The sequence below is a fragment of the Enterobacter cloacae complex sp. S2 genome (assembly GCF_015159675.1).
GTDB classification, from domain to species: domain Bacteria; phylum Pseudomonadota; class Gammaproteobacteria; order Enterobacterales; family Enterobacteriaceae; genus Enterobacter; species Enterobacter intestinihominis.
Genome location: NZ_JADDTS010000035.1, coordinates 1 through 57,671, shown reverse-complemented (window position 1 = coordinate 57,671; position 57,671 = coordinate 1). Strand labels below are relative to the sequence as shown.

Genomic DNA, 57,671 nt, shown 5'->3' with positions numbered 1-57,671 from the left:
TTTTCAGCCAGCACGTCGACCATCTGCGCAAAATTGTTCAGATACTCTTTCAGCGACGCCCCTTCCGGCGACACGTCCACATCGTGGAAACAGTAGTACGGCACGTTCAGCTTATGGAAGAACTCGAACGCGACGTCGGCTTTACGCTTCGCCAGCTCAATGGCCTCGCCCGGCTGTTGCCATGGACGGTCAAAAGAGCCCACGCCGAACATATCGGCACCGTTCCAGCAGAAGGTGTGCCAGTAGCAGGCGGCAAAGCGCAAGTGATCTTCCATGCGCTTACCCAGCACCAGCTCATCCGGGTTGTAGTGACGAAATGCTAAAGGATTGGTCGTTTTCGTGCCTTCGAAACGAACGCGATCGAGTTGGTCGAAATAAGCTTGCATATTGAGCTCCATAATCAGGGTATGCGGCGTGGTCTTGCTTCTGGAGTAATAGTGAATAGACATTGGAGGTTGCTCAATTACGTTATTTCACACTGCTATTGAGAGAATGCGCAATTGTGCGCTGGCTCGCAAAATAATGTGCAGACAAACTATTTTTCGGCGCGCATTCCAGAATCAAATGTAATTAATAGGTTACGCTTTTTAAAATCCGATCGCGGTCATAAATTCAGAAATAAACCAAATATCGTAATGAGAAGATAAAAATCTGTAATTGCCAGCAGGCCTTTCCACGTTAAAAATTTGCTGCGTCTCAGCAGTGAATGTTTCTTTTATCTCAGCTACACATACCCCTACAAAAAGGCCTAATAATTATGAAGATAAAGAACCTGACCCTAACGCTCTGCACTACTCTCCTGCTTGCAAGCTTTGCCGGCCACGCCAAAGAAGTCAAAATCGGCATGGCGATTGATGACTTACGCCTGGAGCGCTGGCAAAAAGATCGCGATATCTTTGTTAAAAAAGCGGAATCTCTCGGTGCGGAGGTGTTCGTTCAGTCCGCTAACGGCAACGAAGAGACGCAAATGTCGCAAATTGAGAATATGATCAACCGTGGCGTCGATGTGCTGGTCATTATCCCGTATAACGGCCAGGTATTAAGCAACGTGGTGAAAGAAGCAAAACAGGAAGGCATAAAAGTCCTGGCTTATGACCGCATGATTAATAATGCGGATATTGATTATTATATTTCGTTCGACAATGAAAAGGTGGGTGAATTACAGGCTAAAAGCTTGATCGCAAAAGTGCCTCAAGGGAATTATTTCCTGATGGGCGGCTCGCCTGTGGATAACAACGCCAAACTGTTCCGTCAGGGACAAATGAAAGTGCTGAAGCCGTATATCGACGAGGGCAAAATTAAAGTCGTCGGCGACCAGTGGGCTGACGGCTGGTTACCGGAAAACGCGCTGAAAATTATGGAAAACGCGTTGACCGCAAATAACAACAAAATCGATGCAGTGGTGGCCTCTAACGACGCCACTGCGGGGGGCGCCATTCAGGCGCTGAGCGCGCAGGGTCTGGCCGGGAAAGTCGCTATTTCCGGACAGGACGCCGACCTTGCGGGTGTAAAACGCATTATCGCGGGTACCCAGACTATGACGGTCTATAAGCCCATTACCGAGCTTGCCAATACGGCCGCCGAAATTGCCGTTGAGCTGGGAAATGGCCAGCAACCTAAAGCAGACGCGACGTTAAATAACGGCCTGAAAGACGTGCCAGCTCGCCTGCTTACCCCTATCGAAGTCAACAAAGAGAATATTGACGCCACGGTGGTGAAAGACGGTTTCCATAAGAAGAGTGAACTGTAATCCAGCGCAGCCCCTGCCCGGCGGGGGCGCATCGACCTGCCCTGTTCATCTGTCGGGCTATGCGGAGCAGTTATGTCTTATTTACTTGAAATGAAAAGCATCACCAAAGCCTTCGGGGCGGTGAAAGCGGTCGACAACGTAAGCCTGCGGCTGAACCCCGGCGAAGTGATGTCGCTGTGCGGCGAAAACGGCTCGGGGAAATCCACGCTGATGAAGGTGCTGTGCGGGATCTATCCGCACGGCAGCTACGAGGGCGAAATCGTCTTTGCCGGTGAGGTGCTTCAGGCCACGCACATTCGTGATACCGAACGTAAAGGCATCGCTATCATTCACCAGGAGCTGGCGCTGGTGAAGCACCTTACCGTGCTGGAAAATATCTTTCTTGGGGTCGAACTCTCGCGCCACGGCGTACTGGATTACGACACCATGACGCTGCGCTGCGAAAAACTGCTGGCCCAGGTGAGTCTCGCTATCTCACCGCATACGCGCGTGGGCGACTTAGGTTTGGGCCAGCAGCAGCTGGTGGAGATCGCCAAGGCGCTAAATAAACAGGTACGCCTGCTGATCCTCGACGAGCCAACCGCCTCGCTCACCGAACAGGAAACCGCCGTTCTGCTCAATATCATCCGCGACCTGCAAAACCACGGTATCGCCTGCATCTATATTTCGCACAAGCTCAATGAGGTGAAAGCTATTTCCGACACCATCTGCGTCATCCGCGACGGGCAGCACATTGGCACGCGTGAAGCAGAAGGCATGAGCGAAGATGACATCATCACCATGATGGTGGGTCGCGAGCTCACCGCACTGTATCCCAACGAACCACACACCATAGGCGAAGAACACCTGCGCGTGGAAAACCTGACGGCGTGGCATCCCGTTAACCGCCACATCAAGCGCGTGGATAACCTCTCCTTCTCGCTGCACCGCGGCGAAATTCTCGGTATTGCGGGTTTAGTGGGTGCCGGAAGAACCGAGGCCGTGCAGTGTCTGTTTGGCGTCTGGCCGGGGCGCTGGGAAGGCAAAATTTATATCGACGGTCAGCCGGTAAAAATCGACAACTGCCAGCAGGCCATTGCCAAAGGCATTGCCATGGTGCCCGAAGACCGCAAAAAAGACGGCATCGTGCCGGTCATGGCGGTGGGAAAAAATATCACGCTGGCGGCGCTCAGCCAGTTTTCCGGCGCGCTGAGCAGCCTGGATGATGCCGCAGAACAGCAGTGTATTCTTCAGTCACTTGCCAGGCTCAAGGTGAAAACCTCCTCGCCGGAACTGGCGATAGGTCGCCTGAGCGGCGGCAACCAGCAGAAAGCGATTCTGGCGCGCTGCCTGTTGCTTAATCCGCGCATTTTAATTCTGGACGAACCCACGCGCGGGATCGATATCGGCGCGAAGTATGAAATCTACAAGCTGATCAACCAGCTTGTGCAGCAAGGGATTGCCGTCATTGTTATCTCGTCCGAATTGCCTGAAGTGCTGGGGCTGAGCGACCGCGTGCTGGTCATGCATGAAGGGAAACTCAAAGCCAACCTGAACAACCAGAACCTGACGCAAGAGCAGGTGATGGAAGCTGCCTTAAGGAGCGAACGCCATGTCGAAAAGCAACCCGTCTGATATCAAAGTCGCTGTTCCGACGCCCGGTGCGTTCGCAGGACTTAAATCGCTGAATCTGCAAGTTTTTGTAATGATTGCCGCCATTATCGTCATCATGTTGTTCTTTACCTGGATGACCGATGGCTCCTATTTGAGCGCACGTAACGTCTCTAACCTGCTGCGTCAGACCGCCATCACCGGGATCCTGGCGGTGGGGATGGTCTTTGTGATTATCTCAGCGGAAATTGACCTGTCGGTAGGGTCGATGATGGGTCTGCTCGGCGGCGTGGCGGCAATTTTTGACGTCTGGCTCGGCTGGCCGCTGCCGCTGACGATTGCGGTCACGCTGGTACTGGGTCTGCTGCTGGGTGCGTGGAACGGCTGGTGGGTGGCCTACCGTAAAGTCCCGTCGTTTATTGTCACCTTAGCAGGGATGCTGGCCTTCCGCGGTATTCTGATTGGGATCACCAACGGCACTACCGTATCCCCGACCAGCGCCTCGATGTCCCAGATTGGCCAAAGCTACCTCTCTGATGGCGTCGGTTTTACGATCGGTGTGGTTGGGCTGATGGCGTTTGTCGCGTGGCAATGGCGAGGACGCATGCGTCGCCAGGCGCTGGGGCTGGCCTCGCCTGCCTCAACCTCGGTTGTCGGCCGTCAGGCGCTTACTGCGGTGATTGTGCTGGGGGCCATCTGGCTGCTAAACGATTATCGCGGTGTCCCAACGCCCGTTCTGCTGCTGGCGCTGTTGCTGTTAGGTGGGATGTTTATGGCCACACGTACCGCATTCGGTCGCCGTATTTATGCTATCGGCGGCAATCTTGAAGCCGCGCGTTTATCTGGTATCAACGTCGAGCGCACCAAACTCGCCGTCTTTGCCATCAACGGCCTGATGGTAGCCATCGCGGGGCTGATCCTCAGCTCGCGACTGGGTGCGGGTTCCCCGTCTGCCGGTAATATTGCCGAGCTGGACGCCATCGCCGCCTGCGTGATTGGCGGGACCAGCCTCGCCGGAGGCATTGGCAGCGTGGCGGGTGCGGTGATGGGCGCATTTATTATGGCTTCGCTGGATAACGGGATGAGTATGATGGACGTGCCGACGTTTTGGCAGTATATCGTCAAAGGGGCCATTCTTTTGCTGGCAGTCTGGATGGACTCTGCCACCAAGCGGCGCGCCTGAGAACCGTATCGTGACTAATTTGGGAAAGTGAGCCATGTTTGAAAAGCGTCACCGCATTACGTTGTTATTCAATGCCAACAAAGCCTATGACCGTCAGGTGGTTGAGGGGGTTGGTGAATATTTGCAGGCGTCGCAATCCGAATGGGATATTTTCATCGAAGAAGATTTCCGTACCCGTCTGGAGAACATCAAAGACTGGCTGGGAGACGGGGTTATCGCTGACTTTGACGACCCCGTGATTGAACAGTTGCTGAGTGGCGTCGACGTACCTATCGTGGGCGTTGGCGGCTCTTACCATTCAGCGGAACATTACCCCCCCGTTCACTACATCGCCACGGATAACCATGCCCTGGTTGAGACCGCCTTCCTCCATTTAAAGGAGAAAGGCGTCCATCGTTTTGCGTTTTACGGATTGCCCGCCACCAGCGGAAAGCGCTGGGCGATGGAGCGTGAGTATGCCTTCTGCCAGTTGGTTGCCCAGGAGAAGTATCGCGGCGTCGTTTATCAGGGGCTGGAAACCGCGCCAGAAAACTGGCAGCACGCACAGAATCGCCTGGCTGACTGGCTGCAAACGCTGCCGCCCCAGACAGGGATTATCGCCGTGACGGACGCCCGCGCCCGCCACGTATTACAGGTGTGCGAACATTTGCATATTCCTGTGCCTGAAAAGCTGTGCGTGATTGGTATTGATAACGAAGAGCTTACGCGCTATCTGTCGCGCGTGGCGCTCTCATCCGTGGCGCAGGGTACCCGTCAGATGGGCTATCAGGCCGCAAAGCTGCTGCACAGACTGTTAGACAACGAATCCCTGCCGCTCCAGCGTCTGCTGGTTCCGCCCGTTCGCGTGGTCGAGCGTCGCTCAACTGACTACCGTTCCTTAAACGATCCGGCCGTGATTCAGGCGATGCACTACATTCGCAATCATGCCTGCAAAGGGATTAAGGTCGATCAGGTGCTGGATTCGGTCGGCATTTCACGTTCGAATCTGGAGAAGCGGTTTAAAGAGGAAGTCGGTGAGACGATCCACGCCGTGATCCATGCGGAAAAGCTGGAGAAAGCGCGCAGTCTGCTGATCTCCACCTCGCTGTCGATCAACGAGATTTCACAGATGTGCGGCTATCCGTCGCTTCAGTATTTCTATTCGGTGTTCAGGAAAGAGTATGACACCACGCCGAAGGAGTACCGGGAACGGTACAGTGAAGTCCTGCTCTAGAAAAAAGAACGCCTTCCAGTGGAAGGCGTTTTTTATTACATATGTGCGGCAATCAGACGCTGGTTATCCTGGTACATGGAGAACAGGTAGTTGTTGTAGCGCTGTCCCTGGGTGGAATAACCTTTCAGCTTGTGGATCATCGCCGTGGCCGTCACTTCCTGATCCGCCTTACGCAGCTGCGCGCGTGACTTACGGAACGAAGAGTAGGCCGGGTGGGTGTTCAGATTCACCACATAGGCATTCACGGAATCTTTCACCGATTCAAACTGTGAATAGCCCTTCACCTTGCCGGGTGCATTAGTGCAACGACCTTTTGCGCATTTCATGCCAAACAGATTGTTGTTGTTGCGCGCCAGCTTCGAGGTGCCCCAACCGCTTTCGGCGGCGGCCATTGTCGCGACCATACTGCCTGGAATAATGTCCACACGCTCTAACAGAGTGTTCCACGGCACACGACGCGTGTTCCCGCTCCACTTCACTTTATAGCGTTTGGCGATGTCTTTCAGGCGAGTGCGCTCAGACGGCGACCAGCGGCTATCGTACTGTTTGGCGATCAGCCAGTTACGATCCGCAGTAATCGCGGCATTTTGACTTTTAATGTAAGGCATTACCGTCCGGAGAAACGCTTTTTTCCTTGGTGTCCCGGAAGGGTATTTTCGCAAATCAGGAAGTGAACTACTCTTTGCACTATTGCGAGAATACTCTTGTTTACTGCTAACCTTACTGCTTGTCGTCTTTATTACGTGGGCTTTCTTACTCGTTGTATCCGTGTGCGTCTTTGCAAGCACCTCACCTGAAAATGCCATGGTGAGTAACATGAGTATCGCGGCCCCATATCGTCGAATGGGAGTCGATATCATTAGGTCTCCTGGTCGGATATAAGCATTCCAACACCTTATTTTCTTCAAAATTTGAGAGCGGAATCTCAAATCGTACCAAAAATAGTCTTCAAGAGCACGTCTATAAATAGTCCAATTCCGAAACTATGTCATCCGGAACATGCTCATTAAAGCACCAACACTGGAAAAATGTGCGCGATATCGCAGATAACTGCCTAATTTTGCGCGGGATCACTCATCCCTACGCGTCCTCCTGGCAGAAAGCCTCAGAGGAGGAGTTTTTCCCCTGAGCCGAATGGCACACTGGTCAAAAATGCCGCGACAGGAAAATGGAATGAAACGCACTGCATTAGCTGTTCTGATGTTACCCGCATTCGCGCATGCCGACTGGTCATCGCCGGGATTTGACGCATTCAACGCTGAAGGTACCGGCGTCTTTACCAGCCAGGCAACGCTTGCGAAGGGTACCCGTCCACTGACGTTGAGTCTTGACAACGCGTGCTGGCAGCCGACAAAGGCCATTAAGCTCAACGAGATGCTGTCGCTCAAACCGTGCGAAGGCACGCCACCGCAGTGGCGATTATTCCGTGACGGCGTTTATCAGATGCGTATTGATACGCGCTCTGGAACGCCGACGCTGATGCTGACGGTACAAAGTGCGGCGCCACAGCCTGTCGCAAACGTTACCCGCCAGTGCCCGAAGTGGCACGGCAAACCGCTCACGATCGACGTCGTTAACACGTTCCCGGAAGGCACGGTGGTGCGTGATTTTTACAGCAAACAGACCGCGACCGTTCAAAATGGCAAAGTGACTCTTCAGCCAGCCGCCAACAGCAATGGCCTGCTGCTGCTTGAGCGCGCCGAAACGGACAAACCCGCGCCGTTCAGCTGGCAAAACGCCACCGTCTATTTCGTGCTGACCGATCGCTTCGTGAATGGCGACCCCACCAACGACAACAGCTATGGCCGCCATAAAGATGGTATGCAGGAGATAGGTACTTTCCACGGCGGCGATCTGAAAGGGCTTACCAGCAAACTGGATTACCTTCAGCAACTGGGCGTGAATGCGCTCTGGATAAGCTCCCCGCTGGAGCAGATCCACGGCTGGGTTGGCGGCGGCACCAAAGGGGATTTCCCCCACTACGCGTATCACGGTTATTACACCCAGGACTGGACGAAACTCGACGCCAACATGGGCAACGAAGATGATTTACGCCAGCTTGTCGACGACGCACACAGGCGTGGTATCCGCGTCCTGTTTGACGTTGTCATGAACCACGCGGGCTATGCGACGCTTGCAGATATGCAGGAATATCAATTTGGCGCACTCTATTTACAGGGAGATGAGCTGAAAAAAACGCTCGGCGAACGCTGGACTGACTGGAAACCAGGCGCGGGTCAAAGCTGGCACAGCTTCAACGATTACATCAACTTCAGTGACAAAGCCGCATGGGAAAAATGGTGGGGTAAAAAATGGATCCGTACCGATATCGGTGATTACGACAACCCGGGCTTTGACGACTTGACCATGTCCCTGGCCTTCCTGCCGGATCTGAAAACGGAATCAAAAACCCCGTCAGGTTTGCCGAACTTTTATCAACACAAGCCCGACACCAACGCGAAAGTGATGACGAATTTCACGCCGCGAGATTACCTGACCCACTGGCTTAGCCAGTGGGTACGTGACTACGGCATCGACGGTTTCCGGGTCGATACCGCCAAACACGTTGAGCATGAAGCCTGGCAGCAACTGAAAGACCAGGCCAGCCAGGCGCTGGCCGCGTGGAAGGCAGCCAACCCGGACAAAAAACTCGACGATGCGCCGTTCTGGATGACCGGTGAATCCTGGGGCCACGGCGTGATGCAGAGCGATTATTACCGCCACGGCTTCGATGCGATGATCAACTTTGACTATCAGGAGCAGGCGGCGAAAGCAGTGGACTGTCTGGCAGATATGGATTTGACCTGGCAGCAAATGGCAGAAAAGCTGCAAAGTTTTAACGTGCTGAGCTATCTCTCCTCCCACGATACGCGTCTGTTCCGTGAAGGGGGTCAGCGCGCCGCTGAGTTACTGCTGCTGGCGCCGGGAAGCGTGCAGATCTATTACGGCGATGAATCAGAGCGTCCATTTGGCCCGACAGGCTCCGATCCGCTACAGGGAACCCGTTCGGATATGAACTGGCAGGACGTCACGGGTAAACAGGCGTTAACTGTCGCCCACTGGCAGCTTCTGGGGCAGTTCCGCGCCCGTCATCCGGCGGTGGGTGAAGGCAAGCAAACAACGCTGTCAATGAAAGAAGGCTACGGCTTTGTGCGCGAGCACAAGGGCGATAAGGTGATGGTGGTGTGGGCGGGTAATCAGTAGAACAGCCCCCTCACCCTAATCCTCTCCCCTAAGGGGCAAGGGGATTGCACGGTGCGGTCTTTCACCCTCGCCCCTTTGGGGAGAGGGCCGGGGTGAGGAGACATTCATCAGAACGATTCACTGCAATAATCCCTCTCCACCATACAAAACAACAAATCCGACCACATCCGCCGATTTGCACCAACACGGTGCTGGCGTTATGGTTACTGCCTTTCATATTAAGCCCGACAGATCACCTGCTATGACGTTTTCACAATTCGGCGACAAATTTACCCGCCATTCAGGCATTACCCGCCTGATGGAGGACCTCAACGACGGGCTGCGCACCCCAGGCGCTATCATGCTTGGCGGTGGAAACCCGGCTCAAATTCCGGAGATGAACACCTACTTCCAGACGCTGCTGGCAGACATGCTGGAAAACGGTAAAGCAACCGATGCGCTATGTAATTACGACGGCCCTCAGGGTAAAACAGAACTACTGACGCTTCTGGCGACAATGCTGCGGGAAGCGCTGGGTTGGGATATCGAACCACAGAACATTGCACTGACAAACGGCAGTCAGAGCGCGTTTTTCTACTTATTCAATCTGTTCGCCGGACGCCGCGCCGACGGCACCACGAAAAAAGTGCTGTTCCCGCTGGCACCGGAGTATATCGGCTATGCCGATGCCGGCCTCGAAGAAGACCTGTTTGTTTCCGCACGTCCGAATATCGAGTTGTTGCCAGAGGGCCAGTTCAAATATCACGTCGATTTTGAACATCTGCATATCGGTGAAGAGACGGGCATGATCTGCGTATCTCGTCCCACCAACCCGACGGGGAACGTGATCACCGACGACGAGCTGATGAAGCTGGATGCGCTGGCGAATCAGCACGGCATCCCGCTGGTGATCGATAACGCCTATGGCGTACCGTTCCCGGGTATCATCTTCAGCGAAGCGCGTCCGCTGTGGAACCCGAACATCATCCTCTGCATGAGCCTCTCCAAGCTGGGCCTGCCGGGCAGCCGCTGCGGCATTATCATTGCTAACGAGAAAATCATCACCGCCATTACCAACATGAACGGCATTATCAGCCTTTCGCCTGGCGGCATCGGCCCGGCGATGATGTGCGAGATGATCAGGCGTAACGACCTGCTGCGCCTGTCGAATGAGGTGATTAAGCCGTTTTACTCTCAGCGCGTTCAGGAAACTATCGCCATCCTTCGCCGCTACTTACCGGAGGAACGCTGCCTGATCCATAAACCGGAAGGGGCAATTTTCCTGTGGCTGTGGTTTAAGGATCTGCCCATTACGACAGAGCTGCTTTATCAGCGTCTGAAAAAGCGTGGCGTGCTGATGGTCCCGGGGGATTACTTCTTCCCGGGTCTGGATAAGCCGTGGCCGCATACGCACCAGTGCATGCGCATGAACTACGTCCCGGACCCGGAAAAAATCGAAGCGGGTGTGAAAATTCTCGCCGAAGAGATTGAGAACGCCTGGCGCGAGGCCGGTTAATAAAACCTCAGGCCAGATTACGCAGCCGTTCCGCGCGTAGTCTGGCGGGTTCTATGCAGCGCAGCGCGTGGGTGGGACAGGCTTCGACGCAGGCGGGACCGCCCTCGCGATGCATGCACAAATCACATTTCAGCGCCTGAACGCGATCTCCCACAACCCGAACCTGCATTGCCCCGAACGGGCACGCCACCGTACAGCTTTTGCAGCCGATACAGCGAGCCTGCTCAACGAGCCAGGCTCCCGCAGCACGGTAAATGGCCCCCGTCGGGCAGACATTCGCGCAGGGCGCATCTTCACACTGGTGGCAGCCCACGGCCGTGGTGAAGGTTCCCCCCTTAACCACGCGGATACGTGACGTAAACGCTTCTGGCGTGGCGCTGCTTTGATGCGACATCATGCACGCCACCTCACAGGTGCGGCACCCGATACATTTTTCAGGATCCGTCAGAATAAATCGGTTCATCAGTTACGCCTCGCGCACGTTAAACCCCAGTTCTTTCGAGATAGCTTCCGCCGTGTCACGCAGCGGTTTTAACAAGTTTTTCTCGCCCACCTGCTTCATGCGCGACGTCGACAGCGAAATGGAGATGGCATAGGGCACGCGCCCGTGAATATCAAAGACCGGCACAGCGATACATGACACACCCAGCTCGTTCTCTTCTTTATCCATCGCCATACTGTGATCGCGAATTTCCGCCAGCTCATCATACATCGCGCTCAGTTCGGTGATGGTGTTGCGGGTCAAAGGTTGGATCTGTTCCTGGTGGCTTTCCCAGTAGCTCGCCACGTAATCCTGATGACCAAACGCCATATAGATTTTGCCCATCGCAGAACAATAGAGCGGCATATGCTGGCCGATATATGCGCGCGTGCGCAGCATACCGGTTGTCGGCTCAAGCTTATAAATCAGGATCGCATGATCATCTTCACGGCTGGAGAAGTTGACCGTTTCGCCGGTGGCAATGTTCAGCGCCTCGAGGTGCGGCGCCGCCACGTGAATAATATTGAGCGATGAAAGCGCCTTTTGCCCGACGGCGATAAATTTGGTGGTCAGACGATAGCTCCCTGCCGCCGGCGCCGGCGTCACGTACCCGCACGACTGCAACCCCTGCAATAACCGGTGCACGGTGCTTTTATTCAGCCCCGCCAGTTCTGATAAATGCGCAAGCGGACACCCGTTTGGATAGTTACTGAGGATTTCAATCAGCATCAGGCCGCGAAACAAGCTCTGGCTACCTGCTGGCCTCTCTTTTTCTTGCGTCATTTCGCTCTCTTTTATGCTCATCAAATGGCTCCTGTTTATCGCGCCCTGATGGTAGCGCAAAGTGTGGTTTAGTTCACGATCTCAACAGAAAAAACACAACCATTTGATTTTAATCGATTTTGAAAAACGTGAATGTCGTTGATCTGACAAAATTTGATCGCTATATTTGAAATCAGATTTCGCATAGTGAAATTTAGCGATAAAAAAGCACTCGCACTTGCCCCTAAAAAAACAGGAGAACAGGGATGAAAGTGACCTTCGAAGAGTTGAAAGCGGCGTTCAATCGGGTTCTGCTCGATCGCGGTGTAAAAGCGGATACCGCAGACGCCTGCGCCGAGATGTTCGCCCGCACCACGGAGTCCGGCGTTTATTCACACGGCGTCAACCGCTTCCCGCGATTTATTCAGCAGCTTGACGCAGGCGACATCCTCCCTGACGCCTAGCCGAAACGCGTAACGACATTAGGCGCCATCGAACAGTGGGATGCGCAGCGTTCCATCGGCAACCTGACGGCGAAGAAGATGATGGACCGTGCTACCGAGCTGGCGTCCGATCACGGGATCGGCGTGGTGGCGCTGCGTAATGCTAACCACTGGATGCGCGGCGGTAGCTACGGCTGGCAGGCGGCGGAGAAAGGCTATATCGGCATCTGCTGGACCAACTCTATTGCCGTGATGCCCGCGTGGGGATCAAAAGAATGCTGCATCGGCACAAACCCCCTGATCGTTGCCATTCCGTCGAATCCAATCACCATGGTCGATATGTCGATGTCGATGTTCTCCTACGGCATGCTGGAGGTGAATCGCCTGGCCGGACGCGAATTACCGGTCGACGGCGGCTTTGACGATGAGGGCAATCTAACCAGAGAGCCGGGCGTGATTGAGAAAAACCGCCGCATTCTGCCCATGGGCTACTGGAAAGGTTCTGGCTTATCGATTGTGCTCGACATGATCGCCACCTTGCTCTCTGACGGCGCATCCGTTGCGGAAGTGACCCAGGACAACAGCGACGAATACGGCGTATCGCAGATCTTTATCGCCATCGAAGTGAATCGCCTGATCGACGGCCCAACCCGCGATGCCAAACTACAGCGCATCATGGACTTCATCACCACCGCAGAACGCGCTGATGAAAACGTCGCCGTCCGTCTGCCAGGCCATGAGTTCACACGCCTGCTGGAGGAGAACCGCCGCAACGGCATCACGATTGACGACAGCGTGTGGGCGAAAATCCAGTCTCTGTAAGGAGTGGGTCATGATATTCGGACATATTACACAGCCAAATCCATGTCGCCTGCCGCTGGCGATTGAAAAGGCGCTTAATTTTCTGCGTACCACGGATTTCACCACCCTGGCGCCGGGCGTGATCGAAATTGAAGGCCGCAACATTTTTGCCCAGGTTCTCGACCTCACCACAAAGGAACAGCACGAGAACCGCCCTGAAGTCCATCGCCGCTATCTGGATATCCAGTTTTTGGCCTGGGGCGAAGAAAAAATCGGTATTGCTATTGATACCGGGAATAACAAAATCAGCGAATCATTGCTGGAGCAACGGGATATTATTTTTTATCACGACAGCGAACACGAGTCGTTTATCGAAATGATCCCTGGCAGTTACGCCATATTTTTCCCGCAGGATGTTCACCGTCCTGCCTGTATTAAAAACAAGGGATCCGCAATTCGTAAAATTGTGGTGAAAGTGGCCATCAGCGAATTAGATTAATTTTCTGATAAATACAGGAATGCGAAATGACCAACACCGGTTTTATTATTGGTGCGTACCCCTGCGCACCCTCGTTTCACCAGAAAGGGGAGCAGGAAGAACACGCCTTCTGGCGGGAACTTTCCGACACGCCAAATATTCGCGGGCTGGAACAACCTTGCCTTGAAAATCTCCATCCGTTTGGTGATGAATGGCTGTTTCGTCATACGCCGGGCAACTGGCAGATCGTTGTCACAGCCGTTATGGAAACCATGCGCCGCCGCGGCAGCAACGGCGCGTTTGGCCTGGCGTCCGCGGACGAAGAACAACGTAAAGCGTGCATTGAATATTACCGCCATCTGCATCAAAAGATTGATGCCGTTAACACCCGCTTTCCCGGGAAAGTGGTCGCTCTGGAAATGCAGGCCGCACCACAGGCGGGTAATGATTCTGTCGAGCAAGCGACAGAAGCATTCTCCCGCTCGGTAAGGGAAATCGCGAGCTGGGACTGGGGCTGCGATCTGGTGCTGGAACACTGTGATGCGATGAATAGCCCGGCGCCGCGTAAAGGGTTCTTGCCCTTAGAGCAGGTGCTGGAGGTAGTGAGAGAGACCGATATCAGCGTCTGTATCAACTGGGCACGTTCGGCCATCGAAGGTCGCAACACCGCCCTTCCGCTGGAACATGTTCAGGCGGCACTCGCTGCCGGGAAACTGGGGGCGCTGATGTTTTCGGGCACGACCCCTCGCGGTGAGTACGGAGAATGGCAGGATCTGCACGCGCCGTTTTCTTCGTTCTGCGCCGACAGTCTCATGTCCACTGAACATGTAAAAACGCTGTTTACTGCGGCGAGCGCCGCAACATTGAAATTCTCCGGTATTAAATTACTGGAAATAAATGCTAATGCTGACGTCAGCCATCGCATCGCTATTTTGCGCGACGGCATTAGCGCTATGAATAAAGCATCACAATAAAAATAAAGAATACATTTTCCGGTTACCTTCACTGAGATATTAACTATGAATATTTCTTCTAATGCTCTACACGCGGACATTCCGCGCCAGCGCTGGCTAAGGATCATTCCCCCTATTCTTATCGCCTGCATTATTTCCTATATGGACCGCGTTAATATAGCTTTTGCGATGCCCGGCGGTATGGACGAAGAACTGGGCATTTCCGCCACGATGGCGGGCCTGGCGGGGGGGATCTTTTTTATTGGCTATTTGTTCCTGCAAGTTCCCGGCGGCAAAATTGCCGTGCACGGCAGCGGTAAGAAGTTTATCGGCTGGTCGCTGGTTGCCTGGGCGGTGATCTCGGTTCTGACCGGGCTTGTAACCAACCAGTATCAGCTGCTGGTGCTGCGCTTCTTACTCGGCGTGGCGGAAGGCGGGATGCTGCCCGTTGTGCTCACGATGATCAGTAACTGGTTTCCGGATGCCGAGCGCGGCCGCGCCAACGCGATTGTGATCATGTTCGTGCCCATCGCCGGGATCATCACCGCCCCACTGTCGGGCTGGATTATCACCGCTCTCGACTGGCGTTGGCTGTTCATTATTGAAGGTCTGATGTCCGTTGTTGTGCTGGTGCTGTGGGCGTTCACCGTCTACGACCGGCCGCAGGAAGCGCGCTGGATCTCTGAGGCCGAGAAAAACTACCTGGTACAAACACTGGCGGCAGAGCAGCAGGCCATTGCGGGTAAAGAGGTGAAAAACGCCTCGCTCAGCGCAGTGCTGTCTGACAAAACCATGTGGCAGCTGATCGCCCTCAACTTCTTCTACCAGACCGGCATTTACGGTTACACCTTCTGGCTGCCCACCATTCTGAAAGAACTGACGCACACCAGCATCGGCCAGGTGGGAATGCTCGCCATTCTGCCTTACATCGGCGCCATTGCCGGCATGTTCCTGTTCTCTACGCTCTCTGACCGCACCGGCAAGCGCAAGCTGTTTGTTTCCCTGCCATTGATTGGCTTTGCGCTCTGCATGTTCCTCTCCGTGGCGCTGAAAGAGCACACCTGGCTGGCCTATGCCGCGCTGGTGGGCTGTGGCTTCTTCCTGCAATCCGCAGCGGGCGTGTTCTGGACCATCCCGGCGCGTCTGTTCAGCGCTGAGATGGCGGGTGGCGCACGCGGCGTGATTAATGCCCTGGGCAACCTCGGCGGGTTCTGCGGTCCTTATGCGGTAGGCGTACTGATCACCCTATACAGCAAAGACGCAGGCGTTTACTGCCTGGCGGTTTCGCTGGCGCTGGCATCGCTGCTGGCCCTGATGTTACCGGCGAAATGCGATGCCGGAGCAGAGCCCAACCCCACGGTGAACTCGCATAAGCGTGCGGCCTGAGGCCCTCACCTGATTCACTAAACCAAACCGTAGGCCGGGTAAGCGAAGCGCCACCCGGCAATTAAGCGAGAAGAAGATGAGTGAAAAAGAGCCCTTCTGGCTGGGTATCGATTGTGGCGGTACTTATCTGAAAGCCGGTTTATACAACAGCCAGGGCAAAGAAGTCTGTATTGAACGCCGCTCAGTGGCCACGCTCAGCCCACGCGCTGGCTACGCCGAGCGGGATATGCACCAGCTCTGGCAGCACTGCCACAAAACCGTCGCCCTGCTGCTTAAAAATTCAGGCGCTGACGGCGGTCAGATTAAAGGCGTTGGCATTTCAGCCCAGGGCAAGGGGCTATTTTTGCTCGATAAACAGGATCGCCCCCTGGGTAACGCCATACTCTCCTCCGATCGCCGTACGCTGGAGATCGTGCAACGCTGGCAGCAGGACGGTATACCCGAAAAGCTCTATCCGCATACTCGCCAGACGCTGTGGACGGGGCATCCGGCCTCACTCCTGCGCTGGGTTAAAGAGAACGAGCCGCAGCGGTATCAGCAAATCGGCAGCGTGATGATGGCGCACGATTACCTGCGCTGGTGTCTGACCGGAGTCAAAGGCTGCGAAGAGAGCAACATCTCGGAATCCAATCTCTACAACATGAATACCGGGCAGTACGATCAGCAGCTCACGCGCTGGCTCGGCATCAGCGACATTGACGGTGCCCTGCCGCCTATTATCGGTTCAGCAGAAATTTGCGGGGAAATCACCGCTCAGGCAGCCGCACTGACCGGTCTCACGGCGGGTACTCCCGTCGTTGGTGGACTGTTTGATGTGGTTTCCACCGCGATCTGCGCCGGGCTGCATGACGAAAATACGCTGAATGCCGTAATGGGGACCTGGGCCGTGACCAGTGGGATTGCCCACGGCATCCGCGACAACGAGCCGTTCCCCTACGTCTATGGCCGCTATGTCCATCCGCAGCAGTTCATCGTTCACGAAGCCAGCCCCACCTCGTCCGGCAACCTGGAATGGCTGACGGCCCAATGGGGCGAAATGTCATTCGATGAGATTAACCACGCCGTGGCCAGCCTGCCAAAAGCTGAAAGCGATGTGTTCTTCCTGCCTTTCCTCTACGGCAGCAACGCCGGACTGGAGATGACCAGCGGCTTCTATGGTTTGCAGGCGCTGCATACCCGCGCGCACCTCCTCCAGGCGGTTTATGAAGGGGTGGTATTCAGCCACATGACCCACCTCAACCGTATGCTCGAACGCTTTCCCCACGTGCAGACCCTGCGCGTGACGGGCGGCCCCACCCATTCGGACGTGTGGATGCAGATGCTCGCGGACGTCAGCGGCCTGGCGATTGAACTCCCGCAGGTGGAAGAGACCGGCTGTTCCGGTGCGGCGCTGGCCGCGCTCGTCGGTACAGGTCTCTATCCCGATTTTTACGCCGCTCAGCGCGCCCTCAGGCATGACATCCGGATGATTGAACCTGACATGCGTGCCCATGCCGCCTACCAGCGCAAATATCACCGTTACCAGCTACTGATTTCAGCATTACAGGGCTATCACGCCCGTGTTAAGGAGTACGACCTATGAGCCGACCATTATTGCAGCTGGCGCTCGACCACACCTCACTTCAGGCCGCGCAGCGGGATGTCGCGACGCTTTCCGATCACGTCGACATCGTCGAAGCCGGCACCATCCTGTGTCTGACCGAAGGGCTAAACGCCGTTCGCGCCCTGCGCGCTCAGTGTCCGGATAAAATTATTGTGGCGGACTGGAAAGTCGCCGATGCCGGAGAAACGCTGGCTGAGCAGGCGTTTGGCGCAGGCGCAAACTGGATGACCATCATCTGTGCCGCCCCGCTGGCCACCGTTGAACGTGGCCACGAGGTCGCACTGCGCGGCGGCGGCGAGATCCAGATGGAGCTGTTTGGCAACTGGACGCTGGACGACGCGCGCGCGTGGCACCGCATCGGGGTGAAGCAGGCGATATACCACCGTGGACGCGACGCACAGGCCAGCGGCCAGCAGTGGGCCGAGGCGGATCTCAGCAAAATGAAGGCGTTGTCCGATATCGGGCTACAGCTTTCCATCACTGGCGGTATCACCCCCGCTGACCTGCCGCTGTTTAAGCAGATCAACGTCAAAGCCTTCATTGCCGGGCGCGCGCTGGCAGGCGCCGCCAATCCGCCGCAGGTGGCACAAGCATTCCATTCGCAAATCCGCGACATCTGGGGAGAGTAACCATGCGTCAGCATCCGTTAGGCATTTACGAAAAAGCGCTGCCAAAAGATCTCTCCTGGCCGGAGCGCCTGGTTCTGGCAAAAAGCTGCGGCTTCGATTTTGTGGAGATGTCGGTGGATGAGACCGACGAGCGTTTATCGCGCCTTGAATGGAGTACCACGCAGCGCGCCTCTCTGGTGGAAGCGATGCTGGAGACCGGCGTGGCCATCCCGTCGATGTGCTTGTCTGCCCATCGTCGCTTCCCGTTTGGCAGCCGCGATGACACCGTGCGCGAACGCGCCCGCGAGATCATGACCAAAGCCATCCGGCTGGCCCGTGATTTGGGTATTCGCACCATCCAGCTTGCGGGTTATGACGTGTACTACGAGGAGCATGACGAGGGCACGCAACAGCGCTTTGCCGAAGGGCTGGCGTGGGCCGTAGAGCAGGCCGCTGCCGCGCAGGTAATGCTGGCGGTAGAGATCATGGACACCGCGTTTATGAACTCCATCAGCAAGTGGAAAAAGTGGGACGACATGCTCGCCTCGCCGTGGTTCAGCGTTTACCCGGACGTCGGCAACCTGAGCGCGTGGGGCAACGACGTCACCGCCGAGCTGACGCTGGGCATTGACCGCATCGCCGCTATCCATCTGAAAGACACCCGGCCCGTAACCGAAAAAAGCCCCGGCCAGTTCCGCGATGTGCCGTTTGGCGAGGGCTGCGTCGATTTCGTTGGCGTGTTTAACACGCTAAATCAACTTAACTATCGCGGCGCATTTCTGATTGAAATGTGGACCGAGAAAGCCAAAGAGCCGGTACTGGAGATCATCCAGGCGCGCCGCTGGATTGAAGCCCGAATGCAGGAAGGAGGCATGACATGTTAGAACAACTCAAAGCCGAGGTGCTGGCGGCAAATCTCGCCCTGCCCGCCCACCAGCTGGTGACGTTCACCTGGGGCAACGTCAGCGCGGTTGACCGTGACAGCGGCATGATGGTGATCAAACCATCCGGCGTGGAGTACGACGTGATGACCGCAGAAGATATGGTGGTGGTAAATATCGCCACGGGTAAAGTGGTCGAGGGGAGTAAAAAACCCTCCTCCGACACCCCGACCCATCTCGCGCTGTATCGTCGTTACCCGGAAATTGGCGGCATTGTGCATACCCATTCCCGCCACGCCACCATCTGGTCGCAGGCGGGGCAGGATTTACCCGCATGGGGCACGACGCACGCGGACTATTTCTACGGTGCGATCCCCTGCACGCGGCTGATGACCACGGCTGAAATCGCGGGTGAATATGAATACCAGACGGGGGAAGTCATTATCAAAACCTTCGAGGAGCGCGACATAAGCCCGATGCAGGTCCCGGCGGTGCTGGTACACTCTCACGGCCCGTTTGCCTGGGGCAAAGACGCTGCCGATGCGGTACACAATGCCGTGGTGCTGGAAGAGTGCGCCTATATGGGGCTTTTCTCGCGCCAGCTTGCACCACAGCTTCCGGTTATGCAGCAGGAATTGCTGGATAAGCATTACCTGCGCAAGCATGGCGCAAATGCCTATTACGGCCAGTAATCATCCGGAATTAATATGCTCTTTACAGTACCGCCGTTTCCAGACGGCGGGCGTTAACCCGGTATGTTTTGAGAATATTTGCCGGAAATAACCCACGTCATTAAAACCGCACCGGGCGGCCACTTCAGTTAATGAGGCCGCATCGTTCAGCAGCAGTTTTTCAGCGGCCCTGACGCGCTGGCGGTGAATTGCCTCCGTCAGGGTTAAATGAAACGTCCGACAAAATACTCGCCCCAGGTAATCTGCGTTGCAGTGCAGCTCTTTTGCCAGCTGCGAAGTGGACAGGGGCAGTCCACGCTGACGTTACCGATGCCGGTCCGCCGTGTGTACGGCAACCCGCAGGTGCGCCAGCAGGCGAGGAAAGTCGCATTGCAGCGTGGACCGCTGGTTTACTGCCTGGAAGAAGCCGATAACGGCGCAAATCTGCATAACCTTTCTTTGCCCCAGGACAGCGCGTTTCGGGTCTTCGAAGGCAAAGGCATTTTCGCGCACAAGATGCTGATACAGGCGGAAGAGATCGGGTGTCAGGCGAAGGACACTGATGCCCTGTGGCAGTACGACCACTCGCCGGTAGAACGTCAGCCCCGGACCCTGACCTTTATTCCGTGGTTTAGCTGGGCAAACCGGGGAGAAGGGGAAATGCGGATATGGATGGATGAGGGCATAATTTAAAAAAATAATACATCGTTATATATATAATATACTCAATAAGCTCGGCGTTGTCGGGTTTATTTTCTTTGAATGATTTTAATCACTCTGTGATCCAAACCCCGGAAACGTTTTTTTACTGGTGCCACCCACAAGCGCTTATTGAATGGCATGCATTTTAATGATATTTCATCAAGGCACACAGCAAAGAAATAAGGATATCCCATGGAATTTACAGAAAGACTAAATGCGTTATCTACTAAAATTAGGCAGCAAATTGAAGTAATTAATACAGAAGAAGCAACCAAAACGGCATTTGTAATGCCTTTTATTCATAATGTTTTAGGTTATGACGTATTTGATCCGTCAGAGGTTACGCCTGAATTTGTTTGTGATATCGGTACAAAAAAAGGTGAAAAAATTGACTATGCGATAATGAAAAATAACGATGTGCAAATACTCATCGAATGTAAAAAAATTGGTGAGCCTTTGCATATAAATCATGCTTCACAACTTTTCAGATACTTTCACGTTACAAATGCAAGGATCTCCATCTTAACGAATGGGCAAATATACAGATTTTATACCGACCTCGATGCTCCTAATAAAATGGATGAGAAACCTTTTTTAGAAGTAGACCTGCTTGATATTGATGAAAACGTTATACCTGAATTAAAAAAACTCACCAAATCTTCTTTTGATCTTGAATCCATCATAAACGCGGCTGGAGAATTAAAATACGTTAGTCAAATCAAGAGAATATTGCATACTCAACTTAACAATCCAGAAGACGATTTCGTTAAGTTTTTTGCTTCGCGAGTATATGACGGAATGCTAACCCAAAAAGTCAGAGAATCTTTTCAAAATCTCACGAAAAAGGCAGCAAGTCAGTACATAAACGATCAAGTTAATGAGAGGCTTAAGTCTGCCATTACAGGTATTACTCCGGCTGTCGTCGAAGCGCCAACGGAAACACAGCAAAGTGAAGATGATGAACAAAAAGATGAGAGTGAAATCATCACGACTTTAGAAGAGTTGGAAGGTTTTCATATTGTTAAAGCAATCACGCGAGCAGTGTTGGAGGCACCTCGCATTACCCATAGAGATACAAAGAGCTATTGCGGCATTCTTGTAGACGACAATAACCGCAAGCCTCTTTGCCGGCTGCATTTTAATCGGACTCAAAAATACATCGGGCTCTTTGATCTCGAAAAAAATGAAACACGGCACCCAATTTCTACAGTTGATGATATTTATTCCTTTGCAGATATCCTGAAAGCAACTGCTGCTCTTTACATCTAATCTTCACCGAGGCAGCACGCGACGTGCTGCCTCGGCCAGAAATGCGCTTCGATTGCCGAATTGAGGATGCTCGCTGACAAAGGAATCAATCTTCACCAGCAACCGTCGAGGCATCGTGATGTTGATGCGTTCGGCTCTGCCGTCGAACTGCTTCATATTTATATCCACCAGCAACCATTGCCCGCCTGAGAAGTCGTCAGGATGATTTTCAAGGTGCACTTCGACATTACCCGGGAGAGGCAATGCCTCATCCATTTCAAACAGCGCTTCGAAGTGCGCTGTGAGCGCTTCACGTGCATCCTGAAAAGCATCATCAAGTGAATCTCCCGCAAAAAAACATCCCGGAACGTCAGGGAAGAAACCGCTGGCGCTACCATCGGAATCAGAATGAATGTAAGCCGGATAAAACATAACTACTCCTGATATCAGTGTTTAATGCCCGCCTGTCGCCAGATCTGCGCGAGAGTGCCCGGTTTAATGTCCTTTTTAGGATGCGGAACGGTTACCAACCCTTTTTGCACTGGATGGCGAAACTGATGATGGCTTCCCTTCGTTCTTACACATTTCCAGCCATGGCTAACCAGAACAGCAATGATATCCGCACTTTTCACATCCTAACCCTTCCCTGATTATACACATGATACACACCACCACTACTGGGTTGAATGACATTAGCGCATTAAAAACGGCAGTGCAGCCAGGCTTTGTCGAAACAGGAAGAGGCGTCGAGAAAAAAGAAGGAAGCATCTCAGGTTGCAGATAAAAATGCGGGCACTCTCGTAGGCCGGGTAAGGCGAAGCCGCCACCCGGTTTTAACCCGGCTCAGGCCGCCCGGGACGGCCTGAGCCGGGAGATTAAAACAGCCCCAGCGGTTTATCGGAGTAGCTGACTAACAGACATTTCGTTTGCTGGTAGTGCTCCAGCATCATTTTATGGGTTTCGCGCCCGATGCCCGACTGTTTGTAGCCGCCAAACGCCGCATGAGCCGGATAGGCGTGATAGCAGTTTGTCCATACGCGTCCGGCCTGAATGCCGCGGCCCATTTTATAGGCAAGGTTACCGTTACGGCTCCAGACGCCCGCCCCCAGGCCATACTGCGTGTCGTTCGCGAGCTCCAGCGCCTCGTCCATGGTTTTAAACGTGGTGACGGCCAGCACCGGTCCAAAAATTTCCTCCTGAAAAACGCGCATGTTGTTCTTACCGAACAGGATAGTCGGCTCAAGGTAGTAGCCCTCCTGCAAATCGCCGCCCAGCACCTTACGACGACCGCCGGTCAACACATCGGCCCCCTCTTTTTTACCGATATCAATATAGTTGAGGATGGTTTCCAGCTGGCCATGCGATACCTGCGCCCCCATCTGGGTAACGTTATCCAGCGGATTACCGCTGCGAATCGACTCCACGCGCCGGATCGCCCGCTCCATAAAGCGCTCATAAATGGATTCCTGCACCAGCGCGCGGCTCGGACAGGTGCAGACTTCGCCCTGGTTAAACGCGAACAGCGCAAACCCTTCCAGCGCTTTGTCGAAGAAGGCGTCCTCTTCATCCATCACGTCGGCAAAGAAGATGTTCGGCGATTTCCCGCCCAACTCCAGGGTGACCGGAATGATATTCTGGGTCGCGTACTGCATGATCTGCTGACCCACTTCCGTTGAGCCGGTAAACGCCACTTTGGCGATACGCTTTGAAGTGGCCAGATATTCGCCGATCTCTCCCCCGGCCCCGTTGACCACGTTAATGACCCCCGGCGGCAACAGGTCGCCAATTACCTCCATCAGCAGCAGTACCGAAAGCGGCGTTAAGCGTGCAGGTTTCAGCACAACGCAGTTACCCGCCGCCAGCGCGGGCGCCATTTTCCAGCTCGCCATCAGCAGCGGGAAGTTCCACGGAATAATTTGCCCCACCACGCCGAGCGGCTCGTGGAAGTGATACGCCACGGTATCTTTGTCAACTTCACTTATTCCCCCCTCCTGGGCACGGATGCAGGACGCAAAATAGCGGAAATGGTCGATCGCCAGCGGCACGTCCGCCGCCATGGTTTCGCGGATCGGCTTGCCGTTGTCCCACGTTTCTGCGGTCGCCAGCAGCTCCAGATTCTGCTCCATCCGATCGGCGATTTTGAACAAAATGGCCGCTCTGTCCTGAACGGACATTTGCCCCCACTTATCTTTCGCCTTATGCGCCGCATCCAGCGCTAAATCGATATCCCGTTTGCCCGAACTGGCAATTTCACACAGCGGCTGGCCGGTAACGGGCGTCAGGTTGGAATAGTATTCACCGTCAACGGGCGCCACCCAGTCGCCGCCGATAAAGTTGTCATAGCGGGGCTTCAGCTTAAGGGGAAAACCATACTCGCCAGGCTGGATACGCGATGAGGGAGGATTGTTTGTCATGACCGTCTCCTTGCTGTTGTTGTACAACAAGGGTAGTTCCGGCTGGTGATTTTCTCGCCAGCGGGTAGCGGGTTTACGAGCCGCATCACGGATTACCGTACTTTACGTTTCGTTTCTGCCGCCGCAGCCATACTTAATAGCTCAAGGGCTCATGAGGAATGATGCAATGCAGCTATTTATCGGCTTTGACGTGGGTGGAACCCACATCAAACACGGCGTAATTAATGAAAACGGCGAAGAACTGACATCCGATGAATATGATACGCCGGACGATGAAAGCACCTTCAAAGAGAAGTGGAAAGCGGTAGTGGATAAGTACTGCCAGGAGCACGAGATCGCCAGTATTGGCGTGAGTTTTCCAGGACATATCAATCACCATACTGGCGAAGCGGCCAAAGCCGGGGCGCTGGACTATCTTGACGGCGAAAACCTGTGCGAACTGTTCGCACAGCTGACCGATCTCCCCGTGACAATCGAAAACGATGCCAATTGCGCGGCGCTGGGCGAGCGCTGGCAGGGCGCGGGCAAGGACTATGAGCATTTCGTCTGCATCACCATCGGCACCGGCATCGGCGGCGGTATCGTCATGGAGGGCGATCTCTACCGCGGGTCGCACTACCGGGCGGGTGAGTTTGGCGTGCTACCCGTAGGCAATGAGGGCGAACCGATGCATGAAGTGGCGTCCGCCAGTGGCCTGATGAAAGCCTGCCGCCGCGCGCTGGCCGTGTCGGAAGATGAGATGCCTGATGGTGAGGAGCTGTTTAAACGCATGGACAGCGACGTGCATCTGCGCGAAGCCATTGAAGCGTGGGCGCATTGTCTGTCGCGCGGTATTTACAGCGTGATCTCCATGTTTGATCCGCAGGCGGTGCTGATTGGCGGCGGCATTAGCGAGCAGGAGAAAATCTATCTCCTGCTGGATAAATACCTACAGCGATTCGAGGAGTGGGAAGCGCTCCGGGTGCCCATCCTTCCCTGCGAGCTGGGTAACCAGGCGGGAAGGCTGGGCGCGGTCTGGCTGGCTAAGCAGAAGCAGGCGCGCAGCGCTTAACGCTTACGGAAATAACTGCGCGTCGCGTAGCACATGGTCATTGCCACGACGACGCGTAAACCCGATGCGGTTGAAATACTCCAGGATCTGAATCGCCAGTTTGCGTCCTACGTTCAGCCGATCGCGGAAGTCTGCGGCGCAGGTTGATCCGCGCGCCTGATCCAGCTCCCGGATCAGGTTCGCAAACGCCACGATCCGATCGTTGCGGTAATAACGATCTTTCACGATCGCCACAATCATGCCCTGCTGCGCCGCATGCCGCAGTACCTGACGCATCAGCTGCTCATCGGTATTGGTTTCACGCGCCAGATCGCGCACCCACCAGGGTTCATCGCCAAACAGCGCCGCCACTTTTTGCCAGACCGCGTCCTGCTCAGCGGTAAAACCGGCCTTATGTTCCGGCAGGTGCAGCCAGCCGTGATGACTTGCAATCACGCCGCTTTCACGCATGTTTTCAATCAGCAACAGCACCAGCGCGTCGTCTTCCATGGGCAACGCCATGCGCCGCAGACGTTCACGGCCCGGGCCAGGCTCATCCTGATGCTGTTCATGGTAGGTCGCCAGCGTGCTCAGCACTTTACGCTGCCAGCGCGCCGCCACCGGCGCGTTCAGCAGGCTGTTGCCAGCCTGAATAAAACCCGGCTCCTGCGTCAGAAGACGCAATCCTTCACCGCTGAGCTGGCGCGCCCAGGCGAACGCAGCCAGATCCACCGCACCACGCTCAAGGTGGATATCTAACGCAGACTTGTCGTCACGGGCCTGGGCCAGCGAGGCCAGCCACGCTAAATACTCGGGCTTACGCTTGCCGCGACGGGGCGGATTCAGCATCACCACGCGGGCGCCCGCCAGGGTTTCGCGCGCGGAGATGTCGCGCAGAACCAGGCGGTCGTTATCCGCCAGCCAGAGCGGGGAGTCGAACACCAGTTCGGCGAGATCGTTTTCCAGCAGCGACACGCGTCCGGTGATGTGGCTGGCCGCGTGATGGATATGCAGCGGCTGCCACTGGGTCAGCGGCGTGTGGGTCTGTAGAGAAACGATAATCCGTTCAGAAGGCTCCGGCGGCGCGTCGGCCAGCAGCCAGTCGCCGCGGTTAAGCTGGTCTTTTTCGGCATCACCAGCAATATTCAGGGCGATACGCTGCCCGGCGTGGGCCTGTTCCACCGGCTGGTTTTGCGCGTGAAGCCCGCGCACGCGCATGGGTTTGTTCACGCCCGTCAGCCACAGGGTATCGCCCACGTTAACTTCGCCACTCAGCGCGGTACCGGTCACCACCAGCCCAGCCCCTTTCACGGTAAACGCCCTGTCGATCGCCAGACGGAAGCGGTGATGGCTGGCATGCTCACGAGACGGGATCTGCTGCAAATGGTCGCGAAGAGCGTCGATACCGCGGCCTTCTGTCGCCACGGTGACAAGCAGAGCGGCATCCTTAAAACCATATTCACTCAGCGCCGCCAGTACCTCTTCACGCACCTCGTTGATACGCGCCTCATCCACACGGTCCGCTTTGGTAAGGGCGACGGTCAACTGCGGGTTTCCCGTCAGTTGCAGGATCGCCAGATGCTCGCGCGTTTGCGCCATCACCCCGTCATCGCATGCGACAACCAGCAGAGCGTGATCGATCCCGCCCACGCCCGCGAGCATATTGGAAAGAAACTTCTCGTGACCGGGCACGTCGATAAAGCCCAGCACGCGACCGTCGGGCTGTGGCCAGTAGGCGTAACCCAGGTCAATGGTCATGCCGCGCTTTTTCTCTTCCGGCAGGCGATCGGCATTCACGCCCGTAATGGCCTGCAATAACGTGGTTTTGCCGTGGTCAACGTGACCGGCGGTGGCAATAATCATTTCAACATCATCTCCAGAAACCGCCCTTCATCTTCCAGGCAGCGTAAATCCAGCCACATACGACCATCACCGATCCGGCCAATCACTGGCGTCGGTAATGCACGCCAGCGCGCCGACAGCGCCTCAAGCTGGCTTCCGCGTCCGTCGCGCGGGGTGAACGTCAGCGCTTCGCTCGGTAACCTGTCCACGGGCAGCGAGCCGCTGCCAATTTGCGACAGGCAAGGCTCGATACGAACGTCAAACTCAGGGTAATGGGGAGCAACCTGCGGCAGTAGCGCTTCCGCCCGCGCGCGAACAGAGGCTTCATCACGGCTCAGCAAACGCAACGTGGGCAGGCGGTCAGCCAGTTTCTCCGGGTGGAGATAGAGCCGCAGCGTGGCTTCCAGCGCGGCCAGCGTCATTTTATCGGCACGCAGGGCACGCTTCAGTGGGTGCTGCTGTAGCTGCGCAATCAGCTCGCGCTTGCCGACGATAATCCCCGCCTGCGGCCCGCCCAGCAGTTTATCGCCGGAGAAACTGACCAGGCTTACGCCCGCAGCAACCATTTCCTGCACCATTGGCTCTTTCGGCAGACCGTACTGGCGCATATCCACCAGCGACCCGCTGCCGAGATCGGCAATCACCGGCACGTTTAGCTCGCGCCCGATGGCGGCCAGTTCGGCCTCTTCCACCGTTTTGGTGAACCCCTCAATGTGGTAATTGCTGGTATGCACTTTCATCAGCAGGGCGGTGTTTTCATTCACCGCCGCGCGATAATCTTTTGCATGGGTACGGTTGGTTGTGCCCACTTCATGCAGCGTGCAGCCCGCCTGGCGCATGACATCCGGAATACGAAACGCCCCGCCGATCTCCACCAGCTCGCCGCGAGAGACGACAACCTCTTTTCCGCTCGCGGTGGCCGCCAGCATTAACAGCACCGCCGCCGCGTTGTTATTCACAATGCAGGCATCTTCCGCGCCGGTGATCTGGCAGAGAAGATCCGCCAGTGCGCGATCGCGATGCCCGCGCCCGGCGCCGTCCAGATCGTACTCCAGCGTCACCGGCGAGCGCATGGCCCGGGTGACGGCCTCTATCGCTTCTTCTGCCTGCTGTGCCCGGCCCAGATTGGTGTGCAGAACCGTGCCCGTCAGGTTAATAACCGGGCGCAACGCGCTTTGCGCGTGCTTGCTCAGCCTCCATTCAACTTCCTGCGCCCATGCCTCGCACCAGCCGGGTAGCGCGTTTTCAGCCTGGATATGGCGACGCGCATCGTCCTGAAGCTGGCGTAGCATGTCGACCGTTGCAGTATGGCCAAACTGCTCCAGCACCGCAGTGATGCGCGGATCACGAAGCAGACGATCGGTAGCGGGGATCTGGCTGTAGAGGGAATGATGAGTAGTCATGAATGCGCCTGGCGAGTAAATATCTTCCCCCCTCCCGACGGGAGAGGGAGTTAACATGTGGGGGGATTGTACCGCCTCCCGCCAGGAAGTGTTATAACCCGCATCAAGCCTTTGGTGGTTCAGTCCGGGCGAAACTTTCGCGCTGGAAGAGCGTCTCCGCCAGTTTGACCAGCAGCGGACGATCCACGCACCAGCCCGGCGAGACGCGGCGGAAATTGAGGTAGCCAATGGCGCAGGCGATGGCGATCGTCGCCAGATTCAGGCTATCGCTCTGAATTTTCCCGTCGCGGATCAGCTGTTCGCACATATCCAGGCTGCGGCTGATTTTTTCGCGCTGGCGCAGCAGCTCATTTTCTGACTGCTGGGCGGCGGGCCTTGCCTGCTCGCGTACGGACGTTAATGCCGCATCCATAATGCCATCCGCCAGGGCTTCAATTTGCTTCATCGCCAGCGCTGCTTTTGGATCCGCCGGCAGCATGGCTGGCGCAACGCCAAGCAGCTCGATGTACTCCGCAATGATCGGGGAATCAAACCAGTAGTCGCCCTCGTCCGTTACCAGCGCCGGGACTTTCCCCAGCGGGTTGTACTGCGCAACGCCGTTCTCTGCGTGGTACGGTTGTTCATTTACGAATTCAAATTCAATCCCTTTCTCCAGCAGGAGAATCGAAATCTTACGCACGAAAGGACTGGTATAACTGCCGATGAGTTTCATTGCTTATCCTTAATGCCCATAAAGAGGTCAGTATGGATCAAGCCGTGAAAAAAGGCAGGTGTACGTATCGCATTCCTGCCGTGAGGGGATACGGGAGAAATCTGCATAAAAATATTTTGTGAATCAAATCACAATCTGGAAACAAACAGCCAACTTAACATTGTGATATTAATCACAAAATAGCCCTCATTTTGGCGTAATTCTGAGCAATGTATTTTTTTTACACATCCATTATGTGATCGCGATCACTTCATTAATATCCTCACCCCCTACATTCATGTGATTCAGATCACACAAAATTCCGCTGTCTGGACAGTTGAACGATTCAGTGCCAGATTTCACAGCATCAGAACAGGGCCCGGCTACCTCTGCCGCCGCACATTAACGATAAACCTCGGGCCACAAGCCTAAGCGTAAACATAAGAAGGGGTGTTTTATGTCATCCGATTTCAAGATCAAAGTGCAAAGCTTTGGTCGTTTCCTCAGCAACATGGTGATGCCAAATATCGGCGCGTTTATCGCGTGGGGTATTATCACCGCATTATTTATTCCGACAGGGTGGTTGCCTAACGAAACGCTGGCGAAACTTGTTGGCCCAATGATTACGTACCTGCTGCCGCTGCTCATCGGTTATACCGGTGGTCGTCTGGTGGGCGGTGACCGTGGTGGTGTCGTGGGTGCCATCACAACCATGGGGGTGATTGTCGGTGCGGATATGCCGATGTTCCTCGGTGCGATGATTGCCGGTCCTCTGGGCGGCTGGGCGATCAAGAAATTTGACGTCTGGGTTGATGGCAAGATCAAATCCGGCTTCGAAATGCTGGTGAACAACTTCTCCGCGGGCATCATCGGGATGATCCTCGCGATTCTGGCGTTCCTCGGCATTGGCCCTGCGGTTGAAGTGCTCTCCAAACTGCTGGCGGCGGGCGTTAACTTCATGGTGGCGCATGACATGCTGCCGCTGGCGTCTATCTTCGTTGAACCGGCGAAAATCCTGTTCCTGAACAACGCCATCAACCACGGTATCTTCTCACCGCTGGGTATTCAGCAGTCACACGATCTCGGCAAGTCCATCTTCTTCCTGATTGAAGCGAACCCGGGTCCGGGTATGGGCGTTCTGCTGGCGTACATGTTCTTTGGTCGCGGCAGCGCGAAACAGTCTGCTGGCGGCGCGGCGATCATTCACTTCCTGGGCGGTATTCACGAAATTTACTTCCCGTATGTGCTGATGAACCCACGTCTGATCCTGGCCGTTATCCTTGGCGGTATGACCGGCGTGTTCACCCTGAGCGTACTGGGCGGTGGTCTGGTGTCTCCTGCTTCTCCAGGCTCTATTCTGGCGGTGCTGGCGATGACCCCGAAAGGCGCCTACTTCGCGAACATCGCGGCGATCTGTGCGGCCATGGCCGTCTCCTTCGTGGTCTCCGCTATCCTGCTGAAAACCAGCAAGGTGAAAGAAGACGACGATATCGAAGCGGCAACCCGTCGTATGCATGACATGAAAGCCGAATCCAAAGGCGCAACGCCGCTGGCGGCGGGTGATGTCTCTAACGACCTGAGCCACGTGCGTAAAATTATCGTGGCCTGTGATGCCGGTATGGGTTCCAGCGCAATGGGTGCGGGCGTGCTGCGTAAGAAAGTGCAGGATGCGGGTCTGACCAACATCTCCGTGACCAACAGCGCGATTAACAACCTGCCGCCGGACGTTGACCTGGTGATCACGCACCGCGATCTGACCGAGCGCGCCATGCGTCAGGTGCCGCAGGCGCAGCACATTTCCCTGACCAACTTCCTCGACAGCGGCCTGTACACCAGCCTGACTGAACGTCTGGTTGCGGCCCAGCGCCATGAAGATAACGAAGTGAAGGTGCGCACCAGCCTGCAAGACAGCTTCGACGAGAGCAACGCGCATCTGTTCAAACTGGGCGCAGAAAATATCTTCCTTGGCCGCACGGCGACCAATAAAGAAGAGGCCATTCGCTTCGCCGGTGAGCAGCTTGTGAAAGGCGGCTACGTTCAGTCTGAGTACGTTGAGGCGATGCTGGAGCGTGAAAAGCTGACCCCAACCTACCTGGGTGAATCCATCGCGGTTCCGCACGGTACGGTTGAAGCGAAAGACCGCGTGCTGAAAACCGGCGTGGTGTTCTGTCAGTATCCTGATGGCGTGCGCTTCGGTGAAGAAGAGGACGACATCGCCCGTCTGGTGATTGGTATCGCCGCTCGCAATAACGAGCATATCCAGGTGATTACCAGCCTGACCAACGCGCTGGATGACGAAACGGTTATTGAGCGTCTGGCCAATACCACCAGCGTTGAAGAAGTTCTGGCTCTGCTTAACAAGTAACAGCGCCTCTTCCCTCTCCCCCCCGGGGAGAGGGCTAGGGTGAGGGGGAAAACGTTCCTCACCCCAGCCCTCTCGGGTAAAAACATTGATGAAGGTTAACACTATGAAAGCATTACATTTTGGCGCAGGTAATATCGGACGTGGCTTTATCGGTAAACTGCTGGCAGACGCAGGCATTACCCTGACATTCGCCGATGTGAATCAGGTGGTTCTGGATGCCCTGAATGCCCGTCATAGCTATCAGGTTCACGTGGTGGGTGAAAACGAACAGGTTGAAACGGTCTCTGGCGTCAACGCGGTAAGCAGCATTGGCGACGACGTGATTGACCTCATCGCAAGCGTTGATCTGGTCACCACAGCCGTGGGTCCGGTGGTGCTTGAGCGTATCGCCCCGGCGGTCGCGAAAGGCCTGGCGAAGCGTAAAGCACAAGGCGTTGAAACGCCGCTGAACATCATCGCCTGTGAAAACATGGTGCGCGGCACCACGCAGCTGAAAGGCCACGTTCTGGCCGCTGTGGCTGATGAAGATAAAGCCTGGGTTGAAGCGCACGTTGGTTTTGTGGATTCCGCCGTTGACCGCATCGTTCCGCCATCAGAATCCGCCACCAACGACCCGCTGGAAGTGACGGTGGAAACCTTCAGCGAGTGGATCGTTGATAAAACTCAGTTTAAAGGCGCGCTGCCGTCCATTCCGGGAATGGAATTAACCGATAATCTGATGGCATTTGTCGAACGTAAACTCTTCACGCTGAACACCGGGCATGCTATAACCGCGTACCTCGGGAAATTGGCCGGTCATCAGACGATTCGTGACGCGATCCTCGATGAGAACATCCGTGCGGTGGTCAAAGGGGCAATGGAAGAGAGCGGCGCGGTGCTGATCAAACGCTACGGTTTTGATGCTGATAAACACGCAGCATACATCCAGAAAATCCTCGGTCGTTTTGAAAACCCGTATCTGAAAGATGACGTTGAGCGCGTGGGTCGTCAACCGCTGCGTAAACTGAGCGCGGGTGACCGCCTGATTAAACCGCTGCTGGGCACTCTGGAATACGGTCTGCCGCACGCTAACCTGGTGAAAGGGATTGCTGCCGCAATGCATTACCGCAGCGAGCAGGACCCGCAGGCGATTGAGCTGGCTCAGCTGATTGATGACAAAGGCGCACAGGCTGCGCTGGCGCAGATTTCCGGTCTGGATGCCAACAGTGACGTGGTTGCGGAGGCGGTCAGCGCATACAACGCAACCAAATGATGCAGAGTCCGGCGCAGGTTAGCCTGCGCCCGAATAACAGATTGTCAGATATGCAGGCAATAATGGAACAAACCCAGGCCTTTGAAAATCGTGTGCTTGAGCGTCTGAATGCTGGCAAAACCGTACGAAGTTTCCTGATCGCCGCCGTCGAGCTGTTAACCGAGGCGGTGAACATTCTGGTGCTTCAGGTGTTTCGCAAAGACGACTACGCGGTAAAGTATGCTGTAGAACCGTTACTTGACGGAGACGGACCGCTGGGCGATTTATCGGTACGGCTGAAGCTGATTTACGGTCTTGGCGTGCTGAACCGCCAGGAGTATGAAGACGCCGAGCTGTTAATGGCGCTGCGCGAAGAGCTCAATCATGACGGTAATGAGTACACCTTTACCGATGATGAGATACTGGGGCCCTTCGGCGAACTGCACTGCGTATCCGCGCTCCCTCCCGCACCTCAGTTTGATAACAGCGACCCCGAGCTGTACGCGATGCAAAAGCTGCGTTATCAACAGGTTGTGCGCTCCACCATGGTGCTTTCCCTGACTGAGCTGATTTCTAAAATCAGCTTAAAAAAAGCGTTTCAGAAGTAAGCCCGCACACATTGGTGTATCCTTCCCTGTAAATTCCCCGTTTTCAGAGTTATTTGTCATGAAAGAAGTCGAAAAGAACGAAATTAAACGCCTGAGCGACCGTCTGGATCTGATCCGCCATCAGATGGCTGGCCTCTCCCTTGTTGATTCCGCCGAGAAATATGCCGAGCTGGAAAAAGAGTCCGTGAAGCTGGAGGCGGAAATTGAGCGCCTGCGCGATGTGAAAGGCCAGAAGCTGAGTAAAGAGGCGCAGAAGCTGATGAACATGCCGCATCGCCGCGCGATCACCAAAAAAGAGCAGGCCGACATGGGCAAGCTGAAGAAAAGCGTCCGTGGCCTGGTGGTGGTGCACCCGATGACTGAGCTTGGCCGCGAAATGGGCCTGAAAGAGATGACGGGTTTTAGTAAGACCGCGTTCTGATCGCTCTCCCCTGCCGGAGCGGCAGGGGAAACTCAGTTGTAAATCAGGTTAAACGTGGCCATCGCATCCGCTTTTCCCGCCGTTACGTTCTCTTCCGTCTGAATGTAATGCGCATCAAACCAGAAGGTCTGCGTCTGGTTATCCCCCACCTGGCCAAGCGCTGACACCTGCGGGGTGTTCCACGATACCACCTGCCCCTGAACCGAACCGGTATTGTCACCGTAAAGCAGTTCGATCCCGACACCGCTGGCGCTATCCTCCTGCTTCGTCAACGCCAGCGCCCGATCGTTGCCCGGCGTGGTATCGCCAAAGAAACCCATCTTAACCGCCGTGTTATTTTCACAGGTCACCAAAATGCTGAAGCGTCCGCCTCCGGCGCGGGAGCCGATACCGTGAAATTCACGCTGGCTCACGCTCCCCATGGGAACAAGAATGCTGCGAGAGCCCACTGAGCAGCTGGTACGCCTGACGGTGAAGCTGGCGAGATGGATCTGTACCGGTGTCGCCACGTTGGTGGCGCTGGCTTGATTTTCTCCCGCCTGCAATATCAGCGAGCCGACATTTTGCTCCTGGGAATTGGCGTTATCGTCAGGCATGGCGCTGGTCGTCGGGATTTTGTAAAACACCACCCAGAACTGCATTTTGTACGTTGAGGCGCTGGCAAAGGCGGGGTTTTGCGATGCGTCGCAAATGCGCCGAGACTCATTGCCATTCACCTGACTTGTGCCGTCAATATAGCGTATCGCATCGGCGCCGCAGTACTGCTGCTCGCGAAACCCGAGCGCGTAGCCGATGCCGTCAATCTGGGTTTTGTAGACGTGCCGCGACGCACCGTCTTCACCCACCACGGTGCCGACGGGGTTATCCACGTCGACAAAGCCGATACTACGCCAGGCATCATTCCCGCCATCACAGCTGTAGAAATCTGCCCCGGTAGACTGTATCGGCGCAGATATCGGCGTCCAGTCAGCCGTGCCGGGAGCATATCCAATGGCGTAGGGTACCTGGACAACCCACTGATCGCGCGTGGTGCGGCAAGGTGAAGTCTGAGCATGGGCATGAAAACTCAGCATGCCAAAAAGCGAAAGAAGGCTCAGATAGAAAAACCAGTGAATAAAACGACGCATGATATTCCTCTAATGGCACTCAACGGACAGCGTGGCGATACCGGGAGCCATATGAGCTTTCCCCAGTCTGAAAGGTGTCTGGCATTGCTGCTGCTCCCCGTTTTCATACCAGGTGACGCGCAGGGTGCCGCGCTCTGGTACTCCACTCAGGTAGGCCTGACCGCCGTCAGCGACCATGCTTCGGTTTGCAGAATGGCGGTTCTGCTCCACCACTTCAGCCTGCGCGCCAAACGGCAACGGTTCGCCGTGGTAGCGCAGGGAAAACAGAACGCGATAACCAATGTGGGTTGTGTAATTGGCCAGCACCACCGCGCCGCTGGTGGGAATGAGCGTCAGACCGCTTTGCTCAATGTCGACGTTCTCACCCAGCGTCGCCGTATCAAGGCTGACGGTATTTTTGCGATACGCCGAGAGCGTTGGCATGACCGCATAGCCGCGGCTGTCGGTATGGATCCCGTTGTAGCCCTCCGGCTCAACGTTCGCCGCGCCGGGCACGCGCAGCAGGGCGACGGTATCGCCCAGCGGCTGGCTAAGCGTGACGCCATACTGCGTGGCGACAACGCCTCCGGCGAGTCCAAGACTCGCGTTGCTACCGTTTCGGCTGTGGTCATAACCGAGGCTGACGTTGCCGTAGCCACCGTTGTATTGCAGCGCCAGGCTGGTGCTGTCGGCCTCTCCCTCACTGGTCTTACTCTGCTGAACGCTGTAATTCAGGTTGCGGTTCGCCAGCGCGCTGCCGTTGAGTGACACCTGCTGCGTGGTCATCCCACGATTGTTGTGGTTGGCGTAGTAACTGACCGAACTGCCCGGCAGCCAGTTGCCAAGCGGAACATTGACGTTAAACGACACGGTGCGATCGGGATGCTGCTCAAGCGCTGAGTCGGTGTAGTCATACCCCGCGCCCCAGGAAATACCCCGCCAGCTGGTGTACCAGCCAATGTGGATGGTTTTATCCTGCCCGGACGTATGCCAGTAATCCTGCATCCATGCCGAGACGCTGAGGCTGCCGAACTGACCCAGCGTCTGTGAAAAAGTGACCTGCGAGCGGCTACGGCGATTATTGAGTTGCAGCTGTTGGCTGTCAGACTGATTCAGTTCACTAAATTCGTAGTAATTGCGCGAGGCATAGCGATAGCTCGCCAGGTTGAAGGCGGTGCCGGTAGCGCTGAAATCTTTCTGGTACTGAATGCGCCACGCCTGCCCCATCGCGCTTTTGCCGTCGGGTAAACGGCTTTTTGCCAGCGTATCGTCAATACCCAGCGAGCCAAATGCGCCAAACCCTCTGCCTACGCCAATTGCACCGGCCTGATAGTTGCTCGCCGTACGAAAGCCGCCATACACCGTCATCCTGGAGAGCAGACCGTAGAAGAAAGCGCCTTCAACAAATTCGGGCGAACGCGCATCACCGGAGCCGGAGTGAAATCGTCCTGCATTGAGACTGTATTTCAGGCTGCCCTGGCGTCGCATAAACGGCACCGCAGAATAGGGCTGGGTAAAGACGCGCGTTGAGCCATCACTTTCCGTGACCGTAACCTGTAGATCGCCACTTTGTGCGCCCGGGAACAGATCGTTAATGATAAATGGCCCGGCGGCCACCCAGGTTTCATAGATCACATAGCCATTTTGCGAAACGGAGACTTTAGCGAAGCTGTGTGCGACGCCGCGGATGGTTGGTGCGAAGCCGCGCTGGCTGTCGGGCAACATGCTTTCGCTTGATGAGAGCTGTACCCCGCGAAACGCCACGCTATCGAAGACGTCGCCTGCGGTCCAGGCATCACCGATCCGTAGCTGGCTGTTAAGACGGCGAATATCCCGGGTCAGCCAGCTACTTTGCGACTGAAAATGGTTGCCGCCCGCGTCGCTGTAGCTCCAGGCCGAGGTGTTACGCAGCCGCCACGCCCCCAGATTGATGCCGTTACGCAGGCTCAGATAGCTGGATGTTGTGACCCCGCTCTGATGACGGGCCTGACCGCCCGACAGACTGTAATCAGTAAATGCCGCCGGGATACCATCGTCCCACTGCGACTGCGGCACGTAGCCACGGCTGCGGTGTTTCATTGCCGCCTGCGGCAGGCTGAGAAAGAGACGCTGCTGGTTGAAATCATAAGAGGTTCGCGCTGCCGGAATAAAATCCTCGATGTGCGTGAACGTTTCTCCCTCCTGCAACCGGGAGAATGCAGGAATGGCCCCTACATTTACGCCAAGCGCTTCCAGCAGCGATACGCTAAAAACGGGTTGCAGGCTGCCTTTCTCATTGACGAAGGTGATCTCCTGATGCCGCTCCTCGCGTCCGTTAATCTCCAGCGTCACGAGCCAGGTGCCTGGCATCTGCCCGCCCTTTTCAGAGAAATAGTGCAGATCCGCCGTTTTCTGTTCAGTAGAGGAAAGCTCCAGCGCGGCGGGATCAAAGTAATCCTCGGCCATCCCCGTGCGGCTGAAGCTAAGCAGCAACACCGAAAGCGGCGCGTAACGAAACAGGCGAAAAGGCATGGTCTTAAAGAGGCTGGGTGTGGGTGGCGGTGATGGCACCAAAATCATTAATAGCCGACCAGCTTACGCCCCCGGAGGCGGACACAGGCCATTCCCGGGTTTCCCCTGGACCGATCATGCCCGGCTGCTCAATTTTATGCCCGCCAACGGTCAGACGATAAAAAGAGACGTAGTATGGCGTCGGGTTAGCGGCCTTAAGCCCTTTTCCCGTTCGCGAAAACGTTATTTTCTGCCAGGCCGTGGCGGCGTCCCCTTTCAGGTTGTCCGGGCGGTAGAAGATTTTAAATTTCGATTTGACGTTTACCTGTAATTCGTTGCTGCTCTCTTTTGGCTTTGGCGCTATCGCTTTAATATCGAGCCAGAATACAGATTCACGATCTGTGGGCAGCGGAGCGCCGGTATATTGAATACGCAGCGTGTTGGTCTGCTCCGGATCAAGTCTGAACAGAGGTGGTGTGACAATAAATGGCGCAGCGTTATTTTTATCCGGCCCATCGCCTTCAACCCACGACTGAATAAGATAGGGAACCGCACTTTCCATATTAGAAACAGAAAATGCCACCTCCTTGCTGTTTTGCGGGTATACGATCCGTGTTCCCCCCATTACAACGCCAGCGGAAACTGACGCAGAACTAACCATTAATGCAGTGAGCATAATATACGATAAACGTTTCATCATTATTATCTCTGGAGGTGGCTGACAGTGAAATCAGTTATAAACCATCAGGAAGTTGGATACGGCGTTAACATCGCCGGCGTTGATTTCCGTGCCATCTTTGTCAAGTGCGGCATAGAAAGTTAATTCAGCATTGCCTTCATCATCCGGTGCGGTTGTTTCAGATACCGTACCCGGTTTAATCGCGGTGCTGCGATCGCTGTTATAAAGCTTCACGCCGACACCCGTCGCCATACCTTCACCTGGCGTAACCTGAAGCAGTGTGTCATTCACCGTATCTTTGGTTCCGTCAAACAGTACCGCAACCGATTCAACCGTCTCCGGGCAGTTTTCCACGTTGATTTTGAACTCGCGCGGCGTCGTTTCGTTGTGATCGTCAAAGTAGCTTTTTGCCCACGCCCCAAGGTCTACCGTTTTGTTTTTAGAGGCCGGAGTAATATCACAGGAAATAAGGGTAATCTTCCCGGTAAAATTGATCACCCCGCCCGTACTTTGCGAACCCGCACCGGTATCCAGAGAAGCATTAACGCCAGAATCACTGCTTGCCAGTACTGATTGAGAAGATAACAGCAGCCCCGCCGCGGCAATCGCCAGCGCCACATTTTTGATTTTCATTTGGAACAATTTCCCCTCTGTAAATTAAACAGATATAGACTTGTTGTACCAGGTACAATAACCGCTATAAGGATTTAAAAACGCCACCGAAAGGTTTTTAGCAGAATGGGTGACGCGACCTTATAGAATAAAGCAGGGTCCATCCCATGGTGATAATCCGTATATTTTCAGAAGGCCATACACAGATATCCTTCAACTGAGGAATGACTTCTGGCCGAAAATAACACTGAATACGTTGTGGTTAGTAATAAATTTAAAATCTTCTGTTACGTTGCTTCTGAATAAATAGTAAATCAAATGCCTTTTAACGTCTACGCATTGAAAAGCAATATGCCGCGTCTGTAAACACTCAGAAATTAACACTCAGCTAACAAATTTAACCCCTTTCGATTGCCCTAATAATTATTAATCTGCTTTTAATACCGCAACTAAATTACAAGAGAGTCAACTGATCATTGTTTGATCAATTTATTTCAGAATATTATTAGCCAAAAAATGTCTGTTCAGCGCAAAATTCTTACCCTTTATCCTGAAAAACAACACTTGAACAGGATATTTCTTTATCGATCATCAATTGATCGTTTGTAATACACTGTTAAAATCTATATGTGAAATTTACCTTAATTAAAATTTTTTGCTACAGCTTAGATTTCGCATTTTTAACCAAAAAAAATTTTTATTTATAGGAAATATATCACTCTGCTCACACATATACAGCTTCTCAAAAACACAAATAAAACAAACAAACCTCATTAAATTCACGAAACATTATCACCTCTCCTTTTTATATAACCTCTTTTACACGCCGTATCTGCTTAAAAGGCGAGTGTAAGGCTCTCCACCTGACCACCGCTCCCAACGCACACGGTGATTTGATTTTGCGGTTTTGGTCCTACCAATCGCGCACAAAGCTATCCATCGTTCACAATTTCGATGCTCCACTTCACAAAACAATTGCTGAATAGCAACACTTGATTAACCATTTGTTGTCATTAACCCTACATCACAATATTGGAAGGACCACTTTTACACTAAGTGTGACGCAGAGATGAGCAGAGACTCACCCGACGAACACCTGTGTGGTCCTCAGGAGACCTGCATGAGCCTCTGGCAACAAAACTACGATCCGGCCGGAAATATCTGGCTGTCGAGCCTGATCGCATCGCTACCGATCCTGTTTTTCTTCTTTGCGCTGATTAAGCTCAAGCTGAAGGGCTACCTTGCCGCGACGTATACCGTTGCCATCGCCCTGATGGTGGCGTTGTTCTTCTACAAAATGCCGGTCGATCGCGCGCTGGCCTCCGTCGTCTATGGCTTCTTCTACGGACTGTGGCCGATTGCGTGGATCATCATCGCCGCCGTCTTTGTCTACAAAATCTCGGTCAATACCGGGCAGTTCGACATTATTCGCTCGTCGATTCTCTCCATCACGCCGGACCAGCGTTTGCAGATGCTGATCGTCGGCTTCTCCTTCGGAGCATTTCTGGAAGGGGCGGCAGGATTCGGCGCACCGGTGGCCATCACCGCCGCCCTGCTGGTCGGTCTGGGCTTTAACCCGCTGTATGCCGCTGGCCTGTGCCTGATTGTGAATACCGCGCCGGTGGCGTTTGGCGCGATGGGCATTCCTATTCTGGTGGCGGGCCAGGTGACCGGGCTGGACAGCTTCGAGATCGGCCAGATGGTGGGCCGCCAGCTGCCGTTCCTGACCATTATCGTGCTGTTCTGGATCATGGCGATTATGGACGGCTGGCGCGGCGTGAAGGAGACCTGGCCTGCGGTGATGGTAGCGGGCGGTTCGTTCGCCATTGCCCAGTATCTCAGCTCCAACTTCCTCGGCCCGGAACTGCCGGACATCATCTCTTCCCTGGTGTCGCTGGTCTGTCTGACGCTGTTCCTGAAACGCTGGCAGCCGGTACGTATCTTCCGCTTTGCTGACATGGGCGCATCGCACGTGGATCAGACGCTGGCGCGCACCGGCTATACCGCCGGACAGATTGTGCGCGCGTGGTCACCGTTCCTGTTCCTGACCGCCACCGTGACGCTGTGGAGTATTCCGCCGTTTAAAGCCCTGTTCGCCCCGGGCGGCGCGCTGTACGACATGGTGATTAATATCTCCGTGCCGTTCCTCGACAAAATGGTCGCCCGTATGCCGCCGGTGGTACACGACGCCACGCCGTATGCGGCAGTGTTTAAGTTCGACTGGTTCTCAGCCACCGGCACGGCGATCCTGTTTGCCGCTATCCTTTCCGTAGTGTGGCTGCGCATGAAGCCTGCCGCCGCGGTGCAGACCTTTGCGGCGACGATTAAAGAGCTGATGCTGCCGATTTACTCCATCGGCATGGTGCTGGCGTTCGCGTTTATTTCGAACTACTCCGGCCTGTCGTCGACGCTGGCGTTAGCGCTGGCGCATACCGGCCACGCGTTTACCTTCTTCTCGCCGTTCCTCGGCTGGCTGGGGGTGTTCCTGACCGGTTCAGATACGTCATCTAACGCCCTGTTTGCCGCCCTACAGGCCACAGCCGCGCAGCAGATTGGCGTCTCGGACGTGCTGCTGGTCGCCGCGAACACCACCGGCGGCGTGACCGGGAAGATGATCTCACCGCAGTCCATCGCCATTGCCTGTGCCGCGGTGGGGCTGGTAGGCAAAGAGTCGGATCTGTTCCGCTTTACCGTTAAACACAGCCTGATATTTACCTGCATGGTGGGCGTGATCACCACATTGCAGGCCTATGTCTTAACCTGGATGATTCCATGATAGTGATGCCCAGACGCCTGTCCGACGAGATTGCCACTCGCGTACGGGCGCTGATAGAAGAACAACAGCTGGAAGCGGGCATGAGATTGCCCGCCGAGCGTCAGCTTGCCGCCCAGCTTGGCGTGTCGCGCAATTCACTGCGCGAGGCGCTGGCGACGCTGGTCAGCGAAGGGGTGCTGCTGAGCCGTCGAGGCGGCGGCACCTTCGTGCGCTGGCAGCATGACGACTGGTCCGAACAAAACATCGTGCAGCCGCTTAAAACGCTGATGGAAAACGACCCGGACTACAGCTTTGACATCCTCGAAGCGCGTCACGCCATCGAAACCAGCACCGCGTGGCATGCGGCGATGCGGGCAACCGAGGCCGACAAAGAGAAGCTCAAAGCCTGCTTTGAGGCCACGCAAAGCAGCGACCCGGACATCGCCTCCCAGGCGGACGTGCGTTTTCACCTCGCGATTGCCGAGGCCTCGCACAACGTGGTTCTGCTGCAAACCATGCGCGGGTTCTTCGACCTGCTGCAATCCTCCGTGAAGCAGAGCCGCCAGCGCATGTATCTGGTGCCGCCGGTATTTGCCCAACTGACCGAACAGCACGAGGCGGTGCTCAACGCCATTCTGGCCGGTGATGCCGAGGCCGCGCGCAAGGCGATGATGGCGCATCTCGGCTTCGTACATACCACCATTAAACGATTCGATGAAGATCAGGCCCGACAGGCGCGTATTACCCGTCTGCCTGGCGAGAGTGATATTTCCAGGGAGAACAAAGCATGATTATTTCCGCAGCCAGTGACTATCGCGCCGCGGCACAGCGCATTTTGCCGCCATTCCTGTTCCACTACATTGACGGCGGGGCGTACGCCGAATATACCCTGCGCCGCAACGTGGAGGACCTGTCGGAAGTGGCCCTGCGCCAGCGCGTGCTGAAGAATATGTCTGACCTGAGCCTTGAGACGAAGCTGTTTAACGAGACGCTCTCCATGCCGGTGGCGCTTGCGCCCGTCGGCTTATGCGGCATGTATGCCCGCCGGGGCGAAGTGCAGGCCGCCGCCGCCGCAGATGCCAAAGGCATCCCGTTTACCCTTTCCACCGTGTCCGTCTGCCCGATTGAAGAGGTCGCCCCGACCATCAAGCGCCCGATGTGGTTCCAGCTCTACGTCCTGCGCGATCGCGGCTTTATGCGTAACGCGCTGGAGCGCGCCAAAGCGGCAGGCTGCTCAACGCTGGTCTTTACCGTCGATATGCCCACGCCCGGCGCACGCTACCGTGATGCGCACTCCGGCATGAGCGGTCCGAACGCCGCGATACGCCGCTACTGGCAGGCGGTGACGCACCCGCAGTGGGCGTGGGATGTCGGCGTGAATGGCCGTCCGCACGATCTGGGCAATATTTCGGCCTACCTGGGTAAACCGACCGGGCTGGAAGATTACATCGGCTGGCTGGCGAACAACTTCGATCCATCCATCTCCTGGAAAGACCTGGAGTGGATCCGCGAATTCTGGGACGGCCCGATGGTGATCAAAGGGATCCTCGATCCGGAAGATGCCCGCGACGCGGTGCGTTTTGGCGCCGATGGGATCGTGGTCTCTAACCATGGTGGCCGCCAGCTTGACGGGGTGCTCTCCTCCGCCCGCGCCCTGCCAGCCATTGCCGATGCGGTGAAAGGCGATATTGCGATTCTGGCCGACAGCGGCATCCGTAACGGGCTGGACGTGGTGCGCATGATTGCCCTGGGCGCAGACAGTGTGCTGCTGGGCCGTGCTTACCTGTACGCGCTGGCCACCAGCGGCCAGGCGGGCGTGGCGAATCTGCTGAACCTGATCGAGAAAGAGATGAAGGTGGCGATGACCCTGACCGGTGCGAAAACAATCGGTGAAATCAGCAAAGACTCTCTGGTGCAGGAGCTCAGTAAGCTGCCTGCGGCGCTGGCCCCCCTTTCTCAGGGAAACGCGGCCTGATCTCCCCCGGTTAGCCTCCCCTTCTTCCGCGCCCGGCTTTACCCTCGGGCGCTTTTTTTGTTGAAAATAACACCTGCGTAACATTCTGGATAAGAAAATTTGACACAACCCGCCCTCCGCAATTGTATAGACAAGCAAATACAAGAACACAAAAACAACATTACATCGGAGGAAACGTATGACGTATTCAGGTCGGGTGGATATACAGCAGGTGATCGATGAGAGTCCTTTTTCAGGGTTTCACTGGCTTCTTATTGTGCTGGGCTTTCTGGTGCTGGCGATCGATGGTTTCGATACCGCCGCGATGGGTTACATTGCGCCTACGCTGTCGGCGGAGTGGGGAATACATAAACAGGATCTGGGGCCGGTGTTGAGTGCGGCGCTACTGGGGCTGTCGCTGGGAGCTCTTATTGCAGGTCCGGTATCGGACCGTATGGGACGCAAGCGCGTACTGGTCTTTTCATGCCTTTTCTTCGGCCTGGCGAGCCTGGGCACGGCCTGGGCGCAAAGTCTGAATACCCTGACGCTGTGGCGATTTCTGACCGGTCTCGGACTGGGCGCCGCGATGCCTAACGCCATCACGCTGATCTCAGAGTTTGCCCCCCAGCGCTGCCGCGCCATGGCAATTAACACCATGTACTGCGGCTTTCCGCTGGGTGCGGCGGGCGGCGGGGCGATCTCGTCCTGGCTTATCCCTCACCATGGCTGGCGAAGCGTACTGCTGACCGGCGCGATTGCGCCGCTGATTTTAACGGTGCTGCTGGCGCTGCTGTTGCCGGAGTCGGTGAAGTTTCTGGTGCAGCGCGGAAAAGACGTCGCGCAGGTTCGCCGCATCGCCAGCCGGTTCGCCCGCAGCACGCTGGATAGCGTCACGGGCTTTTTCCTGGCGGAGGAGAAGGTCGCGTCGAAAAAAGGCAGCGTGTCGCAGCTGTTTTCCATGCCCTGGCTACCCGGCACCCTGATGCTGTGGGTCACCTACTTTATGGGACTGGTGATTTATTACGTCCTGCTGAGCTGGATGCCAACGCTGATGCAGGGGATGGGGTATGCGCTGGCGGAATCCGCCTGGCTCACCTCGCTGTTCACCTTCGGCGGCACCGCTGGCATTCTGCTCGCGGGCTGGATGATGGACCGCTGGGAAGCGCACAAGGTGGTCGCGTGTGGTTTCGTGCTGACGATGGGCCTGATTCTTTTACTCGGCATTGAGCATAATCATATCGCCCTGTTTGGCGGGTTAATCTTCCTGATGGGGATCGCGATGAACGGCGCGCAGTCGGGGATGCAGACCCTGGCCGCCACCTTTTACCCTACCGAGTGCCGCGCGACGGGTATCGCCTGGATGCAGGGGATCGGCCGCTTCGGCGGCGTGGCGGGCACCATGACCAGCGCCCAGCTTCTCTCCATGCAGTGGCAGGCGGACAGTATTTTGATGATCCTCAGCGTGCCTGCTCTCATGGCCGCGGCGGCAACCGTCTACAAAATGCTGTATAGCCGCTCGCAGGAGCCGGGCGTCGCCTAGTCCCTCTCTTTTCTGCTATTCTGCCCCCCGCAATTAAGGGGGCAGCATGCTTAACATCGTCTTATTCGAACCAGAAATCCCACCCAATACCGGCAATATCATCCGCCTGTGCGCCAACACCGGTTTTCGTCTGCACATCATTGAGCCGATGGGCTTTACGTGGGACGACAAACGTCTGCGCCGCGCGGGGCTGGACTACCATGAGTTTACTGCCGTCGTTCGTCATCACGATTACGCCGCGTTTCTGGACGCAGAGAAGCCGCAGCGCATGTTCGCCCTGACCACCAAAGGCACGCCAGCGCATAGCGCCGTAAGCTATCAGGACGGGGATTATCTGATGTTTGGTCCGGAAACCCGCGGCCTGCCGGCCACCATTCTGGATGCCCTGCCCGCTGAGCAAAAAATTCGTATTCCGATGATGCCGGACAGCCGCAGCATGAACCTGTCGAATGCGGTGTCGGTGGTGGTCTATGAGGCGTGGCGCCAGCTGGGTTATCCCGGCGCGATACTGCGTAGCTAAAACAGTTCGGGTGGCTTGCGCCACCCGATTGTCTTTTTAGTCTGCTACTGCGATACGTTTCATATCGGTCATGTAGCCACGCAGTTTCTGGCCCACTTTCTCGATTTCGTGACTGCGAATCGCTTCGTTTACGTCACGCAGCTGCGCGTTATCAACCGCACCTTCCGCAATCGCTTTACCCAGATCGCCTGCTTGCAGGGTAGTCATGAACTCTTTCAGCAGCGGTACGCAGGCGTAAGAGAACAGATAGTTACCGTACTCGGCGGTATCGGAGATCACCACGTTCATCTCATACAGACGCTTACGGGCGATGGTGTTTGCGATCAGCGGCAGCTCGTGCAGCGATTCGTAGTACGCAGATTCTTCAATGATGCCGGAATCCACCATGGTTTCGAACGCCAGCTCAACGCCCGCTTTCACCATCGCGATCATCAGTACGCCTTTATCGAAGTACTCCTGCTCGCTGATTTTACCCTCGAACTGTGGTGCCGTTTCGAACGCGGTTTTACCGGTCTCTTCGCGCCAGGTCAGCAGTTTCTTATCGTCATTCGCCCAGTCCGCCATCATGCCGGAAGAGAACTCGCCGGAGATGATGTCGTCCATGTGTTTCTGGAACAGCGGTGCCATGATGGTTTTCAGCTGTTCAGAGAGTGCGAACGCGCGCAGTTTTGCCGGATTGGACAGACGGTCCATCATCAGCGTAATGCCGCCCTGCTTCAGCGCTTCGGTGATGGTTTCCCAGCCGAACTGAATCAGTTTTTCCGCGTATGCCGGATCGGTGCCCTCTTCCACCAGCTTGTCGAAGCACAGCAGAGAACCAGCCTGGAGCATGCCGCACAGAATGGTCTGCTCGCCCATCAGGTCAGATTTCACTTCCGCAACGAAGGAAGATTCCAGTACGCCCGCACGATGGCCTCCGGTGGCCGCTGCCCAGGCTTTGGCAATCGCCATGCCTTCGCCTTTCGGATCGTTTTCCGGGTGAACGGCGATCAGCGTCGGTACGCCGAAACCACGTTTGTACTCTTCGCGCACTTCGGTGCCCGGGCACTTCGGTGCCACCATCACTACGGTGATGTCTTTACGGATCTGCTCGCCCACTTCAACGATGTTGAAGCCGTGAGAGTAACCCAGCGCGGCGCCGTCTTTCATCAGCGGCTGTACGGAACGCACAACGTCTGAGTGCTGCTTGTCTGGCGTCAGGTTAACCACCAGGTCCGCCTGCGGGATCAGCTCTTCGTAGGTACCTACTTTGAAGCCGTTTTCGGTCGCTTTACGCCAGGAAGCGCGCTTTTCAGCAATCGCTTCTTTGCGCAGGGCGTAGGAGATATCCAGCCCGGAGTCACGCATGTTCAGGCCCTGGTTCAGACCCTGTGCGCCACAGCCAACAATGACCACTTTTTTACCCTGAAGGTAGCTCGCGCCATCAGCAAATTCATCGCGCGCCATGAAGCGGCATTTGCCCAGCTGCGCCAGCTGCTGGCGCAAGTTCAGTGTATTAAAGTAGTTAGCCATGGGTGATACCTCGTGATGTTGTGTGTCTTATTGTTCGGTTCGCGTTTCAGCGAGAATGTACCCACATTACAACAGGAAATTTATTGCGGAAATTGATATATTCACAACGTCACATTGCAATTTATGCAATGTAAAAAGAGGGAGTGGAATCGGTGGATTTACGCGATCTGAAAATGTTCCTGCATCTGGCGGAAAGCCGTCACTTTGGCCGCAGCGCCCGGGCGATGCACGTCAGCCCTTCCACGCTGTCGCGCCAGATCCAGCGCCTTGAGGAAGACCTCGGCCAGCCGCTGTTCGTGCGCGATAACCGCACCGTCACCCTCACGGAAGCCGGTGAAGAGCTGCGCATCTTTGCCCAGCAAACCTTGTTGCAGTACCAGCAGCTGCGGCACACCATCGACCAGCAGGGGCCGTCGCTGTCCGGCGAGCTGCATATTTTCTGCTCCGTGACCGCCGCCTACAGCCATCTTCCCCCCATTCTCGACCGCTTCCGCGCGGAACATCCGTCGGTTGAAATTAAGCTCACCACCGGCGATGCCGCCGACGCGATGGAAAAAGTGGTCACGGGCGAAGCGGATCTCGCGATTGCCGGGAAGCCGGAAACCCTGCCGGGCGCGGTAGCGTTCTCAATGCTGGAGAATCTGGCGGTAGTACTGATTGCCCCGGCGCTGCCCTGTCCTGTGCGCAATCAGGTCTCGGTGGAGAAACCGGACTGGTCGACGGTGCCATTTATCATGGCCGATCAGGGGCCGGTGCGCCGCCGCATTGAGCTGTGGTTCCGCCGCCAGAAAATCAGCAACCCGTCGATTTACGCCACGGTCGGCGGCCATGAGGCGATGGTGTCGATGGTGGCGCTCGGCTGCGGCGTGGCGCTGCTGCCAGAAGTGGTGCTGGAAAACAGCCCGGAGCCAGTGCGCAATCGCGTGATGATTTTAGAACGCAGCGACGAAAAAACGCCGTTCGAGCTTGGCGTGTGCGCACAAAAAAAGCGGCTGCATGAGCCGCTTATTGATGCGTTCTGGAAGATATTGCCGAACCACTAAAGCCGGGTGGCGCTGCGCTTACCCGGCCTACACGCAGCTCAACCCTTAGCCCGCGAGGAAGAAGCGGAACGCCGGGTTGTGGGTTTCGTCATGGCACTCATAGCCCAGCTCGTTCAGGCGCGTTTCGAAATCCGGCTCGTGCTCGCCCAGCTCGAACGCCGCCAGCACGCGGCCGTAGTCGGTGCCGTGGCTGCGGTAGTGGAACAGAGAAATGTTCCAGTGGGTGCCCAGCGTGTGCAGGAACTTGAGCAACGCGCCCGGCGATTCCGGGAACTCGAAGCTGAACAGGCGTTCCTTGAGCGGCTTGGATGGACGGCCGCCGACCATGTAACGCACGTGCAGCTTCGCCATTTCGTCGTCGGAGAGATCGACCACGCTGTAGCCGCCGTCATGCAGCAGGCTGAGGATCTCTTTGCGCTCCTCCACGCCACGGCTCAGACGCACGCCGACAAATATGCACGCATCTTTGGCATCGTCAAAGCGGTAGTTGAACTCCGTTACCGAACGGCCGCCCAGCAGCTGGCAAAACTTCAGGAAGCTGCCCTTCTCTTCCGGAATGGTCACCGCCAGCAGGGCTTCACGCTGCTCGCCCAGCTCACAGCGTTCGGACACGTAGCGCAGGCCGTGGAAGTTCACATTGGCGCCGGAAAGCACGTGCGCCAGACGCTCGCCGCGAATGTTGTGCTGGGCGATGTATTTCTTCATCCCCGCCAGCGCCAGCGCGCCGGACGGCTCCGCCACCGCACGCACATCCTCGAAGAGATCTTTCATCGCCGCGCAGATAGCGTCGCTGTCGACGGTGACGATATCGTCGAGATACTCCTGGCACAGACGGAACGTTTCATCGCCAATGCGCTTCACCGCCACGCCCTCGGCGAACAGCCCGACGCGCGGCAGATCCACCGGATGTCCGGCGTCCAGCGCCGCCTTCAGGCAAGCGGAGTCTTCCGCTTCAACCGCAATCACTTTGATCTGCGGCATTAGCTGTTTGATCAGCACCGCCACACCAGCGGCTAAGCCACCGCCGCCCACCGGGACGAAAACGCGGTCGAGATGGGCATCCTGCTGCAACAGTTCCAGCGCCAGCGTACCCTGCCCGGCAATCACCATCGGGTGATCGAACGGCGGGACCCAGGTGAAACCCTGCTGCTGCGCCAGCTCAATCGCTTTGGCTTTCGCTTCGTCAAAATTCGCGCCGTGGAGCAGCACTTCCCCGCCAAAACCGCGCACCGCGTCGACTTTGATATCCGCCGTGGCAACCGGCATCACGATCAGCGCTTTCAGCCCTAAACGGGCCGCGGAGAACGCTACGCCCTGCGCGTGGTTGCCCGCCGACGCGGTAATGACGCCGCGCGCTTTCTGCTCATCCGTCAGCCCGGCCATCATCGCGTAGGCGCCGCGCAGCTTGAAGCTGTGCACCGGCTGCCTGTCTTCGCGCTTCACCAGAATGACGTTGTCGAGGCGCGAGGAGAGTTTGTCCATTTTTTGCAGGGGCGTGACCTGCACGGCTTCATAGACCGGCGCGCGCAGCACCGCTCTCAGGTATTCCGCCCCCTCGGGGGCGGCGGATAAAGGTTGTGACTCGGCCATCATTAGCCCCCAAGTTTAGATTTATCGCGCACCGCGCCTTTATCTGCACTGGTGGCAAGACTCGCGTAAGCGCGCAGGGCGAAGGAGACTTCGCGCTGGCGGTCTTTCGGCGTCCAGGCTTTGTCGCCGCGGGCTTCCTGCGCTTCACGACGGGCCGCAATCTCCTGGTCACTCAGCTTCAGCTGAATGCCGCGGTTCGGAATGTCGATTTCGATCAGGTCGCCATCTTCGATGATCGCGATATTGCCGCCGCTTGCCGCTTCCGGGGAGACGTGGCCAATGGAGAGGCCTGACGTGCCGCCAGAGAAACGACCGTCGGTGATCAGCGCGCAGGCTTTGCCGAGGCCCATCGATTTCAGGAAGGTAGTCGGGTAGAGCATCTCCTGCATGCCCGGACCGCCTTTCGGCCCTTCGTAGCGAATGACCACCACGTCGCCTTCCACCACTTTGCCACCGAGGATAGCGTCTACCGCCTCGTCCTGGCTTTCATACACTTTTGCCGGACCGGTGAATTTGAGAATGCTGTCGTCCACGCCTGCGGTTTTCACGATGCAGCCGTTTTCCGCAAAGTTACCGTACAGCACGGCCAGACCGCCGTCTTTGCTGTAGGCATGTTCCAGCGAGCGGATGCAGCCTTCGGCGCGATCGTCATCCAGCGTGTCCCAGCGGCAATCCTGCGAGAACGCCTGCGTGGTGCGAATACCTGCCGGACCGGCGCGGAACATCTTTTTCACCGCGTCGTCTTTGGTCAGCATCACGTCGTACTGGTCCAGCGACTCCGGCAGCGTCAGGCCGAGCACATTTTTCACGTTGCGGTTCAGCAGCCCTGCGCGATCCAGCTCGCCGAGAATACCGATGACACCACCAGCACGATGCACGTCTTCCATATGGTACTTCTGGGTACTCGGCGCGACTTTACACAGCTGCGGCACTTTGCGGGAGAGCTTGTCGATGTCGCTCATGGTGAAGTCGATTTCGGCTTCCTGCGCGGCGGCCAGCAGGTGCAGAACGGTGTTGGTGGAACCGCCCATGGCGATATCCAGCGTCATGGCGTTTTCGAACGCCGCTTTACTGGCGATGTTGCGCGGCAGCGCGCTGGCGTCGTCCTGCTCGTAGTAGCGTTTGGTCAGCTCAACGATGCGCTTGCCCGCGTTAAGGAACAGCTGCTTACGGTCGGCGTGGGTCGCCAGCAGCGAGCCGTTACCCGGCTGAGAAAGGCCCAGCGCTTCGGTCAGGCAGTTCATGGAGTTGGCGGTGAACATCCCGGAACAGGAGCCGCAGGTCGGACACGCGGAGCGTTCCACCTGGTCGCTCTGCTCGTCAGAGACTTTCGGGTCCGCGCCCTGGATCATGGCATCGACCAGGTCGAGCTTGATGATTTTGTCGGAAAGCTTGGTTTTACCCGCTTCCATCGGGCCGCCGGAAACGAAGATCACCGGAATGTTCAGGCGCAGGGAGGCCATCAGCATCCCCGGGGTGATTTTGTCGCAGTTGGAGATACAGACCATCGCATCGGCGCAGTGGGCGTTAACCATGTACTCCACCGAGTCGGCGATCAGCTCGCGCGACGGCAGTGAATAGAGCATCCCCCCGTGGCCCATTGCGATACCGTCATCCACCGCAATGGTGTTGAACTCTTTCGCCACGCCGCCGGAGGCTTCGATTTGCTCGGCAACCAGCTTACCGAGATCGCGCAGGTGCACGTGGCCCGGCACAAACTGGGTGAAGGAGTTCACCACGGCGATAATTGGCTTGCCGAAATCGGCGTCGGTCATTCCGGTGGCGCGCCACAGTGCGCGGGCACCCGCCATATTACGGCCGTGGGTGGTGGTGGCTGAACGATACTTAGGCATGCTTTATTTACTCCCGTCTGACTATTAAATGGGACGGTGCGTGCCGTCCCAAATTTATATTTAGTGATTAACCTGATCCAACCAGCCGTATTTGTCTTCTGTTTCGCCGGTGAACAGGCCGAAGAAGGCTTGCTGAATGCGTTTGGTGACCGGACCACAGCGGCCTTCGCCCACCTGAATGCCGTCGACGCTACGCACCGGTGTAATTTCAGCCGCGGTACCGGACATGAACACTTCGTCAGCCAGGTACAGGGATTCGCGGGACAGCACCTGCTCGCGTACTTCGATACCCAGATCTTTTGCCAGCTTGATGATGGCGTCGCGGGTGATGCCCGGCAGCGCGGACGAGGTGAACGGCGGGGTGAACAGAATGCCGTCTTTCACTTCAAACAGGTTTTCGCCCGCACCTTCGGAGATGTAGCCATTTACATCGAGCGCGATACCTTCCTGATAGCCGTGACGGCGCGCTTCGCTGCCAACCAGCAGTGAGGAGAGGTAGTTACCGCCCGCTTTAGCCGCGGTCGGGATAGTGTTTGGTGCCACGCGGTTCCAGGAAGAAACCATTGCGTCGATCCCCTGATCCAGTGCTTCCGCGCCCAGGTAGGCGCCCCACGGGAACGCAGCAATGATCACATCGGTGTTATAGCCAGCGGGCGGATTGACACCCATGCCGACATCACCCACGAAGACCAGCGGACGAATATAGGCACTGGTCAGTTTGTTCTGGCGGATCACCTCGCGGCAGGCTTCCATCAGCTCATCAACGCTTTGGGAGACCGGGAAACGATAAATTTTGGCTGAGTCATGCAGACGCTGCATGTGTTCGCGATGGCGGAACACCACTGGTCCTTTGTGAGAATCGTAGCAACGGATGCCTTCAAACACGGAGGTGCCGTAGTGCAGCGCGTGGGACATCACGTGAACTTTCGCGTCTTCCCAGCGAACCATCTCACCATTGAACCAAATGTAATCAGCTTTTTTTGTCGTCATTTTTTCGTCCTGTCACGCTTAAGCGCGGATTTGTTGTGATGTGGTTGTGCTCTGGCAGATGGCAACATGGGCAACGTCTACCAGTTTTGATAACTGACTAAACAGTAAGTCGACCGGCCGCGGGCTGGCAACGGTTAATTCGATACTGATATTTTGTGCATCCGTGGCCGTTTCCATATTCATAGAGCAAACCTGAAAACCACGGTGACGGACCACACGCAATACGCGTTCTAACGTTTCCGGGTTGAAGCGAGCCTGCACGGCGACCTGATGTTGCATCATGATAATTTCTCCAGCATTTGTGAGTTACTGGCACCGGGCGGTACCAACGGCCAGACGTTCTCAAGCTCGTCGATTGAGACATGAAGCAGGTATGGCCCTTCGCTTGACAGCATGGTGTCGAGTGCCGCTTCAACCTGGTCTTTACGGGTGATGTGCTGGCCAGGAATGCCGAAGGCGCTGGCCAGGGTGAGGAAATCGGGGTTGTCGGTCAGGGTCGTTTCGCTGTAACGCTCCTGGAAGAACAGCTGCTGCCACTGGCGAACCATGCCTAAACGCTGGTTATCGAGCAAAACGATTTTCAGCGGTAACTGCTTACGCTTCACGGTGCCGAGCTCCTGGACGTTCATCATGAAGGAGCCGTCACCGGAGATACAGATAACGGTATCGTTCGGGCGGGCAACCTGTGCGCCCACGGCAGCGGGCAGGCCGAAGCCCATCGTGCCTAAGCCGCTCGAGGTGATGAAGTTCTCCGGGCGGGTGTAGGTCATGTGCTGGGCTGACCACATCTGATGCTGGCCGACATCCGTCGTCACCACGCTGTCTGCGGGTTTGCGGTCGGACAACTGTTTCAACAATAGCGGCGCATAGATGGCCTCGCCGGGGTGGTCGTAACGCCAGGCGTGTTCAGCGCGCATATCGGCGGTGTGCTGACGCCATGGGTTGATATCCAGCGGCTGCTCCAGCGCCGGTAACAGCGCGTTGAGATCGCCCTGCAACGCGACATGCGCCTGACGCAGTTTGTTCATTTCCGCCGGGTCGATGTCCATATGGATCACTTTGGCGTTCGGCGCAAAGGTGTTCAGCTTGCCGGTGACGCGGTCGTCAAAACGGGCGCCGACGGCGATGAGCAGGTCACACTCCTGCACCGCCAGGTTTGCCGCTTTGGTGCCGTGCATCCCTAACATGCCCAAATAGTATGGATAGTCCGCGTCGACCGCGCCCAATCCTTTCAGCGTGCAGGTGGCGGGCATTTGCGTTACTGCGATAAATTCGCGCAGGGCAGGAACAGCCTGCGCCATGCCCACGCCGCCGCCTACATACAGCATCGGCTGTTTCGCCTGCGCCAGCATCTGGCGAGCCTCTTCAACCTCCGTATGGGGAAACACGTTGTCGCTTTCAACGGTGGAGAAGTGCGGTTCCAGATCGCCGAGTGCAACCTGAATATCTTTCGGGATATCTACCAGAACCGGGCCAGGACGGCCAGAGCTGGCAACCTCGAACGCTTCGGCCATCACGCGCGGCAGCTCTTCGAGAGACTGAACGAGGAAGCTGTGTTTGGTGCAGGCAAGCGATAAACCAAGCACATCCACTTCCTGGAAGGCATCGGTGCCGATGAACGGAGAGGCCACCTGGCCGGTGATCGCCACCACGGGTACGGAATCGAGCAGCGCGTCAGCCAGGCCGGTGATCAGGTTCGTTGCGCCCGGACCGGAGGTGGCCATACAGACGCCGGTTTTACCGGTCGCACGGGCATAACCGATGGCGGCCATCGCTGCGCCCTGCTCGTGTCGGCACAAGAGGTGTTCCACGCCGCCGTCATACAGTGCATCGTAAATCGGCATAATTGCGCCACCCGGATAACCGAATACGGTTTCGACTCCCTGCGCGCGCAACGCATGTACTACCCATTGTGCCCCATTCATAGTTAGTTCCCCGTCATAAATCTGGAGAAACAGAATTTTGTGCTAGTCGTCATTCTCTGCTCCTCATTTAAGTTTTTTAGTCATAAAAAAACCCCCGGACCTTTCGGTGCGGGGGTCTTAGTTCGTTAAGGCTTGATTTCTAAGCCTTTCCTCGTCCAAGTGCAGCCCCGCACGGTGGGATAATAATCACCACCACGCTAATCACGACCAGGCTAATCACTCGTAGAAGGGCTGTCATTTTCAGTTCTTTTTGCATCTTGTTCGAAGGAATACCTAAAGAGTTACCACAGATATTTCATCTGACACAAGATTTTTTTATGACTCATTTCTGTAGCAGGCGAACTATTTCTTTCAAAATCGTTGTTTTATATAGGGAAAAAATAGAAATGAAGATTTTTCATTTTTTGGCCCGTTTCATCAGGCAAGGCGCGCATGATTTCTTTTCTGCGAGGCCGATTCCACCGACATGTAATGATTACATTTAGGCGCTAAAAGGCTGGAACGAGCGCCGTAATTCAGTGAATTAGCGCTAAACAGGAAAAAATGATGCTGGCATAGTCACCGCCAAGGAGGGGCTTATGTCACTGTCAGTTGTTTATACACGCGCGGCCATCGGCGTGAAGGCACCGCTTATTTCTGTAGAGGTTCATTTAAGTAATGGACTGCCCGGACTGACGCTGGTCGGCTTACCCGAAACGACCGTTAAGGAGGCCAGGGATCGCGTGCGCAGCGCAATTATTAATAGCGGTTATGCTTTTCCGGCGAAGAAGATCACCATCAACCTTGCGCCCGCCGATTTGCCAAAGGAGGGAGGGCGATATGATTTACCTATTGCTATAGCGCTTCTCGCGGCTTCTGAACAGCTCAATACGCCAGGGTTAAGCTCGTGCGAGTTCGTGGGTGAATTAGCGCTTACAGGCGCGTTAAGAGGCGTTCCCGGAGCAATCTCGGGTGCGCTTGAAGCCATACGCGCGGGAAGGCAAATCATTGTGGCCAATGAAAATGCCTCTGAAGTCAGCCTTATCGCCGAAAAGGGGTGTCTTGTCGCGGGACATTTGCAGGAGGTTTGCGCCTGGCTGGAAGGCCGACATGAGCTTGCCGAGCCGCAGGAGAATGAGGAGGTAGTGGCAGATTCACCCGATGACCTCAGCGATATTATGGGTCAGGAACAGGGTAAGCGGGCGTTAGAAATAACGGCCGCGGGTGGGCATAACCTGCTACTGATAGGTCCGCCAGGCACGGGGAAAACGATGCTGGCGAGCAGGTTGAGCGGCCTGCTGCCCCCCCTCAATAATCACGAAGCGCTGGAAAGCGCCGCGATATTTAGCCTGGTCAGTTCAATATCGCTGCATAAACAGTGGCGCCGCCGTCCTTTCCGCTCGCCACACCACAGTGCGTCTCTTACCGCAATGGTGGGCGGGGGCTCAATTCCCGGACCGGGTGAAATCTCACTGGCACACAACGGCATTCTGTTCCTGGATGAATTGCCAGAGTTTGAACGCCGCGTGCTGGATGCGTTGCGGGAGCCGATTGAATCCGGCGAAATCCATCTGTCTCGTACACGCGCCAAAATAAGCTACCCTGCGCAGTTTCAGCTGGTCGCCGCGATGAACCCTAGCCCAACGGGCCATTATCAGGGCAACCATAACCGCTGTACGCCGGAGCAGACGCTGCGCTATCTGAGTAAGCTGTCCGGCCCCTTCCTCGACCGTTTTGATTTATCTCTCGAGATCCCCCTGCCACCGCCCGGTCTGCTGAGGCAAACCGGTATCAAAGGCGAAAGCTCAGCAGCGGTGCGAGAACGGGTTATTGCGGCTCAGGCGCGGCAGTATGCTCGTCAGAACAGGCTGAATGCCCGGCTGGATAACAGCGGGATCCGACAGTTTTGCTCTCTCAACGCCGAAGATGCAGGCTGGCTGGAAGAGACACTGACGCGGTTTGGGCTATCCATTCGCGCGTGGCAGCGTTTGTTGAAAGTTGCGCGCACGGTCGCTGACGTGGAGGGCTGCCCCGGAATAGAGAGGCGACATTTGCAGGAGGCATTAAGCTACCGTGCGATCGATCGGCTGCTGTTGCATCTGCAAAAAATGCTGGCATAAAAAAGGGGCCGTAGCCCCTTCTCTTCTTAATCGTCAGACTCGGTGTAGTCTTCTGCACCTTCCATCTGCGGCTTGCCGCCAGACAGCGTATGGAAACGCTTAGGACGCTTAATGCGAGCCATATACTTGATCCATACACGTTCTGCATCAGACTGCGGCTCACGCTCACCACGACAAACAGAGACAAATTGTTTTTCATCTTCGGTTGCCGGTTCGCGCTTACCCAGATCCAGCTCGTTAAAGGCATAACCATGGCGCTCAAGAAGTTGAGCTTCTTTGATAGTGAAATCGCCGTGACGAGAGAACCCGCGCGGATAATGTTTATTATCGAAAAAACGATTAGTCGTCGTAAAGCTTTCCGCCATCCTACACGCTCCTAATTCTTTGGCCGAGCTATTTATGGCGCGGAGTATTAGTTACGCTTGACAGAGTGTAAAACAAAACATTTAAATCATAACGACAAATAATTTTGTGGAGAAAGATGTGGATACGGAATTGCTAAAAACTTTCCTCGAAGTGAGCAGAACGCGACACTTTGGGCGAGCAGCTGAAGCCCTCTACCTGACGCAGTCAGCAGTCAGTTTTCGTATTCGACAGCTGGAAAATCAACTGGGTGTGAACCTTTTTACCCGCCATCGCAACAATATTCGTCTAACCCCGGCCGGTGAAAAGCTATTGCCTTATGCAGAAACCCTGATGAATACCTGGCAGGCAGCGCGAAAGGAGGTTGCGCACACCTCCCGGCATAATGAATTCTCGATCGGTGCCAGCGCTTCACTATGGGAATGCATGCTCAGCCAGTGGCTTATGCGGCTATATCGCACACACAATCATCTGCAATTTGAGGCGAGGATTGCGCAACGCCAGTCGCTGGTTAAGCAACTCCACGAGCGGCAGCTTGATCTGCTGATCACCACAGAAGCCCCCAAGATGGATGAATTTAGCAGCCAGATTGTTGGACAGTTTAGCCTGGCGCTCTATGCATCCGAGCCTGCAATGATGAAGGCCGACCTGAATTATTTACGCCTGGAATGGGGGCCTGATTTTCAGCAGCACGAGACGGGGTTAATTGCCAGCGATGATATCCCGCAACTCACGACAAGCTCTGCGGAGATCGCATGCCAGCATCTTCCCACACTGAAAGGCTGTACATGGTTACCTGTTCGCTGGGCGGATAATAAACCTGCACTCCATGTTGTCACCGATTCAACAACGCTCTCCAGGCCGCTGTATGCCATTTGGCTGCAAAACAGCGATAAGCAGTCGCAGATAAAAGATCTGTTAAAAACCAGCATACTGGATTAACGCAAAAGCCTGCGGAAACGCAGGCTGCTTATTCTTCAGGAAGGTGTTGAGCCGTTTTACAGGCAAAAAAAAATCCTTTGCCGAAGCAAAGGATTCTATATGGCAGGGGCGGAGAGACTCGAACTCGCGACACCCGGTTTTGGAGACCGGTGCTCTACCAACTGAGCTACGCCCCTAAATTTTTTTGCCATTAAGCCTGCCCTTTGGGCAGGCTTAATGTCTTAATAAGTGGCGGAACGGA

At 55.8% G+C, this 57,671-nt stretch carries 50 protein-coding genes, 1 tRNA gene and 3 pseudogenes (1 of these 54 running past the window's edge); 29 read left to right on the top strand and 25 right to left on the bottom strand.

What is annotated here, in order from left to right; all coding sequences use genetic code 11:
- On the bottom strand, positions 1-386 hold the 5' end (the start) of the coding sequence (gene xylA / locus IPZ49_RS16105; RefSeq protein ID WP_026080557.1) for a xylose isomerase. The gene continues 937 nt to the left of window position 1, outside the view; only the first 386 of its 1,323 coding nucleotides appear in the window; its start codon is at positions 384-386; its stop codon lies off the left edge, out of view.
- Between the two features lie 371 nt (positions 387-757).
- On the opposite strand from xylA, the gene xylF reads away from it, so the two are divergent.
- The 4 genes from xylF to xylR all read left to right on the top strand — a co-directional run bounded on the left by xylF (position 758) and on the right by xylR (position 5,736).
- Positions 758-1,750, top strand: a complete 993-nt coding sequence (gene xylF, locus IPZ49_RS16100) for a D-xylose ABC transporter substrate-binding protein (protein WP_022649746.1) — start codon at positions 758-760, stop codon at positions 1,748-1,750.
- 72 nt (positions 1,751-1,822) lie between these two features.
- A complete protein-coding gene (locus tag IPZ49_RS16095) occupies positions 1,823-3,364 on the top strand; it encodes a xylose ABC transporter ATP-binding protein (RefSeq protein WP_063147024.1) in 1,542 nt (513 codons plus the stop codon).
- On the top strand, positions 3,342-4,523 hold the full coding sequence (xylH, locus tag IPZ49_RS16090) for a xylose ABC transporter permease XylH (protein WP_003860151.1): 1,182 nt from the start codon (positions 3,342-3,344) through the stop codon (positions 4,521-4,523). The genes IPZ49_RS16095 and xylH overlap by 23 nt, the downstream gene beginning before the upstream one ends.
- 34 nt (positions 4,524-4,557) lie before the next feature.
- Entirely contained in the window at positions 4,558-5,736 is a 1,179-nt protein-coding gene (xylR, locus tag IPZ49_RS16085) for a D-xylose utilization transcriptional activator XylR (protein ID WP_038416899.1), read from the top strand.
- A 35-nt stretch (positions 5,737-5,771) separates the two neighbouring features.
- On the opposite strand, the gene IPZ49_RS16080 is transcribed toward xylR, so the two are convergent.
- Positions 5,772-6,596, bottom strand: coding sequence for a protein bax (locus IPZ49_RS16080; RefSeq protein WP_022649749.1), 825 nt, complete (start codon positions 6,594-6,596; stop codon positions 5,772-5,774).
- A gap of 313 nt (positions 6,597-6,909) precedes the next feature.
- On the opposite strand from IPZ49_RS16080, the gene IPZ49_RS16075 reads away from it, so the two are divergent.
- Positions 6,910-8,940: an alpha-amylase gene (locus IPZ49_RS16075; RefSeq protein ID WP_063147025.1), complete on the top strand. Its 2,031-nt coding sequence runs from the start codon at positions 6,910-6,912 to the stop codon at positions 8,938-8,940.
- Between the two features lie 241 nt (positions 8,941-9,181).
- Positions 9,182-10,435, top strand: coding sequence for a valine--pyruvate transaminase (avtA, locus tag IPZ49_RS16070; protein WP_022649751.1), 1,254 nt, complete (start codon positions 9,182-9,184; stop codon positions 10,433-10,435).
- A gap of 7 nt (positions 10,436-10,442) precedes the next feature.
- Here avtA and IPZ49_RS16065 read toward each other — a convergent pair whose 3' ends face one another.
- The gene (locus IPZ49_RS16065; RefSeq protein WP_063147026.1) at positions 10,443-10,898 is read right to left on the bottom strand and encodes a 4Fe-4S dicluster domain-containing protein; all 456 of its coding nucleotides are present in this window, start codon (positions 10,896-10,898) and stop codon (positions 10,443-10,445) included.
- 3 nt (positions 10,899-10,901) lie between these two features.
- Complete coding sequence (gene yiaJ / locus IPZ49_RS16060) at positions 10,902-11,720, bottom strand: IclR family transcriptional regulator YiaJ (protein ID WP_015572751.1); 819 nt, start codon at positions 11,718-11,720, stop codon at positions 10,902-10,904.
- 224 nt (positions 11,721-11,944) lie between these two features.
- Between yiaJ and yiaK the strand changes: the two are divergent.
- The 8 genes and pseudogenes from yiaK (at position 11,945) to araD (ending at position 19,523) form a co-directional block, all read left to right on the top strand.
- Positions 11,945-12,943 (top strand): annotated as a pseudogene (gene yiaK / locus IPZ49_RS16055) (3-dehydro-L-gulonate 2-dehydrogenase).
- Between the two features lie 10 nt (positions 12,944-12,953).
- Complete coding sequence (locus IPZ49_RS16050; RefSeq protein WP_045308999.1) at positions 12,954-13,421, top strand: YhcH/YjgK/YiaL family protein; 468 nt, start codon at positions 12,954-12,956, stop codon at positions 13,419-13,421.
- A gap of 26 nt (positions 13,422-13,447) precedes the next feature.
- Positions 13,448-14,374: a DUF4862 family protein gene (locus tag IPZ49_RS16045; protein WP_023298859.1), complete on the top strand. Its 927-nt coding sequence runs from the start codon at positions 13,448-13,450 to the stop codon at positions 14,372-14,374.
- 45 nt (positions 14,375-14,419) lie between these two features.
- Positions 14,420-15,739: an MFS transporter gene (locus tag IPZ49_RS16040; RefSeq protein ID WP_063147027.1), complete on the top strand. Its 1,320-nt coding sequence runs from the start codon at positions 14,420-14,422 to the stop codon at positions 15,737-15,739.
- A 76-nt stretch (positions 15,740-15,815) separates the two neighbouring features.
- A complete protein-coding gene (locus IPZ49_RS16035) occupies positions 15,816-17,321 on the top strand; it encodes an FGGY-family carbohydrate kinase (protein WP_063147028.1) in 1,506 nt (501 codons plus the stop codon).
- Positions 17,318-17,971, top strand: a complete 654-nt coding sequence (ulaD, locus tag IPZ49_RS16030; RefSeq protein ID WP_063147029.1) for a 3-keto-L-gulonate-6-phosphate decarboxylase UlaD — start codon at positions 17,318-17,320, stop codon at positions 17,969-17,971. Before IPZ49_RS16035 ends, ulaD begins: the two co-directional genes overlap by 4 nt.
- 2 nt (positions 17,972-17,973) lie before the next feature.
- On the top strand, positions 17,974-18,834 hold the full coding sequence (locus IPZ49_RS16025; RefSeq protein ID WP_023298863.1) for an L-ribulose-5-phosphate 3-epimerase: 861 nt from the start codon (positions 17,974-17,976) through the stop codon (positions 18,832-18,834).
- Positions 18,828-19,523: an L-ribulose-5-phosphate 4-epimerase gene (araD, locus tag IPZ49_RS16020; protein WP_038416909.1), complete on the top strand. Its 696-nt coding sequence runs from the start codon at positions 18,828-18,830 to the stop codon at positions 19,521-19,523. The genes IPZ49_RS16025 and araD overlap by 7 nt, the downstream gene beginning before the upstream one ends.
- On the opposite strand, the pseudogene IPZ49_RS16015 reads toward araD, so the two are convergent.
- Positions 19,524-19,811, bottom strand: a pseudogene (locus IPZ49_RS16015) (helix-turn-helix domain-containing protein); the annotation flags it as partial. It abuts the gene before it with no gap.
- Positions 19,812-19,817: 6 nt separating this feature from the next.
- Here IPZ49_RS16015 and IPZ49_RS16010 point away from each other — a divergent pair.
- Positions 19,818-20,195: pseudogene (locus tag IPZ49_RS16010) on the top strand (glycoside hydrolase family 127 protein); the annotation flags it as partial.
- 201 nt (positions 20,196-20,396) lie between these two features.
- Positions 20,397-21,473 (top strand): type I restriction endonuclease, encoded by a 1,077-nt coding sequence (locus IPZ49_RS16005; RefSeq protein WP_047354172.1) that lies wholly within the window; start codon positions 20,397-20,399, stop codon positions 21,471-21,473.
- A 3-nt stretch (positions 21,474-21,476) separates the two neighbouring features.
- On the opposite strand, the gene IPZ49_RS16000 is transcribed toward IPZ49_RS16005, so the two are convergent.
- The 3 genes from IPZ49_RS16000 to aldB form a co-directional block, all read right to left on the bottom strand.
- A complete protein-coding gene (locus IPZ49_RS16000; RefSeq protein WP_063147030.1) occupies positions 21,477-21,884 on the bottom strand; it encodes a type II toxin-antitoxin system HicB family antitoxin in 408 nt (135 codons plus the stop codon).
- A gap of 14 nt (positions 21,885-21,898) precedes the next feature.
- Positions 21,899-22,084: a type II toxin-antitoxin system HicA family toxin gene (locus IPZ49_RS15995; RefSeq protein ID WP_071788668.1), complete on the bottom strand. Its 186-nt coding sequence runs from the start codon at positions 22,082-22,084 to the stop codon at positions 21,899-21,901.
- Between the two features lie 243 nt (positions 22,085-22,327).
- Positions 22,328-23,866 carry an aldehyde dehydrogenase AldB gene (aldB, locus tag IPZ49_RS15990; protein WP_023307168.1) on the bottom strand — a complete coding sequence of 513 codons (1,539 nt, stop codon included), beginning with the start codon at positions 23,864-23,866 and terminating at the stop codon, positions 22,328-22,330.
- A 166-nt stretch (positions 23,867-24,032) separates the two neighbouring features.
- Between aldB and IPZ49_RS15985 the strand changes: the two genes are divergently transcribed.
- Positions 24,033-24,917: an ROK family protein gene (locus tag IPZ49_RS15985; RefSeq protein WP_023298868.1), complete on the top strand. Its 885-nt coding sequence runs from the start codon at positions 24,033-24,035 to the stop codon at positions 24,915-24,917.
- 3 nt (positions 24,918-24,920) lie between these two features.
- Here IPZ49_RS15985 and selB read toward each other — a convergent pair whose 3' ends face one another.
- From selB to IPZ49_RS15970, 3 genes are all read right to left on the bottom strand, one after another.
- Positions 24,921-26,759: a selenocysteine-specific translation elongation factor gene (gene selB, locus IPZ49_RS15980; RefSeq protein ID WP_063147031.1), complete on the bottom strand. Its 1,839-nt coding sequence runs from the start codon at positions 26,757-26,759 to the stop codon at positions 24,921-24,923.
- Positions 26,756-28,141, bottom strand: a complete 1,386-nt coding sequence (gene selA, locus IPZ49_RS15975; RefSeq protein WP_063147032.1) for an L-seryl-tRNA(Sec) selenium transferase — start codon at positions 28,139-28,141, stop codon at positions 26,756-26,758. Before selA ends, selB begins: the two co-directional genes overlap by 4 nt.
- A 103-nt stretch (positions 28,142-28,244) precedes the next feature.
- The gene (locus IPZ49_RS15970; protein WP_046620387.1) at positions 28,245-28,853 is read right to left on the bottom strand and encodes a glutathione S-transferase; all 609 of its coding nucleotides are present in this window, start codon (positions 28,851-28,853) and stop codon (positions 28,245-28,247) included.
- Between the two features lie 436 nt (positions 28,854-29,289).
- Between IPZ49_RS15970 and IPZ49_RS15965 the strand changes: the two genes are divergently transcribed.
- The 4 genes from IPZ49_RS15965 to IPZ49_RS15950 all read left to right on the top strand — a co-directional run bounded on the left by IPZ49_RS15965 (position 29,290) and on the right by IPZ49_RS15950 (position 33,457).
- Positions 29,290-31,197, top strand: coding sequence for a PTS mannitol transporter subunit IICBA (locus IPZ49_RS15965; protein WP_063929513.1), 1,908 nt, complete (start codon positions 29,290-29,292; stop codon positions 31,195-31,197).
- Between the two features lie 103 nt (positions 31,198-31,300).
- Positions 31,301-32,449, top strand: a complete 1,149-nt coding sequence (gene mtlD, locus IPZ49_RS15960; RefSeq protein ID WP_023307171.1) for a mannitol-1-phosphate 5-dehydrogenase — start codon at positions 31,301-31,303, stop codon at positions 32,447-32,449.
- Complete coding sequence (mtlR, locus tag IPZ49_RS15955; protein ID WP_015572766.1) at positions 32,446-33,036, top strand: mannitol operon repressor MtlR; 591 nt, start codon at positions 32,446-32,448, stop codon at positions 33,034-33,036. Before mtlD ends, mtlR begins: the two co-directional genes overlap by 4 nt.
- Positions 33,037-33,094: 58 nt before the next feature.
- Positions 33,095-33,457: a YibL family ribosome-associated protein gene (locus IPZ49_RS15950; RefSeq protein WP_022649764.1), complete on the top strand. Its 363-nt coding sequence runs from the start codon at positions 33,095-33,097 to the stop codon at positions 33,455-33,457.
- A 32-nt stretch (positions 33,458-33,489) separates the two neighbouring features.
- Here IPZ49_RS15950 and IPZ49_RS15945 read toward each other — a convergent pair whose 3' ends face one another.
- Genes IPZ49_RS15945 through IPZ49_RS15930 form a run of 4 tightly spaced genes read right to left on the bottom strand, consistent with a single transcriptional unit; the run spans position 33,490 to position 38,365 of the window.
- Positions 33,490-34,584: a fimbrial protein gene (locus tag IPZ49_RS15945; protein ID WP_063147035.1), complete on the bottom strand. Its 1,095-nt coding sequence runs from the start codon at positions 34,582-34,584 to the stop codon at positions 33,490-33,492.
- Positions 34,585-34,593: 9 nt separating this feature from the next.
- Entirely contained in the window at positions 34,594-37,074 is a 2,481-nt protein-coding gene (locus IPZ49_RS15940) for a fimbria/pilus outer membrane usher protein (RefSeq protein WP_063147036.1), read from the bottom strand.
- 4 nt (positions 37,075-37,078) lie between these two features.
- A complete protein-coding gene (locus tag IPZ49_RS15935) occupies positions 37,079-37,753 on the bottom strand; it encodes a molecular chaperone (RefSeq protein WP_022649767.1) in 675 nt (224 codons plus the stop codon).
- Between the two features lie 30 nt (positions 37,754-37,783).
- Entirely contained in the window at positions 37,784-38,365 is a 582-nt protein-coding gene (locus IPZ49_RS15930; protein WP_003860173.1) for a fimbrial protein, read from the bottom strand.
- 1,099 nt (positions 38,366-39,464) lie between these two features.
- Here IPZ49_RS15930 and lldP point away from each other — a divergent pair.
- The 5 genes from lldP to trmL all read left to right on the top strand — a co-directional run bounded on the left by lldP (position 39,465) and on the right by trmL (position 45,113).
- A complete protein-coding gene (gene lldP, locus IPZ49_RS15925; protein ID WP_063147037.1) occupies positions 39,465-41,120 on the top strand; it encodes an L-lactate permease in 1,656 nt (551 codons plus the stop codon).
- A complete protein-coding gene (gene lldR, locus IPZ49_RS15920; protein WP_023298877.1) occupies positions 41,117-41,890 on the top strand; it encodes a transcriptional regulator LldR in 774 nt (257 codons plus the stop codon). The genes lldP and lldR overlap by 4 nt, the downstream gene beginning before the upstream one ends.
- Complete coding sequence (gene lldD / locus IPZ49_RS15915; RefSeq protein WP_063147038.1) at positions 41,887-43,074, top strand: FMN-dependent L-lactate dehydrogenase LldD; 1,188 nt, start codon at positions 41,887-41,889, stop codon at positions 43,072-43,074. The genes lldR and lldD overlap by 4 nt, the downstream gene beginning before the upstream one ends.
- Positions 43,075-43,252: 178 nt before the next feature.
- A complete protein-coding gene (locus tag IPZ49_RS15910) occupies positions 43,253-44,593 on the top strand; it encodes an aromatic acid/H+ symport family MFS transporter (RefSeq protein ID WP_063147039.1) in 1,341 nt (446 codons plus the stop codon).
- 46 nt (positions 44,594-44,639) lie between these two features.
- Positions 44,640-45,113, top strand: coding sequence for a tRNA (uridine(34)/cytosine(34)/5-carboxymethylaminomethyluridine(34)-2'-O)-methyltransferase TrmL (gene trmL / locus IPZ49_RS15905; protein WP_022649772.1), 474 nt, complete (start codon positions 44,640-44,642; stop codon positions 45,111-45,113).
- A gap of 36 nt (positions 45,114-45,149) precedes the next feature.
- Here the strand turns inward: trmL and ilvC are convergent, their stop codons facing one another.
- Positions 45,150-46,625, bottom strand: coding sequence for a ketol-acid reductoisomerase (gene ilvC / locus IPZ49_RS15900; RefSeq protein ID WP_022649773.1), 1,476 nt, complete (start codon positions 46,623-46,625; stop codon positions 45,150-45,152).
- 152 nt (positions 46,626-46,777) lie between these two features.
- Between ilvC and ilvY the strand changes: the two genes are divergently transcribed.
- The gene (gene ilvY / locus IPZ49_RS15895; RefSeq protein WP_017382574.1) at positions 46,778-47,668 is read left to right on the top strand and encodes an HTH-type transcriptional activator IlvY; all 891 of its coding nucleotides are present in this window, start codon (positions 46,778-46,780) and stop codon (positions 47,666-47,668) included.
- Between the two features lie 45 nt (positions 47,669-47,713).
- Here ilvY and ilvA read toward each other — a convergent pair whose 3' ends face one another.
- The 7 genes from ilvA to ilvL form a co-directional block, all read right to left on the bottom strand.
- Positions 47,714-49,258 carry a threonine ammonia-lyase, biosynthetic gene (gene ilvA, locus IPZ49_RS15890; protein ID WP_113788209.1) on the bottom strand — a complete coding sequence of 515 codons (1,545 nt, stop codon included), beginning with the start codon at positions 49,256-49,258 and terminating at the stop codon, positions 47,714-47,716.
- A gap of 2 nt (positions 49,259-49,260) precedes the next feature.
- Positions 49,261-51,111 (bottom strand): dihydroxy-acid dehydratase, encoded by a 1,851-nt coding sequence (gene ilvD / locus IPZ49_RS15885; RefSeq protein ID WP_022649775.1) that lies wholly within the window; start codon positions 51,109-51,111, stop codon positions 49,261-49,263.
- Between the two features lie 60 nt (positions 51,112-51,171).
- A complete protein-coding gene (ilvE, locus tag IPZ49_RS15880; RefSeq protein WP_003860182.1) occupies positions 51,172-52,101 on the bottom strand; it encodes a branched-chain-amino-acid transaminase in 930 nt (309 codons plus the stop codon).
- 18 nt (positions 52,102-52,119) lie between these two features.
- Positions 52,120-52,383, bottom strand: coding sequence for an acetolactate synthase 2 small subunit (gene ilvM, locus IPZ49_RS15875; protein WP_063147041.1), 264 nt, complete (start codon positions 52,381-52,383; stop codon positions 52,120-52,122).
- Positions 52,380-54,026, bottom strand: coding sequence for an acetolactate synthase 2 catalytic subunit (gene ilvG / locus IPZ49_RS15870; RefSeq protein WP_045308986.1), 1,647 nt, complete (start codon positions 54,024-54,026; stop codon positions 52,380-52,382). The genes ilvM and ilvG overlap by 4 nt, the downstream gene beginning before the upstream one ends.
- Before the next feature lie 2 nt (positions 54,027-54,028).
- A complete protein-coding gene (gene ilvX, locus IPZ49_RS15865; protein ID WP_166792073.1) occupies positions 54,029-54,079 on the bottom strand; it encodes a peptide IlvX in 51 nt (16 codons plus the stop codon).
- Between the two features lie 86 nt (positions 54,080-54,165).
- On the bottom strand, positions 54,166-54,264 hold the full coding sequence (gene ilvL / locus IPZ49_RS15860) for an ilv operon leader peptide (RefSeq protein WP_001311244.1): 99 nt from the start codon (positions 54,262-54,264) through the stop codon (positions 54,166-54,168).
- A 340-nt stretch (positions 54,265-54,604) separates the two neighbouring features.
- Between ilvL and IPZ49_RS15855 the strand changes: the two genes are divergently transcribed.
- Positions 54,605-56,125, top strand: coding sequence for a YifB family Mg chelatase-like AAA ATPase (locus IPZ49_RS15855; RefSeq protein WP_032626968.1), 1,521 nt, complete (start codon positions 54,605-54,607; stop codon positions 56,123-56,125).
- A gap of 26 nt (positions 56,126-56,151) precedes the next feature.
- Here IPZ49_RS15855 and IPZ49_RS15850 read toward each other — a convergent pair whose 3' ends face one another.
- Positions 56,152-56,490 carry a DUF413 domain-containing protein gene (locus IPZ49_RS15850; protein WP_006808641.1) on the bottom strand — a complete coding sequence of 113 codons (339 nt, stop codon included), beginning with the start codon at positions 56,488-56,490 and terminating at the stop codon, positions 56,152-56,154.
- Positions 56,491-56,608: 118 nt separating this feature from the next.
- Between IPZ49_RS15850 and hdfR the strand changes: the two genes are divergently transcribed.
- Positions 56,609-57,430, top strand: coding sequence for an HTH-type transcriptional regulator HdfR (gene hdfR, locus IPZ49_RS15845; RefSeq protein ID WP_022649779.1), 822 nt, complete (start codon positions 56,609-56,611; stop codon positions 57,428-57,430).
- A 100-nt stretch (positions 57,431-57,530) separates the two neighbouring features.
- Here the strand turns inward: hdfR and IPZ49_RS15840 are convergent.
- Positions 57,531-57,606, bottom strand: a tRNA-Trp gene (locus tag IPZ49_RS15840).
- Between the last annotated feature and the right edge of the window lie 65 nt (positions 57,607-57,671).

Bases quoted from the DNA above. Each gene is read 5' to 3' on its own strand.
- xylF (WP_022649746.1), top strand. From the start codon at position 758: ATGAAGATAAAGAACCTGACCCTAACGCTCTGCACTACTCTCCTGCTT.
- IPZ49_RS16095 (WP_063147024.1), top strand. From the start codon at position 1,823: ATGTCTTATTTACTTGAAATGAAAAGCATCACCAAAGCCTTCGGGGCG.
- xylH (WP_003860151.1), top strand. From the start codon at position 3,342: ATGTCGAAAAGCAACCCGTCTGATATCAAAGTCGCTGTTCCGACGCCC.
- xylR (WP_038416899.1), top strand. From the start codon at position 4,558: ATGTTTGAAAAGCGTCACCGCATTACGTTGTTATTCAATGCCAACAAA.
- IPZ49_RS16080 (WP_022649749.1), bottom strand. From the start codon at position 6,596: ATGATATCGACTCCCATTCGACGATATGGGGCCGCGATACTCATGTTA.
- IPZ49_RS16075 (WP_063147025.1), top strand. From the start codon at position 6,910: ATGAAACGCACTGCATTAGCTGTTCTGATGTTACCCGCATTCGCGCAT.
- avtA (WP_022649751.1), top strand. From the start codon at position 9,182: ATGACGTTTTCACAATTCGGCGACAAATTTACCCGCCATTCAGGCATT.
- IPZ49_RS16065 (WP_063147026.1), bottom strand. From the start codon at position 10,898: ATGAACCGATTTATTCTGACGGATCCTGAAAAATGTATCGGGTGCCGC.
- yiaJ (WP_015572751.1), bottom strand. From the start codon at position 11,720: ATGAGCATAAAAGAGAGCGAAATGACGCAAGAAAAAGAGAGGCCAGCA.
- IPZ49_RS16050 (WP_045308999.1), top strand. From the start codon at position 12,954: ATGATATTCGGACATATTACACAGCCAAATCCATGTCGCCTGCCGCTG.
- IPZ49_RS16045 (WP_023298859.1), top strand. From the start codon at position 13,448: ATGACCAACACCGGTTTTATTATTGGTGCGTACCCCTGCGCACCCTCG.
- IPZ49_RS16040 (WP_063147027.1), top strand. From the start codon at position 14,420: ATGAATATTTCTTCTAATGCTCTACACGCGGACATTCCGCGCCAGCGC.
- IPZ49_RS16035 (WP_063147028.1), top strand. From the start codon at position 15,816: ATGAGTGAAAAAGAGCCCTTCTGGCTGGGTATCGATTGTGGCGGTACT.
- ulaD (WP_063147029.1), top strand. From the start codon at position 17,318: ATGAGCCGACCATTATTGCAGCTGGCGCTCGACCACACCTCACTTCAG.
- IPZ49_RS16025 (WP_023298863.1), top strand. From the start codon at position 17,974: ATGCGTCAGCATCCGTTAGGCATTTACGAAAAAGCGCTGCCAAAAGAT.
- araD (WP_038416909.1), top strand. From the start codon at position 18,828: ATGTTAGAACAACTCAAAGCCGAGGTGCTGGCGGCAAATCTCGCCCTG.
- IPZ49_RS16005 (WP_047354172.1), top strand. From the start codon at position 20,397: ATGGAATTTACAGAAAGACTAAATGCGTTATCTACTAAAATTAGGCAG.
- IPZ49_RS16000 (WP_063147030.1), bottom strand. From the start codon at position 21,884: ATGTTTTATCCGGCTTACATTCATTCTGATTCCGATGGTAGCGCCAGC.
- aldB (WP_023307168.1), bottom strand. From the start codon at position 23,866: ATGACAAACAATCCTCCCTCATCGCGTATCCAGCCTGGCGAGTATGGT.
- IPZ49_RS15985 (WP_023298868.1), top strand. From the start codon at position 24,033: ATGCAGCTATTTATCGGCTTTGACGTGGGTGGAACCCACATCAAACAC.
- selB (WP_063147031.1), bottom strand. From the start codon at position 26,759: ATGATTATTGCCACCGCCGGTCACGTTGACCACGGCAAAACCACGTTA.
- selA (WP_063147032.1), bottom strand. From the start codon at position 28,141: ATGACTACTCATCATTCCCTCTACAGCCAGATCCCCGCTACCGATCGT.
- IPZ49_RS15970 (WP_046620387.1), bottom strand. From the start codon at position 28,853: ATGAAACTCATCGGCAGTTATACCAGTCCTTTCGTGCGTAAGATTTCG.
- IPZ49_RS15965 (WP_063929513.1), top strand. From the start codon at position 29,290: ATGTCATCCGATTTCAAGATCAAAGTGCAAAGCTTTGGTCGTTTCCTC.
- mtlD (WP_023307171.1), top strand. From the start codon at position 31,301: ATGAAAGCATTACATTTTGGCGCAGGTAATATCGGACGTGGCTTTATC.
- mtlR (WP_015572766.1), top strand. From the start codon at position 32,446: ATGATGCAGAGTCCGGCGCAGGTTAGCCTGCGCCCGAATAACAGATTG.
- IPZ49_RS15950 (WP_022649764.1), top strand. From the start codon at position 33,095: ATGAAAGAAGTCGAAAAGAACGAAATTAAACGCCTGAGCGACCGTCTG.
- IPZ49_RS15945 (WP_063147035.1), bottom strand. From the start codon at position 34,584: ATGCGTCGTTTTATTCACTGGTTTTTCTATCTGAGCCTTCTTTCGCTT.
- IPZ49_RS15940 (WP_063147036.1), bottom strand. From the start codon at position 37,074: ATGCCTTTTCGCCTGTTTCGTTACGCGCCGCTTTCGGTGTTGCTGCTT.
- IPZ49_RS15935 (WP_022649767.1), bottom strand. From the start codon at position 37,753: ATGATGAAACGTTTATCGTATATTATGCTCACTGCATTAATGGTTAGT.
- IPZ49_RS15930 (WP_003860173.1), bottom strand. From the start codon at position 38,365: ATGAAAATCAAAAATGTGGCGCTGGCGATTGCCGCGGCGGGGCTGCTG.
- lldP (WP_063147037.1), top strand. From the start codon at position 39,465: ATGAGCCTCTGGCAACAAAACTACGATCCGGCCGGAAATATCTGGCTG.
- lldR (WP_023298877.1), top strand. From the start codon at position 41,117: ATGATAGTGATGCCCAGACGCCTGTCCGACGAGATTGCCACTCGCGTA.
- lldD (WP_063147038.1), top strand. From the start codon at position 41,887: ATGATTATTTCCGCAGCCAGTGACTATCGCGCCGCGGCACAGCGCATT.
- IPZ49_RS15910 (WP_063147039.1), top strand. From the start codon at position 43,253: ATGACGTATTCAGGTCGGGTGGATATACAGCAGGTGATCGATGAGAGT.
- trmL (WP_022649772.1), top strand. From the start codon at position 44,640: ATGCTTAACATCGTCTTATTCGAACCAGAAATCCCACCCAATACCGGC.
- ilvC (WP_022649773.1), bottom strand. From the start codon at position 46,625: ATGGCTAACTACTTTAATACACTGAACTTGCGCCAGCAGCTGGCGCAG.
- ilvA (WP_113788209.1), bottom strand. From the start codon at position 49,258: ATGGCCGAGTCACAACCTTTATCCGCCGCCCCCGAGGGGGCGGAATAC.
- ilvD (WP_022649775.1), bottom strand. From the start codon at position 51,111: ATGCCTAAGTATCGTTCAGCCACCACCACCCACGGCCGTAATATGGCG.
- ilvE (WP_003860182.1), bottom strand. From the start codon at position 52,101: ATGACGACAAAAAAAGCTGATTACATTTGGTTCAATGGTGAGATGGTT.
- ilvM (WP_063147041.1), bottom strand. From the start codon at position 52,383: ATGATGCAACATCAGGTCGCCGTGCAGGCTCGCTTCAACCCGGAAACG.
- ilvG (WP_045308986.1), bottom strand. From the start codon at position 54,026: ATGAATGGGGCACAATGGGTAGTACATGCGTTGCGCGCGCAGGGAGTC.
- ilvL (WP_001311244.1), bottom strand. From the start codon at position 54,264: ATGACAGCCCTTCTACGAGTGATTAGCCTGGTCGTGATTAGCGTGGTG.
- IPZ49_RS15855 (WP_032626968.1), top strand. From the start codon at position 54,605: ATGTCACTGTCAGTTGTTTATACACGCGCGGCCATCGGCGTGAAGGCA.
- IPZ49_RS15850 (WP_006808641.1), bottom strand. From the start codon at position 56,490: ATGGCGGAAAGCTTTACGACGACTAATCGTTTTTTCGATAATAAACAT.